Source organism: Duganella sp. Dugasp56 (genome assembly GCF_047304105.1).
GTDB classification, from domain to species: domain Bacteria; phylum Pseudomonadota; class Gammaproteobacteria; order Burkholderiales; family Burkholderiaceae_D; genus Rugamonas; species Rugamonas hordei.
The window spans coordinates 1-57,374 of record NZ_JBGLYQ010000016.1 but is presented as its reverse complement, the minus strand read 5'-3'; the positions used below and the strand labels follow the sequence as shown (position 1 = coordinate 57,374).

Sequence of the window (57,374 nt, the reverse complement as noted above, 5' to 3'; positions counted from 1 at the left end):
CAGCCGCCGAGCAGCATCAGCGCCATCGCGCCGGGCTCGGGGATGGCCGTGGCGTTGACGCTGACCGCATCAATGCCGATATAGTCGCCGTTGACGGCGGTATCGTCCACCACATAACGGAAGGCGAAGCGCCCGCTGGCCGGCGCCGCCAGGCCGTCGACCAGCACCGAACGCGCTACCCAGCCGGTATCCGCCGTCGAATCGAAGGCTGCCAGCAAGCTGAACACGCCGGTCGACGTGGCGCTGGAGCCGACGTCGGTGCTGACACCGCTGGTGCTCAGATAGACTTCGACCCGGTCCAGGAAGCCTTCGCCCAGCAGGCGCAGCGAGAAGTTCATCGCCTCGCCATTGTTCAACGCCAGCTCGGGCGTGATCAGCCAGTTGCTGACGGCACCGCCGAACGCCGCGTTGTTGAAGTTGGCCGCGATGTAGGAATTGGCGGGACCGGACGGCGCCGGGAACAAGGCCGGATTGCCCTGGAACCAGGAGGTCGTGCCCGGCGGAGAACTATTGTTCTGCAGTACCCAGCCGCTGGCCGGCAAGGTGGCGATATTGTCGAAGCCTTCGCTCAACAACGGCGCGGCGCCGGCGGTGGCGGCGAAGGTACAACTGGCGGCGGCCGCGAGCAGCCGCGCCAAGCGTTTCATCAAGTCCATGGCAATCCCCAAAGTGAGAAAGTCGAATCAAGGAAAATCAACGTTACGGCTCAACTTGCCTTGATTAGACTTGTCACTTCGGCTACAGGTTCCGGCCTCAGCACAGGTGTTGCTTGACCCCGCTCAAGTGTAGGAGGTATCGATGCGCACGCCGGCTTTCAGCGTCAGCGTGACCGGGGTTTTCTCGGCGATCTCGGCCATGCGGGATTTTTGCTCGGGCAGCAGCGCGCCGCTGAACGCCAGCGTGCGCTTGACCACCAGGGCGCCGTCGTCGTGGCTCAGGTGCAGCGAGACGTCGACCGCGTCCAGCGGCCACTGCTTGCGGTCGGCGTACATGCGCAGCGTGATCGCGGTGCAGGCGCCGAGGCCGGCCAGCAGATAGTCGTACGGCGCCGGCCCGGTGTTGGCGCCGCCGTTGCGCTCCGGTTCGTCCGCGACCAGCGCGTGGCCGCCGACTTCCAGCGTGGTGCGGTAAGTGTCCCTGCCGATGTGTGCGATGCCTCGTGCCATGTTTTTCCTCGGTTACATGTTGGTAAAGTATTGTAAAACGCCGGGCTACTTTCGGTTCAAGTATGTAAAATAGTAACTTTACATCACCCACATGACGGCGCCGCCGCTGCCGCCAATCTATGCACAAAATACTGTTGACCGCAGGTGTAGTAACGTCTTTCGCCACATCGATCACCGCCCAGGCCCAGACCTCCCCCGAAAAAACCGACGCCAAGCCAGTCACCACGGCCAAGCCCAAGGAGGCGGCCGTGCTGCCGTCGGTCACCGTGGCCGGCGAGCGCCCGACCAACCGTATCGACCGCCAGGTCTACGACGTCAAGTCCGACATCTCCAGCACCAACGGCACCGCCGCCGACGCGCTCAACAACGTGCCGTCGGTGGCGGTCGATCCGGACGGCACCGTCACGCTGCGCGGCAGCACCAACGTGCAGATTCTGGTCGACGGCAAGCCGTCGGCCATGCTGCAGGGCGACAACCGCGGCCCGACCTTGCAGGCGATGAACGCCGACGACATCGAATCGGTCGAGGTCATCAACAATCCCGGCGCCCAGTTCGGCAACGAGGCCGGCGGCGGCCCCATCCTCAACCTGGTGATGCGCCGCAACCGCAAGCCCGGCGGATTCGGCTCGGCCAACGCCAACGCCGGCTATGCGGGCCGCTACAACAGCGCCGTGTCGGGCAGCTACAACGAGGGGCCGTGGGGCTTCCAGGGCGGCGTCAACGTCCGCCACGACGGCCGCAACTCCACCGCCGTGGTCAGCCGCGACCGGCTCGACCCGGTCACCGGCAACTTCGTGCACAGCAGCCAGGCGTCGTCCGGCGTCGGCCTGAACGACATGGCCGGCGCCAACGGCACCGTCAGCTACAACCTGAACCAGAACGACACGCTGACCGCCAGTGCCAACTACATGGGGCGCGGCAACGACCAGCACGGCCTCGACCACTACGTCAACGGCGCCATCGGCGGCTTCCCCGCCACCGACTACAGGCGCACCACCGCGCGCGAAGGCGACGCCAGGAACTTCAGCTGGGGCAGCCGCTACGACCACAAGGGCGAACTGCCGGGCGAATCGCTGAAGATCGACCTGCGCGTGTCGGCCAGCGAAAACGACAACGACAGCGCCTACGCCAATACCTATGCCGCCGGCAACCTGCCGGACACGCGCGCCACGCAGCACAGCGACACCAGCACCCACATCGTCGATTTCACCGGCGACTACGAGCGGCCGCTGTGGGGCGGCAGCCTCAAGGCGGGCTACAAGGCCGCCACCAACAAGAACGAATCGGACACGCTGTACACCGACATCAATCCGCTGACCTCGGTGGCCACCGTCAATCCGGCGCGCAGCAACCGCTACGAGCTGGAAGAGACCGTGCTGGCGCTGTACGCGTCCTACCAGATGCGCCTGAACGAGCGCTGGGGCGCGCTGGCCGGCCTGCGCACCGAGTACACCGACCTGGACATTCACCAGCTCACCAGCAGCATCGAGGCGAAGAACAACTATACAAACTATATACCCAGTTTCTTCGCCACCTACAAGGCCAGCGAGACGGCCAACCTGCGCTTCGCCTACGCGCGCCGCATCCGCCGCCCCAACGCCAGCGACTTGAATCCGTACGTGATCTACCGCGACGAGTTCAACGTCTCGTCGGGCAACCCGATGCTGAAGCCGACCAAGACCGATTCGTTCGAAGTGGGCTACGAGACCAAGATGGCCGGCCTGGAAACCAACCTGCGCGGCTACTACCGCAAGGACACCGACGCCATCGTCGACTACCGCTACTTCATCGCCAACAACGTGCTGCTGACCACCCGCCAGAACGGCGAAGGCAGCCATTCGAGCGGGCTGGAATTCACCGTCAGCGGCAAGCTGCTGCCGAACCTGACCTTGAACAGCAGCGGCAACCTGGCGCGCAGCCAGCAGACCACGCAGGACGACACCGGCGCGCTGATCACCCGCAGCGCCAACTCGCTGAGCGGCCGCGTGCGGCTGAACTGGGCGGTCACCAGCGGCACCCAGGTCCAGGGCGCGCTGCAGATGCAGGGCAAGACCTTGTCGGGCCAGGGCTACCGCTCGCCGAATTCGACCTTCAACCTCAGCCTGCGCCACGCGGTGACGCCGCAACTGAGCCTGGTCGGCACGGTCACCGACCTGTTCAGCACCAACAAGATGGAAACCGTCGTCAACAGCGCGACCTTGCGCGAAACGAGCACGCGCCGCTTCGACGGCCGGGTGTTCTATGTCGGCCTGTCGTACCGCTTCGGCGGCAATGTGAGGAACGGCGAGGACGGCGGCGAGCCGCGCTTCGGCCCGCCGGGACAGCGCGGCCCGGGCGGCCCCGGCGGCCCCGGAGGTCCGGGCCCGGGTTGATTACTTGACCACGCCCAGCTTCTGGCGGGTGCCGTTCTTGAAGGTGTAGATGGTCAGCACGCCGTCCTTGACGTCGCCGCGCTCGTCGAAGGAGATGTTGCCGGTCACGCCCTTGTGCGTGATCCTGGCCATGACCGGGATGTACTTGACCGGGTCGATCGAGCCGGCCTTCTGCATCGCCTCGACCATCGTCATCATCGCGTCGTAGGCGTACGGCGCGTAGGTCTGGATGTCGATGCCGTAGCGCTTCCTGTAGGCCGCGCGGAAATCGGCCATGCCTTTTTCCTGCGCCGGCTCGACGCCGCCCGCCTCCGCGCAAATCACCTGGCCGTCGCTCATGCCCTCGCCCGCCAGGCGCGGCACCGAGTCCGAGCACATGCCGTCGCCGCCCATGAACTTGATCGGGATGCCCAACTGCTTCATCTGGCGCAGCATCGGGCCTGCCACGGCGTCCATGCCGCCGAAGAACACCATGTCCGGCTTGGTCGCCTTGATCGCGGTGAGGATGGCGCTGAAGTCGGTGGCCTTGTCGTTGGTGTACTGGTTGGACACGATGCCGGCACCGGAGGCCGCGCCGGAGCGCTTGATGTTCTTGGTGAATTCATCGGCCAGGCCCTTGCCGTAGGCGGTGCGGTCGTCGATGACGGCGATGCGTTTGGCCTTGAGCGTGTTCAACGCGTAGCGCGCCAGCGCGGCGCCCAGTTGCTCGTCGTTGGCGATGTTGCGGAAGGTGGTGTTGTAGTGCTGGCGCGTGTACTGCGGATTGCTGGCCGACGGCGAGATCTGCGGAATGCCGGCGTCGTGATAGATGCGCGAGGCCGGGATCGTGGTGCCCGAAGTCTCGTGGCCGATCACGCCGGCCACCCGGGCGTCCGCCAGCTTTTGCGCGACGGCCGTGCCCTGCTTCGGATCGCCGGCGTCGTCCTCGGCCTGCATGACGATCGTGTATTTTTTGCCGCCGATGACCACGCCCTTGGCGTTGAGCTCGTCGACCGCCATGCGGGCGCCGTTTTCATTGTCCTTGCCCAAGTGGGCGATAGGGCCCGAAGTCGCCGCCACGTGGCCGATCCTGAGGATCTCGTCCGCCTGCGCGGCGCCGGTGACAAGCAAGGCCAGCGCGATCGCCTGGCCCAGTGTTTTTGTTGTTAACTGCATAACTTCCTCTTTGGTTAGTCTGGCAAGGATACCATTTGGCAAGTTTCTCCGCCATGCGTGCGTGCCTTCTTGCGCAACTGAAGTAAAATGAAAAATCGAAACATTTGCCCCATAGATACTAGTATGGAAATCTCCCAACGCATCTCCCGCTCCAGGCCACTTGCCACCACGGCCATGCACGGCAGGGTCGATGCGATGAAGGCGCGCGGCGACGACGTCATCGATTTTTCCATCGCGATTTCGCATTTCCAGGCGCCGCCGTCGGTGCTGCAGGCGGTGCGCGACGGCCTGCAGGCGCCGTCGCCATACACCACGGTGGCCGGCGACGGCCAGATCCGCGCCCGCCTGGCGGCCAAGGTGGTGCGGGAAAACGGCATCGACGCCGCGCCGGCGGAAATCCTCGTCACCAACGGGGCAAAGCAGGCGCTGTACCAGGCGCTGTATGTGATGGCCGATCCCGGCGACAAGGTGATCATCTTCAAGCCGCACTGGCCGGCCTATGTCGCCACCTGCAGGCTGCTGGGGCTGGAGCCGGTGCTGGTCGACCTGCCCGCCACGATCACCGCCGAACTGCTGGACCGGTTGCCGGCGGCCCGCATCCTGATCATCAACAATCCGCACAACCCGACCGGCACTGTGCTGACGGCGGCCGAGACCGATTGCATCGCCGCCTGGCTGCGCCGCACCGGCACCAGCGCCATCGTCGACGAAAGCTATGAAAAACTGATCTTCGACGGCGTCCATACCAGCCTGGCCGCGCGGCCGGACTGGCGCGAGACCGGCATCGTCACCCTCTATTCGGCGTCGCAGTGCTACGCGATGATGGGCTGGCGCGCCGGCTTCGCGGTGGCGCCGGAACACGTGGTGACGGCGATGGAAACGCTGCAGGGGCCGATCACCGCCGCCGCGCCCATGCTGATCCAGCTGGCGTTGGCGGCCGCGTTTGAAAGCGGCGCCCCCACCGCCATGCTGGCCGACTACCGCCGGCGCCGCGACCTGGTGCTGGACCTGGTGCACGGCCTGCCGTGGCTGACGATGCGCCGCCCCGCCTCCGGCCCCTACCTGTGGGCCGACATCAGCCCGCTGACCACCGACACCCACGCCTTCGCCGAGCAGTTGCTGGCCGAATGCGCGGTGGCGGTGATGCCGGGCGAGGCGCTGGGCTGTCCGGGCTTTATCCGCCTCGGCTATATTGCGGCCGACACCGCCACGCTGCGCCGCGGCGTGCGGGCGATCATCGGCTTCGGCAATCAACGCTACCGGGCCCGATAATCCAGCGCATGGCTTTTCTCCTCTTTCAACTCAACAGCCTGCGCAGCCGGCTGATCCTGCTGGTGGCGCTGGCGATCGCGCCGATCGCGGTGATGACCGTCATCGGCGGCGTGCGCGAACGCGAACACGCGATCGAAGTGGCGGAGGAAAACCTGCAGCGCCTGACCAACCTGGCCGCCGCCAACGAGGCGCAATCGATCGAGGGCGCGCGCCAGATCCTGCGCGACGTCGCCAGCATTCCCGACCTGACGGGAGACCAGCAGCATTGCAGCCGCCTGCTGGCCAACCTGCAGCAGCAAAATCCGGACTACGCCAACTTCGGCCTGATCCAGCTCAACGGCGACGTCACCTGCAGCGCCATCCCGTCGGTCACGCTGATCAACCTGGCGGACCGCTCGCACTTCCGCCGCGCCGTGCACCTGCGCCGCTTCGTCGCCGGCGGCTACGTGTTCGGCCGCGTGATCCAGAAGCACACCGTCAACCTGACCTACCCGCTGCTGGGCGAAGGCAACCAGGTCAAAGCGGTGGTGTTCGCCGCGCTGGACTTGACCAAGCTGGACCGCTTTGTCGCCGAGATCAAGCTGCCGCCGAATTCGCTGCTGCTGACGGCCGATTCCGAAGGCCGCATCATTTCGCGCAAGCCCAACCCCGAGCAGTGGTTCGGCCAGATGGTGTGGCCGGAGATGCGCTCGGCCATGGCCGGCGAACCGGGCAAGCCGGTGCTGCTGACCGGGCCGGACGGCATCGAGCGGCTGCACCGCTTTGCCCGCGTCGGCAACAACGGCCTGTCCGACTATACGGTCACCATCGGCATCCCGGTCGAGGACGTCACGGCGGTGGCCCGCCACGACCAGCGGCTGGACCTGCTGGCGCTGGCCGCCACGCTGGCGCTGGCGCTGCTGGCGGCCTGGTTTGTCGGCGACGTGCTGGTGCTGCGCCGGGTCAAGCGGCTGGCCATCACCGCCAACCGCATCGCCTCGGGCACGCTGGAGGCGCGCAGCGGCATCAGCTACGGCAACGAGGAGATCAGCGAGCTGGCGCGGGCGCTGGACGCCATGGCCGCCGCCCTGCAGGACAAGGAACTGCAGCACCTGAACGCCGAGCGCCTGCTGCGCCTGGCCGACCAGCGCAAGGACGAGTTCCTGGCGATGCTGGCGCACGAACTGCGCAATCCGCTGGCGCCGATCAGCGCCGGCGCCCAGCTGCTGCAAAGCGGCCACGCCAGCGCCGGGGCGGTGGAGCGCACGGCCGCCATCATCGTGCGCCAGGTCAACCACATGACGCGGCTGGTGGACGACCTGCTCGACGTCTCGCGCGTGACGCGCGGGCTGGTGACGCTGACGCGCGTGCAGCTGAACGTGGCCGACATCGTCGCCGATGCGATCGAACAGGCCGACCCGATGATCAGGTCGCGCCAGCACAAGTTCGAGCTGTCGCTGCCGGAGGTGCCGCAGCAGGTCACGGGCGATCACAAGCGGCTGGTGCAGGTGCTGGTCAATGTGCTCAACAACGCCGCCAAGTACACGCCGGCGGGCGGCACCATCAAGCTGGCGGTGCGCGGCGGCGGCAGCCTGGTGCGGCTGGTGGTCAGCGACACCGGCATCGGCATGACGCCGGAGCTGCGCGGCCGCGTGTTCGAACTGTTCGCCCAGGCCGACCGCAATTCCGACCGCTCGCAGGGCGGCCTGGGACTGGGGCTGGCGCTGGTCAAGTCGCTGGTCGAACTGCACGGCGGCACGGTCGCGGTCGACAGCGAGGGCGAACACAAGGGCAGCACCTTCACCATCACCCTGCCCGGCACGCCGGGCCAGCTGGCGCAAGCCGCCAACGCTGCGGCGGAGCAATCCGGCTTCAAGCTGCGGGTGCTGGTGGTCGACGACAACGTCGACGCCGCGCAGACGCTGCAGCTGCTGCTGGGCGCGTCCGGGCACCAGGTCATCGTCGCGCACACCGCGCTGGAGGCGCTGGAAATGGCGCAGGCCTCGGCGCCGCAGCTGTGCCTGCTCGACATCGGCCTGCCCGACATCAGCGGCTACGACCTGGCGCGCAGCCTGCGCGCGCTGCCCGCGACCGCCAAGGCCATGCTGGTGGCGGTGACCGGCTACGGCCGCCGCGCGGACCCCCGCCGGGCGGGCCCGGCCGGCGTCGGTGAATAATTCGTGAAGCCGGTCGGCCGGGACCCCCGGGGGGGGCTGGTAGCCCCGCTGGGGCCGGCCGGTTGGCAGGCGGGTTGGCATTGTGGGACACTCGATTTGTTTTCATACGGATAGCCCCCGATGCCGCTTCCATTTCACCCTGCCGCAACAGCGCGTTTTCTGCTGGCGCTGCTGACGCTGCCAGGCATCTGCGCCGCCGCTTGCAACGCGGTCTATCCATTGACGCTCGACAGCCGCTATGACTATGACTGGGAGGTGTTGCGCACCGCGCTGGAAAAAACCGCTGCGCCCTATGCCCCCTGCACATTGCGCGCCTCCAAGGTCAGCATGGAAGAGTCGCGCGCCAACGGGGAATTGGCGGCGGCCGGCGGACGCATCAATGTTTTTTCGCGCTCCACCACGCTGGCGCTGGAGCGGCAATTCCTACCGGTGCGCATTCCGGTGGACAAGGGTTTACTCGGCTACCGGCTGCTGCTGGTGCGCGCGGCCGACCTGCCGCGTTTTGCCGAAGTGCGCACGCTGCAAGACCTGCGCGCGCTCCGGGCCGGCCAGGGCAGCAACTGGGCCGACGTCGCCATCCTGCGCGCGGCGGGCATTCCTGTCGTTGAAGGCAACAGCTATGACGGTTTGTTCAGCATGCTCATGGCTCGGCGCTTCGATTACTTTTCACGCGCGCTCGACGAGGCGCTGCGCGAGATCGACGAGCATCGCGCCAGCCATCCGCAGATGGCGCTGGAACCCGGGCTGCTGCTGTATTATCCGCTGCCGCGCTATTTCTTCGTGCGGCGCGACGCCGAGGGAAGGCAGCTGGCGCAACGCATCGCGGCGGGCCTGGAAATCATGATCCGCGACGGCACGCTGGATCAGCTGTTCCAGCGCTACAAGGGCAAGTCGATCGACCAGGCCGATCTGCCTCACCGCCGCCTGATCAAGATCGACAATCCCGGCCTGCCACCGGAAACACCGCTGTCGCGAAGCGAACTCTGGTATAACCCGCTGAAGAGCGGCGTGCCGGCCTTGCGCTGACGCGCCCGGTATTTTTTAACAATGACAGCATTGGAGTGGTATTGATGTCCCTGGATTCCAGCGTCCGCCGAATTTTCGGACCAGTTTGCAGCCTGGGCATAGTCCTGTGGCCGCTAGTTGCAGGCTCGGCCGAATTGACCGCCTACGCGGAAGAATCGCCGCCCTACCACTACCTGAAAAACGGCGAAGTGACCGGCATCGCCACGGATATCTTGCGGGCCGCCTGCACGCGCGCAAAGATCAGTTGCGACATCCAGATCGTTCCATGGGCCAGAGCCTACGCGCTCACGACGACCACGCCCAATACCTTGATCTTCTCGATAGTCCGGCGGGCGGACCGGGAGAAGAATTTCATCTGGCTGAGCCCCATCGCCACCGAAACCATGTGGGTCTACGGCAGGCGCGACTCGCCCGTGATCAGCTCCCTGTCCCAGCTGAAGACCAAGCGCATAGGCGTGATCAACGGCAGCTCAGCTATCATGGAACTGCGCAACGCCGGCATTCGCGATGCCATTATCGACGTGGCGAATTCCACCGAAGGCAATTTGCGCAAGCTGGAGGCACACCACCTGGACTACATCGTCAGCACCGACACGCGGGTGGACGCGGCCAGGGCCAAATTCGACATGCGCCTGAACCTGGTGAAGGCGACCAGGTTGAGCGAGGTGACCAGCTACTACGCGATCAGTCCCGGATCCGATCCCAAACTGGTGGCCGCCATCAAGTCCGCGCTGGCCGAGGTCGGCTCGAGCGCCGCGCGCGACAAAATCACGTTGAAGTATCTGCCGGCGCCGGCCCGGTAAGCCGCTTTATTCCCCGCTTATTCCCAGTTGCGGGCGATACGTTCCAGCTCGCCGCTTTTTTCCAACGCCTGCAGGGCGGCGCGCAGGCGCTCGACGACGCCGGGGTCCAGGTGTCTGCCGACCACGAAATACAGCGGGCTGCTGGCCATTTCCATCGGCAGTATGCGCACCCTGGCGCCGTAGCCGGTGCGGTTCAGCGTCGCCTGCAGGCCCGGGCTGCGGTGGAAAAACAGCCGGCCTCGGCGGGCCAGCAGTTTTTGCACGTTCAGCTGCGGATTGGCCGCGCTGGCATCGATCAGGCGCACGCCCGCCTTTTCCAGCACCGTCACGCCGGCGAAGCCGCGATTGGCCAGCACCACGCCGTCCGGTTCCAGCTTGCGCACATCGTCCCAACTGGCGATCGAGACCGGATCGTCGACGCGAGCGATCAGGTGATAGCGGATGGTAAACAGCGGCGGACCGACGAACACGTATTTCTTGTCGCGCTCAGGGGAGTGGGACAGGCCGCAGGAGGCGTCCTGCGTGCCGTGGTCGATGGCGGAGTAGATGCGCGCCAGCGGCTGCCAGGCCTGATGGCCGCTGAACCTCAGACTGGGGTCCACGCGTTCGACCGCATTCATGATATCGATGCAAATGCCGACGACCATCCCGCTGCGTTCGTCGGCCTGGAATTTTGGCTCGGTACCCACCTGCGCGGCGGTACGCACTTCCGTCGCGGCCATGCCCGCGCCGCCGCACAGCAGGGCCGGCAGCAGCACGCCGAGCTGGCGCAAGCTGATAGACAAGCGTAACAAGGGCGACTCCATGTTTTGGCGCGAGGAAACTCATTATAACCCCGTGCCTGGGTCGCGATGTGGCGAGTGCGGAGCTCAGTCGGCGCGCGTCAAGGTCACCAGGGCGATGTCGTTGCTGCGCATGGGCACGGTGAGGGTAAAGGCGCCGTCCTTGCCGATCCGGACCACGCGGTCGGTCTCGGGCGCATCCTTGGTCAGCGCGTGCAGCTGGTCGACCTGGGCCGGCGTCAGCGTCTTCGGCGCGCCCATCTCGATATAGGCGGAGTACGCGTCGTTGGCGCGGAAGCCGCTGCGGCGCACCTGCAGCCGGTACTTGCCCGGCTTGACATGGCTGACCCGCATCGCGACTGGCGCCGACGGCGCCGACGGCACGACGCGGCTGTAGAACGGCCGGTTGCTGACCTTCTGCTCCGGTTGCTGGAAGTCCCACACCAGCGCGGCCACCGTGTTGCCGTCCGACGTAGCCATCACCTGCGCGTCCTGCACGGGAATCTCGTTGCCGCGCAAGGCATGCAGGTATTTGTAGGCGAAGTAGGCCGGCTTGCGTACGCCCTGCGGATTCATCAGGCCGAAGCCGCCTTCGAACGGCTTGGACGGCGGGCCCGGTTCTTCGAACAGGTCGGTGTAAGTCCAGTAGCTCATGCCCTGCACCAGGCCCTTGGTGCCCTTCAGCTTGCTGAGGATGTACGGCGAGCTGATATAGGAATCGTGCACCAGGTCGCGCGGCGTGTAGCTGGTGCTCCACTCGGTGAAATACATCGGCAGCGTCGGAAACTTCGAGGCGGCTATCTGCTCGCGCACGCGCCGCACGTCGCCGATGATGGCGTCCGGCGACGGCGACAGCTTGGTGTCGCCCTCGCCCTTTTCATCGAGGAAGCCGCCGTCGACGCCGTAGGTGTGGGTGGTGACGAAATCGACCGCGGCGCCGCTGCGCGCCACATGGTCGAGGAATTCCGGCACCCAGGCGGCGCCGGCGGTCGACGGTCCGCCCACGCGCAAGGCCGGATCGATCGCCTTGATCGTGTTCGCGGTCAGGTCGTACAGCTCGAAATAGGCTTTCTGGTCGGCGCGCTCCCAGAAGCCGTCCAGGTTGGGCTCGTTCCACACTTCGAAGAACCAGCTGCGCACCTCGGCCTGGCCATAGCGCGCCTCGATGTGCTGCACGAACGCCGCGATCAAGTCCTTCCAGGCATCCGGCTTCGGATGCGAGGTGTTGCCTTGCCAATAGAAGATCTGGTTGTCCGAGGTCGCCATGGCCTTGGGCGTGAAGCCCAGCTCGACGAAGGGTTTGATGTTGCGCGCCAGCATACGGTCGTACAACTGGTCGATCTTGGTCCAGTCGTAGACGGTCTTGCCGTTCTCGACGCGCACGGTGCCCAGCACGTCGTGGAAGATGGCGTGGAAGCGCAGATAGCGGAAGCCCAGCTCGTCGACCGTGGTCCGCAGTTGCGCCATGCTGTCGTCGCGCAGCAGCGTGCCCGGATAGTCCGAGCCAACCGACAGGTCGAAGAAACGATCGAGCGGCTTGCTTGCGTGCGCCGCATCGACGACCACATTGCGCGGCGCCGGCTTGGCGGCATCGGCTGCGTGGGCGGCCGGCAGCGAAAGATAGAGCGACGCGAAAGCCGCCAGGCAGGTGTGCTGGAAATGCTGCATTGTTACAATCTCCTTGTTCTTTCCGGTTGTGGCTGGGATGCTAACACCTTGAATCCGCAAGCAAAATGGGGCGCGGGGCAGTTGTACGATATCGTTCAGCCGCTTGGTGATTTTTATAAAAACCGAAAAAAGGGGGCAGCAGAAGCTGCCCCCAAAAGTCTGCCGAACCAGGCAGCGAGGAGAACGGTAGCGGCTGATCAGGCGCTCGAGGCGCGATCTATGCCGTCTGATGGTCGGCGTCGCGGACGTCGGCCGGCGCCGCTCCGAACACCTGGTCGCGGTAGGCGCGCGGCGTGCAACCAAGTTCGCGCTTGAACACCAGGTGCAGATACTGGGTGGAGGTGAAGCCGCAGGCGAGCGCCACGTCGCCAATGCTGCGTTCGCTTTGCAGGCCGGCCTTGGCCGCATCCAGCTTGTAGCGCAGGATGACGTCGTGCACGCTGCATCCCAGTTCGCGGCGGAAGTAGGCTTCGAGCGACGAGCGGGAAACGCCCACGTATTCGGCCACCTGGTGAGTCTTGATGCCCTGGCAGGCGTACTGGCGGATATAGTGGCAGGCCCGCATCACGTGCGGATGCTTGACCAGCGGGTGCAGGCTGGACGCGCACACCTTGATGCCGGCCGGCGGCACCAGCACCGGAGTGTTGTCCGGGCGTACGCCGTGCAGCATCTGGTCCAGCAGATGGGCGGCGGCCCGGCCCATCTCCTGGGTGCCCTGGATGACGGAACTGAGCGGTATGCGGGTCAGCATGCGCACCAGCGGATCGTTGTCGATGCCGACCAGCGCCACCTGTTCCGGCACCTCGATGCCGGCGATGGTGCAGGCTTGCAGCAGCAGCCGCGCGCGCGCATCCGTGACGGCGATGATGCCTATCGGCTTGGGCAGGCTGTGCAGCCAGGCGATCTGACTCCGGACCGCCTCGTCCCACGACAGCGCGCTGGTTTCATGACCACGGAAGATCTCGGCCTCCATATTGTCGTGCTGCATCAGGCTGCTGAAGGCATCCTCCCGCTCCTGCGCCCAGCGATGCTGCTCGGACTTGGGCAGGCTGAACATCGCGAAGCGATGCAGGCCGACGTCGATCAGGTGGTCGTGCGCCACCTTGACAAGATTGAAATTATCCGTCGCCACATAGGGTACGCCGGGCGGATAGTGGTCCAGGCTGGCATACGAGCCGCCCACCCCCACCACCGGAACGGTGCAGCGCGACAAGGCCGCCACCACCGCCGGGTCGTCCATGTCGGCGATGACGCCGTCTCCCTGCCAATGTTCGATGCCGTCCAGGCGCGTGCGGAAATCCTCCTCCAGGAACAATTCCCAGGTCGAGCGCCGGCGTCCCAGATAGGCGGCAATGCCTGAAATGACCTCGCGGTCGAAGGTCTTGTTTGCGTTGAACAGCAACGCGATCCGATGTGTTTTCGTCGTCATAGTCTCCGTCCTTGTCTTTTTTATAATGAAAAACATCGGCGGCACACCTCTTGCGGGGGCCGCCGTCACTGCCTGCGGCGTTACCGTCGTTGCGGCTTGCCGTGCATGTCGTCGATAGCGGCCGCCAGGATCGCGTAGAAAGGAAGGGCAATGCGGGATTTGAAATTATTCATTCGTCAACCCTGGACGGACACCTCAACTGCCTTGCAGCTTAGATGCGTCCGTACTATCGGGGTAACGCTCAGGAGGGAATTACTACCAAAACGAGGGGTGTGTTATTAATTCTGTCGTTAGTGTTAATCATAAAACGACATCACGGCTTGCACGCGCTGCGGAACGCCTTGGGCGTACAGCCGTACTCTTCCTTGAAAAGCTTGTTGAAGTACGACACGTTGCCGTAGCCGACCGAATAAGCGATCTCCGCCACCGTCGCCGCGTCCTTTTCGGCCAGCAACCTGGCCGCTTCGGTCAGGCGCAACTTGTTCAAATAACCACTGAAAGTAAAGCCCAGCTCGGATTTCAGCACATCGTTGACCTTGTTGCGATTGACCCCGGTCTGCTCCACGACGCTCTCCAGGTCCAGCTCCGCATCGGCATACTTGTTTGCAATCAACTGCAGGATCGCCGTCTTTTCCTTGTCGCGATGCGGCTCCAGAGATAGTTGCTTATACGCTACGAAAGGCAAATCCTTCTGCAGCTTGCCTTTCACGTCATCGATCAGGGCACGCGTGTGTTGGCGGAAAAGCCACAGGGCAAAACCACCCCATGCGATGCTCAGCAGTCCGCCTAGCAGCACCAGGTAGCGGTGGTCGCGGCCCTCCAGTTCCAGCCCGCCGATTTCGACTTGCGACGGTACGCCGACCGGACTCTGCAACGAGTTGCCGACGGTGATTTTCGCTACCTTGTCGAGTTTATAGGCCTGCCGCGACAAGTCCAGGTTCACCACCTGGAACCACCACTGGGGAGTTTCGAGGCGCGTCAGGTCGATCTCGACGCGGGATTCCTGTTCATGACAGGAAAAATACGTCGAAAGCGCCCGGTAATTCAGGTAGTCGGCACTCTTGGCCCCCCCCTCGAAGGTGATCAGGCTGAGCGACAAGGTATTGGCCGGCGCACACTTAACCCGCAGCGCGATGGAGCTGTAGCGCGACAAATCCACATGGACAGGCTTGCCCTTTCGATCAAGGAAAGATAATTCCGCTGCAACAAAGGGATGCTCGACGGTCTTGGACAGGTTGAAGTCGTAGCGCAGCCGCTGCTGAGCTTGGTGGATGTGGAAGGTCGCACCAACATTCCAGCTGGACTGGGCTTGCCAAGGCAGAGGACTGTCCTGCACCGGGAAAAGCGAGACTTGTAAATAGCTTTGTCTAAGACAGATGTAAGCAAGGGCCAGGCTTGCAGCGAGAAGGCAAAAGCACCCGCGGAATGCTTTTTTATAGAATTCATGCATGCGGGCGATTCTACCCGCTCGATGTTCCCATTACAACAGTGTGCTGCGGCAAAAAAAGGGCGGCCGCAGCCGCCCAAAGCTACCGGAGAGGCAGTTGGAAAGTACAGATAACACGACGGGCAACGGAAACAGATTGATTGCCCGGGATGTATTTTGGAAGCAGCGCCGGCGCGGCGCAATTGTTAAAAATATCAACCACACACATCAAATTGCGTAAGCGCGCCATGCCGGTGGGAGAGTTGGGACAAATTGTTAATCGCCTCGGCGAATTTCATAATTGCCAGCCTGCCGGGCAAGTCCGCACAATGGCCCACCTGTCATCAAACCAATAAAACTCCCCAGGATGGTCTCGAATGTTTAGAGGACGACTACTTTCATATGCCTTGTCGGGCGTCATCGCCGCCGCGGCGTGCGTGCCGGCAGGCGCTCAGCCGCAGCCGGCCGCGCCGCCGGCATTCCCGACCATCTTGTACGGCGCCGCCTACTATCACGAATACATGCCCTACGACCGGCTGGACAAGGACGTGCGGATGATGAAGGAGGCCGGATTCAATGTGGTCCGCCTGGGGGAATCGACGTGGAGCTTGTGGGAGCCGGAAGACGGCCGCTTCGAGTATGCGTGGATGGACCGCGTCGTCGACGCCATGGGCAAGGCCGGGATCAAGGTCATCATGGGCACCCCGACCTATTCGGTCCCCGCCTGGATGGCCAGGCAGCATCCGGAAATCCTGGCCCGCAAATTCAACGGCGTGCAGAACACCTACGGCATGCGGCAGAACATGAACACCGACGCGCCGGCCTACCGCTACTACGCCGAGCGGCTGATCCGCCGTATCGCCGCGCGCTACAAGGACAACCCGAATGTGATCGGCTGGCAGGTCGACAATGAAACCGGCAGTTACGGCGCCGCCAACGACGACGTGTTCATCCGCTTCCAGCACTATCTGGAAAAGAAATTCGGCACCCCGGAAAACCTCAGCAAGGCCTGGTTCCTGAACTACTGGGGCCAGGATCTGCACAGCTGGACCGACCTGCCCCGTCCCGACGGCGCCCAGAGCACCGGCTACAAGCTGGAATGGTCGCGCTGGGGCCAGATGCGCGTGACCGACTTCCTCACCTGGCAGGCCGGACTGATACGCGAATGCGCGTCGCCGCGCCAGTTCGTCACCCATGATTTCGCCGGCTCCATGCACGCCGACGTCAACGAAGCGGCCGTGGCGCGCGCGCTCGACATGCCAGCCGTCAACATCTATCACTGGGGCCAGCGCGAGTGGTACAACGGCGCCGGGCAAAAGCTGGACGCCGACTTCACCCGCTCGCTCAAGCGCGGCAATTTCCTGGTGACCGAGACCAACGCCCAGACCACGGACTGGTCCTCGTCCTTCCAGTACCCGCCGTACGACGGGCAGTTCCGCGAAGACGTCTACACCCACCTCGCCAACGGCGCCAACATGGTCGAGTACTGGCACTGGTCGTCTATCCACGCCAACCAGGAAACCTACTGGAAAGGCGTGCTGTCGCACGATATGGAGCCGAACCGCGCGTATGCCGAAATGAGCCGCACCGGGCGCGAGTTGCAGAAGATCGGCCCGCGCCTGGTCAACCTGAAGCTGCACAGCGACGTCGCGATCCTGTGGAGCCGCGACTCGCTGAACGCGCTCAACGACATGCCCTTCGCCAAGGAGTCGCAGTGGGGCGGCGGCGGCACCAAGGCCGACTACGGCTCGCTGGTGCGCCAGATCCACCGCTCGCTGTACGAGCTGAATATCGGCACCGATTTCGTGTTCCCGGAGACGCAGGATTTCTCGTCCTACAAACTGCTGATCGTGCCGTCGCTGTATGTGGCCGACGACGCGCTGCTGCTGCGCATCACCGACTATATCCGCAAGGGCGGCCATGTGGTGATGACCTTCAAGAGCGGCTTCACCAACGAGAACGCCGCCGTGCGCTGGACCATGGCGCCGGGGCCGCTGCGCGAAGCGCTGGGCTTCCATTACCAGGAGTTTTCCAACCTGGCCCAGCCGTTGGCATTGAAGGACGACCCTTACCACGCCGGCGCGGACAACAAGGTGCAGCACTGGGCCGAGTTCCTGCAATTGGACAGCGCCAAGGCCCTCGCCTATTACGACCATCCGTTCTTCGGCCAGTGGCCGGCGATCACCTCGAATCAGTACGGCGCCGGCAAGGTGTTTTATGAGGGCACTTATTTGTCCGACAAATTGCAGAAAGCCGTGCTGCAATCGCTGCTGCAGGAACAGGGCCTGACCGGACCGGACCAGCAATTGCCGCAGCAGGTATCCACGCGCTCCGGCGTCAACAGTTTCGGCCGCACCATCCGCTACTATTTCAACTATTCCGGCACGGCGGTCAGCTTCAACTACCGCCACAAGGCTGGCGTCGACCTGCTCGGCTCCCGCCGCGTGGCGCCCGACGACACGCTGACCCTTGGCCCGTGGGATGTGGCGATCATCGAAGAGGATGCCAGCCGATAACGCGTACCGATTCCAACAACAACTTCAGAGACAACTTTTTCATTGTGAGCACTTCATGAGTACTTTTTCAACCATCGACATCATCGTCTTCCTGTTTTATTTCGTCCTGGTGGCCGGCTACGGCATCTGGGTCTACCGCCGCAAGCAGGCCGGCTCCGGCAAGGCCTCGCATGACTACTTCCTGGCCGAGGGCTCGCTGACCTGGTGGGCCATCGGCGCCTCGCTGATCGCCTCCAACATCTCCGCCGAGCAGTTCATCGGCATGAGCGGCTCGGGCTACCGCATCGGCATGGCCATCGCCGTGTATGAGCTGATGGCCGCCGCCACCTTGGTGATCGTGGCCGTGTTCTTCATGCCGGTCTACCTGAAAAACCGCATCTACACGATGCCGCAGTTCCTCGAACAGCGCTACGGCAAGGGAGTCGCCACCACCATGGCGCTGTTCTGGCTGGGCCTGTACGTGGTGGTCAACCTGACCTCGATCCTGTACCTGGGCGCGCTGGCGATCAGCAGCCTGTCCGGCATCGCCCTGCTGCCCTGCATGCTGTTCCTGGCCGTGTTCGCTGCGGTGATCACGCTGGGCGGCATGAAGGTGATCGGCTATACCGACGTGGTGCAGGTCACCTGCCTGGTGGTCGGCGGCCTGGTCACCACCTGGCTGGCGCTCGACCTGGTCGCCGCGCTGGGCAACAAGCACGGCGCGCTGGCCGGCTTCTCGGAACTGTATGCCCATACCCGCGACCACTTCGACATGGTGCTGACGCGCGACAATCCGAACTATATGGACTTGCCGGGCCTGTCCGTGCTGCTGGGCGGCATGTGGATCGTCAACCTGAACTACTGGGGCTGCAACCAGTACATCACCCAGCGCGCGCTGGGCGCCGACCTGCCGACCGCGCGCAAGGGCCTGCTGTTTGCCGCCTTCCTCAAGCTGCTGATGCCGGTCATCGTGGTGTTGCCAGGCATCGCCGCCTATGCGCTGGACAAGTCCGGCGCGCTGGGCGACGCCATGCACGTGGGCGGCGAAGTGAATCCCGACCGCGCCTACCCTATCCTGCTGGGCCTGCTGCCGTCCGGACTGAAGGGCATCGCCTTTGCCGCGCTGACCGCCGCCGTGGTGGCTTCGCTGGCCGGCAAGGCCAACAGTATCGCCACCATCTTCACGCTCGACATCTACACCAAGCTGTTCAACAAGACCGCCAGCGAGCAGCGCATGGTGTGGGTGGGCCGCGTCAGCGTGGTGGTGGCGATGGCCCTGGCCGTGCTGATCGCACCGCTGCTCGGCATCGACAAGAAAGGCGGCTTCCAGTATATCCAGGAATACACCGGCTTCGTCTCGCCTGGCATCCTGGCCATGTTCCTGCTGGGCTTCTTCTGGAAGCGCACCACCTCCGGCGCGGCGATGTTCGCCACCTTCGGCGGGCTGGCCGGCTCCATCGTGCTGAAGTTCCTGCCGACGATGATGGACCTGTCCTTCCTGGCGCCGATCGGCTTCTCCAAGGCCAATGCCGCCGGCGTCTACGAGATTCCCTTCCTGGACCGCATGTTCATCGTGTTCTGGGTGGTGGTGGCCGGCATGGTCGTGATCAGCAAACTGGCGCAGCCCGCGGCAGGCACGGCGCCCCGCCATCTGCAGATCGACCGCACGCTGTTCCGCGTCGACGGCGCGTTTGCCTTCGGCTCGGTGGTCATCTGCGTGCTGCTGGCCAGTATCTACAGCAGCTGGTGGTAAGCACGGCTAGTTCAAGCAAGACAGGCCGTACCTTCTGAGAAACGCCCGATGAACTTCATCGGGCGTTTTGTTTTTGTACTTCCAGGCCCGATGCGGCGAAACGACTACCAAGACCGCGCTCGGGAGTCCCGCGCTGGCGCTGCCGATCAAAATCCTCAAACTTCCCAAGGCATCTCGACGCTGCGAGTGGTGTCCACGGCTGCAATCGGCTCGAAGGCTTGCAGTCGCTATGCGATGTTCAGCCGGCACGGCTGTCCATTTCATGACGGGTCGCTCCAACAAAAAAAGGGGTGGCCGAAGCCACCCCATGAACTACCGGTAAGGTAGGGAGACAAAACTCTCAAGTTGCTCGCGTCAGTAGGAATACCTCAGCGTCATGCGATAGCTGCGGCCAGGCTCGAACCAGGCGCGCCCCATGTTGCCGATGTGCTGCTGCTGCGTCTGCCTGACGACGATGTCGGTCAGGTTGGAGGCCGAGAAGTTGCCGGACAGGTGCTCGCTGAAACGGTAGTCGATGCCGAAGTCCAGCTGGCCGGTCGCCTCCTGCCAGGTCGGCAGGCCCCAGCCCACGTCCTGCGCGCCGTTGCGGGCCGGATCGGCGCTGGTGCCGTCCGTGCCCTGGGTGCCGTTCACGGTCACGCCCTGCAGGAAGCGTCCGCGCCAGCTGTAGGCCAGCCGCGCCGACAACGGTCCCTTGTCGTACATGAACGTCAGGTTGTAGGCGTTCTTGGACAAGTACATCAGCGGAAGCGAGCTGAACGGCAGTCCGTTGGTGTCGCAACCATACAGGCTCAGGGAGCTGTTGTTGAACGATCCCGCGGCCGGACAGTACTTCAGGTCGAACGGGTGGTACAGCGTCTGCTTGCTGTCGATGTAGGTATAGTTGGCCGCGATGCCGAAGCCCTTGGCCCAGTCGGGCAGCAAGCGGTCCAGGACCGGCACATGGTCGAGGTAGGTCTGGCCGGCCAGCTCCAGGCCCGTCACCGAACCCTTGGCGGAATTGTCCGGCGCCGTGATCAGGAAGTTTTGCGAATTGCCCGCCAGGTCCTTGTAGCTGCGGGTGTAGGCGCCGTACAGGATGATGTCGCGCACGTCCTTGCGGAACACGGCCGCCGTCAGCGACGAGCCGCTGCTCGGATACCACTCGAGCGTCAGGTCGTAGCTGTTGGCGCGGGTCGGCTTGAGGTTGGCATTGCCACGGTCGGTGCCGGTGTAGGTGATGTTGCGCACGCTGCCGCCGGGACCGGTGTTGTCGATGTTCTGGTTCAGCGTGATGTACTCGCTCAGCTCGCCGAAGCCGGGACGGTACATCGACTGCGCGAACGCGAAGCGGGCCTGCAGCTTGTCCGACAGGCTGGCCTTCAGGTTCAGGCTGGGCAGCACGTTGACGTATTGGTGGGTGGCCTCCAGCGGCTCGTTGATCGGGCCGAACTGCGGCACCTCCGGCGGCGTGGTGCTGCCGTAGGTCGGCAGGAACACGGTGTAGCCGTGGGCCGTCGATTCGGTGTGCACCACGCGCACGCCGACATTGCCCTCGACCGGGACGCGCAGGTTGTCGAAGCCGAAGCTGGTCGACACGAACGCGGCCTGGGTCTTCTCGCTCTGGCGGCCGACCTTGGCCGGATCGCCGTCAAAGCTCAGCGGCTTCCAGCTGCTGCCCGCCGTCGAGCAATCGTTGTTGTTGCCGAACAGCTGGTTGCCGTCCTGGCATTGCAGCTTGAGGATTTGCGTCAGCTGCGCGAAGGAGGCGGGATTGCTCTGGGTGAACGCCATGGTCGGCACCACCATGGCCGGCGGCGCGGCGACCTTGCCGTTGAAGAAGTTCGGGAAATTATAGGCCATGGTCGGCACCAGGCTGGCGTAGCGCGGATCGCTGAAGTAACCGAACGTCCCGCGCGACTGCCAGCCCTGCTGGTCGGTGGCGTTGGGCAGTTGGCCCGGCACCGACGTCTGCTTGACGTTCCACGGCTCGGCCAGGCTGGTCCAGCCCGAGCCGCCGCCGTCGACGTGGTTGGCCCGGCGCTCGGTCAACCGCAGGCCGAAGCGCAGGTCGCGCAGCACCGGATGGTCGAACACGTAGCGGGCGTCGGTCTTCCACGCGTACAGGTCGCCGTCCGCCTTGCTCAGCGACGGCATCATGAAATTCATGTAGTAGTTGGCCGGATTGGCCAGGAAGTCGCGCGCCTTGCTGTCGAAGTTGATCTGGACCGGATTGCTGGACAGGTTCAGGCCCACGCTCGGCACGAAGGTGCCCAGCGTGACCACGTTGCCCAGGCTGCTGTCCCTGGCGTGCACCCACTGCACGTCGTTCTGCACCGTCCAGCTGTCGCTGACGGCCCACTTGAAGTTCCAGGCGATCTCCCGCGTCTGCGAACGGCGCTCGCTGAAGCCGGTGTCGGCCTGGAAGCCCAGGCCGCCGGCGGCGAAGTTGTTCGCGCCCAGGCCGCCCACCGGGTAGGTGTAGGTGCCCGACTGCAGCACGCCATGGCTGTCGAACACGGGATTGAGGATCAGCGACTTGTACGAGTTCTCGACGCCGGTGAAGGTGGCGTTCTCGCTGTCGCCTTCCTTGTAGGCCGAGTGGAAATAGGTCAGGGCCGACTGCATGCCGTTCTTTTTCCACTGCAGCGCGCCGTACACGCCGGCGCGGTCGGTCTTGCTGGTGTTGGTGCGCCACGAGGCGGACTTGGGCGCCCACACGGTCTGGCCGTTGACGATGTCGGTGCGCGGGAAGTAGGCGTCCAGCTGCACCGTGTCATTGTGGGAGTTGGTCTCGTTGGCGGACAGGTCGAGCAAGGCGCCCCATTGCCCGAACGAGTTTTCCCAGCGCTTGGAGACCAGGCCGGACACGCCGGGCGACTTCTTGCTGCCCAGCGCGTTGTAGTTGCCGTTGACCGTGAACGAGAACTTGTCGCCCTTGTAGTCGAACGGCAGCGCGGTGCGCAGGTCCACCTGGCCGCTGACGCCGCCCTCGATCAGGTCGGCCGGCGGATTCTTGTGCACGATCACCGCCGACATCAGCTCGGCCGGCACGTCGCCCCAGCTCAGCTCGCGGCCCGGCCAGCCGGCCGAGAACGACTCGCGCCCGTTCAGCGTGGACGAACCCCAGGTCAGGCCGCGCACCGAGATGCCGGAGCCCTCCACCGAGAAGTGCTCGGGATCGCCGCGTGAGCGGTTGCGGTCGATGGTCACGCCCACCACGCGCTGCAGCACCTCGGTGATCGACCTGTCGGGCAGCTTGCCGGCTTCCTCGGCAACCACGCCGTCGATGATCTCGTCGGCGTTCTGCTTGAGCTTTTGCGCCGACTGCAGCGATGCGCGCTGGCCGCTGACGATAACCGTCGGGCCCTTGTCGGCGCCTTGTTCGGCGCCGATGACGCCGTTGTCCGTGCTCTGGGCCGCCGCGCCGCCGCAGATCATCACCGCCTGCGCCACAGCCATGGCCAGCGCGGTTTTCTTGAATGGACTCCTCATTTCTTGCTCTCTTCTTCTAATAGTATCTCGATGGCCCTCCCCGCCGACCGACGGGGTGGGAACAATGGCTAGCCGCTCCGGCGCGCCGGCTTATTGCACCGTGACGGGCGCGGTCAGGGTCAGCTCGGTCGGATAGGTCGGGCTGGAGGCCGACTTGCTCAGCACCATGACATTGGTCGACGCGGCCTCGATCTTGATCTTCACGATCGGGTATTTGCTCAGCTCGGTGGCCGGGTCCACCGTCAGGTCGCAGCTCTCGCCGATGCCCGTGAAGCTGGCCAGTTGCACCTCGTACGCGGTGACCGCGGCGCTCTTCGGCGCGAACGTCGTGTTCAGGGCCACGTTGCAGGCGCTGTTGTTGTTGGACGCCTTCTTGGCGAAGTGGCCGAGGACCAGCGTGACCTTGACGTTGTTGGCGCCGCTGCCGAACCATTCGCTGTTTTGTCCCACATTGAGCTTGAGCACCTTCTGCTTGCCGACCTGCACGCCGCCGGTGGTGTCGCCGGTCGAGCTGATGCTGCCCACGCCCGGGGTCAGGAATTCGAGGCCGAAGTAGGCGCCGATACCGCCACCGCCATAGGGATGCTTGGGATCGCCGGTCTGGACCAGGTAGTGGTAGCTGACGCTGCCGCCGTCGGCGCTGAGGCTGGCGCCGCACCAGTTGGCGTCGCTGCACCACCAGCCGTCGATGCTGCTGCCGGCGAAGGTATCGAAGACGCCGCCGTCCGTGGTCGCGGACAGCGAGGCGAAGCCGGACAGGGCCGGCAGCACAGGCGGCGGAGCGTCGCCCACGTCGAACGCGACCACCACCGGTTTCGCCACGTCATAGGTGCCGTCGCCGGCCTGCGACGCGCCGATGTCGCACTCGCCCTTGGACACAAGGGTCAGCCTGGTGCCGCTGACGGTGCAGACGGCCGGCGTGAGGGAGGTCAGGCTGACCGGCAGGCCCGAGTCGGACGAGGCGACCAGCGGGGCCGGGGTCGAGGCCAGCGGCTGGAAGCCGGGCGACGCGAAGGTGATGGTCTGCAGGTGCTTCAGGACCTTGAACAGCTGTTGCGCGCTGGCCGGCGCGTAGGTGCCGTCACCGGCCTGGCTGGCCGTGACCGAGCATTCCCCCACCGCCACCGGCACCAGCTTGCCGTCGGTGACGGTGCAGTTGGCCGGCGTGTTCGAGGCGAAGGTGACGGGCAGTCCGGAGGACGTCGTCGCGACCAGCGGCGCGGGCGCCATCGCCAGGTAACGCGCGCCCGGGTAAGGAAAATCGACCGACTGGGCGCGGCTTCCCGATGCACCGCCACCGCCGCCGCCGCAGGCGGTCAGCAGCGCGGCGCAGGAAAGCGCCAGCGCAGGCAGCTGCAAGCTCATAGTCTGCCGCCTCATGGAATGTCCCTCTTTGATGTATTTTTTCATGTTGCTTGTCTCGTTATTTGTCATATTGTTTGTCACGTCGCTTGTCACGGCGCTGTCATATTTTTGTTCTTGGAGCGGATGCTATCACCGCCCATCGGCGCATGGCACAGGTGAAACGGCTGTTGATATATATTGCCCAACAGGCTGGCGGTTTTCATACATCGCAAAAAAAAGGGGCAGCCGAAGCTGCCCCTGGATGCCGCCTTCCGCTCCCGGTTCAGTACAAGACCTTGGCCGCTTCCGGCAGGTCGACATTGGCCTTGGTGACCAGCACCACGCCGGTGGTGACCTGCGGCGGCACCTTCTTCCCTTCGATCACCTTGACCACGGTCGACACGCCGAGCGTGCCCATGGCATAGGTGTCCTGCACCGTGGTGGCGTACAGCGTGCCGCCCTTGACGAAGTCGCGCAGGTCCTGGTTGCCGTCGAAGCCGACCCCCACCACCTTGGCGGCCTTGCCCGACTGCGCCAGCGCGCGTCCCATGCCGACCGCGGTCGGCTCGTTGGCGCCGAAGATCCCCTTCAGGTCGGGGTGCGAGGCCAGCACGTCGATGGTCTGGTTCAGCGCGGTGGCCATCAGCGATTGCGAATAATAGGTGCCGACGATCTTCAGCTGCGAATTCTGCTCGATGTACTTGCGGAAGCCGCCGACCCGCCCCACTTCCGAACCGCTGCCGGCCACGTAGGACATGATGGCGATCTTGCCGGTGGTGCCGATCTTGCCGATCAGCGCCCTGGCGCTGGCCGCGCCGGCCGCCTCGTTGTCGGTGGTGACGCTGGACTGGTAGTACTTGGCGCCGGAAGCCGACACCGGCGAATCGATGATCACCACCGGTATCCGCGCCTCCCACGCCTTGCGGATCGCCGGCACCAGCGCGTCCGGATCCGACGGCGCCAGCACGATGCCGGCCACCTTGCGGTTGACCGCGTTCTCCACCATGCTGACCTGGTCGGCGATGGCCGACTCCGAGGCCGGCCCCTGGAAGCTCAGCGTGTAACCCGGCGCCTGCTGCACGCCGGCCTGCCCGCCCTTGCGCACCACTTGCCAGAAGTTCGAGTTGCTGCTCTTGACGATCATCGCGATTTCCTTGTCGGCCGCGCGCGCCGTCTGCCCCGTCAACGCCAGGGCCAGCGCCAATGCCAACGGCGCGATCTTCGCTATTCGATTCATGCTCTCCTCACTCTCTGTTTTTTTAATCAGGTTGCGGCGCTTCAGCGCCGGTTGCGTCTCTGGTCGATCCATACCGTCAGCAGGATCACTAGTCCGATGATGATCTGCTGGATGAAGCTCGATACCCCGTTCATGTTCAAGCCGTTGCGCAGGATGCCAATCACGAAGGCGCCGATCATGGTGCCGCCGATGCCGCCGATGCCGCCGCTCAGCGAGGTGCCGCCGATCACGGCGCTGGCGATCGCGTCCAGCTCGTACATCACGCCCTCGTTGGGCTGGCCGGTGACCAGGCGCGACATCAGCACGCAGCCGGCCAGCCCGGACAACACGCCCGACAGCACATAGGCCGCCAGCGCCACACGGTCGACCTGCACCCCCGACAAGCGCGCCGCCTCCGAGTTGGAGCCGACCGCGTACAGGTGGCGGCCGAACACGGTGCGCCGCAGCACCAGCGCGGCGGCGACCGCGATGACGATCATCAGCACCACCGGATACGGCACGCCGGGGAACACCACGTCCGGAAACGGCCCGCCGGTGTCGCGCTCGATGCGTCCCAGGGAGCCGTTGCCCAGCGCGCCGAAGGCCTCGCCCAGGCCGGAAATGGCGCGCGCGCCGGTGATCTGCAGCGCCACGCCGCGCGCGATCAGCATCATGCCCAGCGTGGCGATGAAGGGCGGCAGCTTGAGGCGGGTGACCGCCAGGCCGTTGGCCAGCCCGCAGGCACCGCCGACGGCGACTCCCGCCAGCATGGCGACGCTGGTCGGCATGCCGCCCTGCGCCAGCAACGCCGCCACCACGCCCGACAGCGCCAGCACCGAGCCCGAACTGAGGTCGATGCCGCCGGTGATGATGACGAAGGTGGCCGCCACGCCGAGGTAGGCGATCGAGGTCACCTGCAGCGCCACGCTCATGCCGTTGCCGACCGTGAGGAAGGCGTCGCTGGTGAGCGCGAACACCAAGGCCAGCGCCGCCAGGCTGGCCAGCGCGGCGAACTTCTGTATCAAATCCTTCTGCCTGTCATTCATGTCTCTATTGTCCCGTTTCTGATTCTGATGTGCGCTTCTTGCTGAGCGAGGCGAGATGCATGATCTCTTCTTGTGTCGTGTCGCGGGTGTCGACGACGCCGGTGATCCGGCCTTCATGGAACACCACCACCCGGTCCGTCATGCCCATGATCTCCGGCAGCTCGGAGCTGATCAGCACCACCCCGATGCCGTCGGCCGCCAGCTGGTCGAGCAGGCGGTAGATCGCCAGCTTGGCGCCGACGTCGATGCCGCGCGTGGGCTCGTCGAAGATGATGATCTGCGACTGGCGGAACAGCCATTTGCCGATGGCGATCTTTTGCTGGTTGCCGCCGGACAGGCACTGGGCCAGCTGCGCCGGCGACGGCGTCTTGATGCCGAGCGCCTCGATGTAGCGCGCGGCCGCCGCCTGCTCGGCCGGAAAATCGATCAGGCCCGCGCGCGTGGCCACCGCCGCCATATTGGCCAGCGTCAGGTTGGCGGCCACCGACATGCGGATCGCCAGCCCCTCGCCCTTGCGGTCTTCCGACAGGTAGGCGATGCCGTGGCCGATCGCCTCCGCCGGCGAGCGCACCGTGATCGCGCGTCCGCCCAGTTCGATGGTGCCGCCGTCGAGCGGATCGGCGCCGAACAGCGCGCGCGCCGTCTCGGTGCGGCCGGCTCCCATCAGGCCGGCGAAGCCGAGGATTTCGCCGCGCCGCAGCTCGAAGTCCAGCGGGCCGAACACGCCCTTGCGCTGCAGGCCGCGCACGCGCAGCAGGCAGTCCGTTTGCGGCGCGCGGGTGGCCGGCGGGAAGGTGTCGTCCAGCGCCCTCCCCACCATGCCGGCCACGATGCGCTCGACCGACGTGTCGCGCCACAGCGCGGTCGAGATATAGCGGCCGTCGCGCATGATGGTGACCCGGTCGACGATGTGCTGGAACTCGTCGAGCCGGTGCGAAATGTAGACGATGGCCACGCCATCGCGCTTGAGTTCATGGATGATCTCGAACAGGCGTCCGGTCTCGCTCTCGGTCAGCGAGGACGTGGGCTCGTCCATGATCAGCACCTCGGCGTCGAGCGACAACGCCTTGGCGATTTCCACCATCTGGCGCTGCGCCACCGACAGCGTGCCCACCAGCGCCTGCGGCGCCACGTCCAGCTTGAGCCGCTCGATCAGGCGGGCGGTGTCGGCGCGCATGCGGCGCCGGTCCACCAGCCAGCCCTTGCGCGGCTCGCGCGCGAGGAAGATGTTCTCGGCCACCGACAGGTGCGGCACCAGGTTCAGCTCCTGGTGGATGATGGCGATGCCGGCCGCCTGCGCCGCCACGGTGGAGCTGAAGCGGCAGGCCGCGCCGCGGTGCACGATCTGGCCGGCGTCGGGCTGGTAGACGCCGCTGAGGATCTTCATCAGCGTCGACTTGCCGGCGCCGTTCTCGCCGCACAGCGCGTGCACCTCGCCCTTGAACGCGTCGAAATGCACGTCGTCGAGCGCCACCACGCCGGGAAAGCGCTTGGTGACGCCGCGCACCGACAGCAAGGCCTGCTCCTCGCGCAACGGCGCCTCGGGCAAAATCGCGGGCATGAGCGCTTCCACGGTCAGCCGTCGATCAGTTCCGGATTCCACGCGTGCACGGTCTGGCGCTGTTCGCCCAGGCCGCCGATCCCCAGGCGCATGGTGTCGCCCGGGCGCAGGTAGACCGGATCGGGCTTCTGCCCCAGGCCCACGCCGGGCGGGGTGCCGGTGCTGATGATGTCGCCGGGGTTCAGCGTCATGAAGCGGCTGATGTAGCTGACCAGGTGGGCCACGCCGAACACCATGGTGCGCGTGCTGCCGCTCTGGAAGCGGCGGCCGTTCACCTCCAGCCACATGTCGAGGTTTTGCGGGTCCGGCACCTCGTCCGCCGTCACCAGCCACGGGCCAATGGGGCCGAAGGTGTCGCAACCCTTGCCCTTGTCCCACTGGCCGCCGCGCTCGAGCTGGTACTCGCGCTCGGACAGGTCGTTCACCACGCAATAGCCGGCCACGTGCCGCAGCGCCTCTTCCTCGGTGACGTAGCGCGCGGTGCTGCCGATGACGACACCCAGTTCCACCTCCCAATCGCTTTTGACCGATTCGCGCGGCAGCACCACCGGATCGTTACAACCGATCACGCAGCTGGTGGCCTTCATGAACAGCACCGGCTCGGCCGGCACCGCCATGCCCGATTCGGCCGCGTGGTCGGAATAATTGAGGCCGACGCAAATGAACTTGCCGACGCCCGCCCACGGCGGCGCCATGCGCACCGGCTCGGGCACCGCCGGCAGCCGGGCCGGATCCAGCGCCGCCAGCCGCGCCAGCGAGGCCGGTCCCAGGTCGGCCGCGCGCAGGTCCGGCAGCACGGCCGACAGGTCGCGCAGCACGCCCTCGGCGTCGATCAGGCCGGGTTTTTCCTGGCCCTTGGGGCCGTATCGCAGTAATTTCATGTCTCGGTTTCTCTTTGTTGTGGTAAAGGGTTGATGCTCAATTGCTCCAGCCGCCGTCGATCACGTGCACGGTGCCGGTGGTGAAGGCCGATTCGTCGCCGGCCAGGTAGACCGCCAGCGCGGCGATCTCCTCCGGTAAGCCCAGCCGCCCCATGGGCTGGCGCGCGGCGAAGGCCTGGCTGACCTGCTGCACGCTCTGGCCGCTGTCGTGGGCCTGCGTCTCGATGCGCTGGCGCAGCGACGGCGAGGCCACGGTGCCCGGGCAGATCGCGTTGCAGCGCACCCCGCTGGTGACGAAATCGGCCGCCACCGACTTGGTCAGGCCGATCACGGCCGCCTTGGTGGTGCTGTAGATGAAGCGGTTCGGCACCGCGCGCACGCTGGAGGCGATCGAGGCCATGTTGATGATGGAGCCGCTGCCCCGCTCCAGCATGCCGGGCAGGATGGCGCGGATCAAGCGGTACATCGAGCGCACGTTGAGGTTCATGGAAAAATCCCAGTCGCTGTCCTCGCAACCGAGGATGGTGCCGGCATGGACGTAGCCGGCGCAGTTGAACAGGATGTCGACCGCTCCCAGTTCCTGCGCCAGCGCGGCGATGGCCTGGGCGTCGGTGACGTCCAGGCGGCGCGCCTCGCAGCCGGCCAGCGTGGCCACCTGCTCCAGGTCGCGGTCGGTGGCGATCACGCGCGCGCCCTCGGCCGCGAAGGCCAGCGCGGTGGCGCGGCCGATACCTTGACCGGCGGCCGTGACCAGCGCGGTTTTTCCTTGCAATCGTTTAGTCATGATTCAATCCATGTGAAAGACGGGTTCCATCATCGCCCAGTGCTCGCCTTCGGCGCGGCTGGCCAGCGGCAGCTGGCAGGGACTGCAAAAGGTCCACCAGCGCTGGGTTTCCGGGTCGGCCGCCACCCGCCGCATGTCGGCGTCGAAGTCGGAACCGTGGTATTCCCAGTAGCCGAACAGCAGATTCTCCGGCTCGCGCAGGAAGATCGTGTAGTTGCGCACGTTCGCCTCCCGCAGCACCGCCAGCACCTGCAGCCACACGGCCGCGTGCAGCGCGCGGTACTCCGCGATCCGGTCGGGTGCGATGCCGATCACCATGCCCATTCTTTGCATGTCAGTTTCCTCAATCAAGTCGGTAAAAGCGTAGCGCGTTCAGGCCGAAGACGTCGTCCAGTGCCGCGCCGTCCAGGCCCGCCAGCAAGGCCTCGCTGGCGGCGACCCATTGCCCGTAGTCGGCGGCCAGGTCCAGCACCGGCCAGTCGCTGCCCCAGATCACACGGCGCGGACCGAAGACCTCCAGGATGTGGTCGACGTACGGGCGCAGTCCCTCCACGCTCCAGGCCCCGCCAGCCTCGGTCACCAGGCCGGACAGCTTGCAATGCACCTGCGGCAGCCGCGCCAGGCGCGCGATGTCGCCGCGCCACGGTTCCAGCTCACCGCGCGCGATGGGCGGCTTGGCGCCGTGGTCGATCACCAGCGGCAGGTCGGGATGGCGCTCGGCAAAGGCCAGCAGCGCCGGCAGGTGGCGCGGCAGCACCAGGCCGTCGAGGCTCAGGCCGAAATGCCGCATCGCCTCGATCGCCGGCGCCAGTGCCTCGTCGTCGACCCAGCGCTCGTCGTCGAGGTCCTGCAGCATCGGGCGCAGTCCCTTGAGCATCGGGCAGAGCGCCAGCGAGGCGATGCGGGTCGGCGCGTCGCGCGCCTTCAGGTCGACCCAGCCGACCACCCCGCCGATGAAGGCATGACGCTGCGCCAGGTTGAGCATGTAGCGGGTGTCACGCTCGTCTGGCATCGATTGCACCAGCACCGTGCGGGCAATGCCGTGCCGCACCAGCAACGGCGCCAGGTCGTCCGGCGCGAAGTCGCGGTGGATCGCGGCCAGCGCCGGCGGAGGCCAGGCTCCGTGGCGGTCGGCCAGGTGCCAGAAGTGCTGGTGGGCGTCGACCCGCATCACGCCCCCAGCTCCACCGGCGCGCGCTCGTCAAGCAGGCCGCGGCGCTTGAGCTCCTGCCACAGCTGCGGCGGAATCGGCAGCTCGAACCACTCGGCGTTCTGGCGCAGCTGCGCCACGTCGTGCGAACCGGGGATGCAGGACACCACGGCCGGATGGGCCATCGGGAATTGCAGCGCGGCCGCCGGCAGCGGCGTGTCGAACTCGCGGCAGACGGCGGCGATGGCGTCGACCCGCTGCAGGATCTCTGCCGGCGCGTCGGTATAGTTGAAGGTGCGGGCGCCGGCCAGCACGCCGGAATTGAACGGTCCGCCGATGACGATCGCGTTGCCGTGCCGCTGGCAGGCGTCCAGCAGGGGCGTCAGCGCGCCCTGCTCCAGCAGCGTGTAGCGGCCCGCCAGCAGCGTGCAGTCGAGCGGGCATTCCTGCATCGCGTCGGCCACCACCTCCCATTCGTTGACCCCGAGCCCGATCGCGCGCACGCGCCCGGAGCCGCGCAGCTCGTCCAGCGCGCGGAAGCCTCCGCCGGTGAGCTGGCGCCAGTATTTGTCGTGCAGCTCGCCGTGCGTGGCGCGGCCGATGTCATGCACCAGCAGGATGTCGATGCGATCGAGGTCGAGGCGCTCCAGACTGTCCTCGTGCGAGCGCATGATGCCGTCGTAGCTGTAGTCGTAATGCGGGCGGTATTGCAGCGGATCGGCCCAGCCGCAAGTGCCCGGCAGCACCCCTGCGGCGGGCAGCATCAGCCGACCGACCTTGGTGCTGACCACGTACTGGTCGCGCGGACGTTCGCTCAAGGCCTCGCCCAGGCGGCGTTCGGAGCGCGTGAAGCCGTAGTACGGCGCGGTGTCGAAATAGCGCAGGCCCAGGTCCCATGCGGCATCGACGGCGGCGCGCGCCGCGCGCTCGGAGACGGCCTGGTACAAACCGCCGATCGGCGCGCAGCCCATGCCCAGCCGGGTCAGCCGCAGGCCGCCGCGCGGCAGGGCGATCGAGTCGTCGCAGCGCACGGTCAGGCCGCCTTCAGCGGGAAGCAGCCAGGCCCCGTGGGCTCGAACTGCTTGTAGGTCAGGATGAATTCCTGGTGTCCCAGCTGCTCCGAGCAGCTTTGGGCACCGTTGGCGACGCTCGCCACCAGGTCGACGATCTCGCCGCCGACCTGCTCCAGCGTCGCCTCGCCGGTCAGGATGCGGCCGGCGTTGACGTCCATGTCCTCGGCCAGCTTGGTGTAGGTGGCCGGATTGGCGCAGACCTTGATGACGGGCGAGATCGCCGAGCCGACCACCGAGCCGCGCCCGGTGGTAAACAGCGTCAGGTGGGCGCCGCAGGCGATCAGTTCGACGATCTCGGCGTTATCGGAAATGTTGGGGAAGCCGAAGCGCGGTTCGCCGTCGGGCACCACGTCGAGCAGGTACAGGCCGTGGCCCGGCGGCTGGTCGCCCGGCTTGAGGATGCCGCTGATCGGCGAGGCGCCGCTCTTGGCATAGGCGCCCAGCGACTTTTCTTCCAGCGTGGTCAGGCCGCCGTCGGCGTTACCGGGGGCGAAGCTGCCGTGTCCCATGATGGTGTAGTAGCGCGCGGCCTTCTCCACCGTCTGCACGATGGCCTCGCCCAGTTCCGGCGTCACCGCGCGGCGCTTCATGTGGTATTCGCAACCGACCAGTTCACCCGTCTCCTCGAAGATGCAGGCGGCGCCGGCGGCGATCAACTGGTCGAAGGCGACGCCGACCGCCGGATTGGCGGTGATGCCGCTGGTGCTGTCGGAGCCGCCGCAGATGGTGGCCACCACCAGCTCGTCCAGGCCCATCGGCACGCGCTGCTGGGCGCCGACCTGTTCCAGCGCCCAGCTCACCCATTCGCGGCCGCTCTGGACGCCGCTGCGGGTGCCGCCCGCGTCCTGGATCGTGACCGTGTGCACCGGGCGGCCGCTATCGGCGACGGCCGCTTCCAGGCCGTTCTTGTCGAAGCTCTCGCAGCCGAGCGACACCAGCAGCGCCGCGCCCACGTTCGGGTGGGTCAGCACGCTGCGCATGATCTTGTCCGCGTACTCGTTGGGGAAGCAGCCGGGGAAGCCGATCAGGTGCACCGGCTGGTCCGGGAAGGCGCTGGTGATCAGGCGCGCCACGTGATGCGCGCATTCGACCAGGTAGGCCACGACGACCACGTTGCGGATGCCCTTGCGGCCGTCCAGGCGCTGGTAGCCGGCCAGGGTGTACGATGGTTGCGACGTCATTTGGCTTTGCTCCCGATGAAGTGGTGGCCGCCCTCGCCCAGCGTGTAGGTCGGGATGTAGCAGCTTTCCAGGTTGTGCGTATGGATATGCGCGCCGGCGGCGATCGGCGCGCTGGCCTTGCCGATGATGGCGCCGTAGCGCAGCACCGTGTCGCCGGCGCGCAGGTCGCTGCGCGCGACCTTGTGGCCCAGATGGATGTCTTGCGCGAGGGTGACGGCCTGGCCGTCGATCTCCACGCTGGCGCCGGCCTTCAGTTCAAGGCGGGCAATCAGACAATTGTCCTCGGGTGACATCAGGAGCAGGCTCGCTGCCTGCGCGGTGGTTGGTGTGGGCATGTCGGTCCTTTGCATACAGTCGGTTCCAGAGAGAGCTGTCCATGCCACCGCGTGCCGCGTCAGCCGGAGTGGGCCCGCATCTCTCTGGTGCGGATGGATTGCAGCAGCGTGCTGCGGGAAGAATTCAGATGGATGCGCATGGCGTCCAGCGCGCCGTTGATGTCCCGCCGCGCCAGCGCGTGCAGGATGTCGAGGTGCTCGTGCGCCGCGTACTGGTTGCGCGCCATCTCGTTGCCTTTGTCCCACTGGTAGTGGTAGTGGAACACCAGCGACACGATGTCGTAAAAGCCCTGCGCGAAGCGGTTGTGCAGCAGCCCGATGAGGAAGGTGTGGAAGTCGCGGTCCAGCGCCGGAAAGTCCTTGTGGCGCGCCGGCATGACCGAGCCAAGCTGCTCGTGGCGCGCGATCAGGTCGTCCAGCACGGCCATCGCCGGGTCGCTGGGCGGCAGCATGCCGAAGCGCTCGATCGCCGCCAGCTCGAACATCTGGCGCACGTCGGCCAGCTCCATGGCGAACGAGCGGTCGAAGGCGCACAGGCGCCAGCCGCCGTTCGGCTTCTTTTCGATCAGGCCGTAGCGCGAGAACTCGATCATGAATTCGCGCACGCTGATCGTGCTGACCTCGGCCGCGCGCGCCAGTTCCGCCTCGGAGAACTCCGCGCCCGGCGGCAGGTCGCTGTGGTAGATGCGTTCCATCAGCACCTGCCGCACCCGGTCCGGTCCGGTCTGTAAATCGGCAATGTCGAAGTAATCCTTGCGCGCCGGCTTGCGCAGCAGGCGCCGTTCCTTCAGATCGCTGATCAGGCCCTGCGCATGCAGATACGTCAGCGCACTGCGGATCGCCGTGCGGCTGCCGCCCACCAGCGCGACCATCTGGTGTTCCGTGGGCAGCGTGTCCCCGATCGCCACCTCGGTGGCGATGTGCTTGAGCAGCAGGTTGGCGCTGCGCTTGAAGATGGTAGGAGGTCGGGCCATGAGGTTGGGAACACGCCGGATTGGCGATCATATATAAAGGACAATCATACATTCTACCGTACCTCCAGCGCCACCAGGCCAAGGGCATCGCGCAGACGCGCTTGCGCAATGCCTAGACCGAGTTCGCCGGCCAGCTCCACCACCGGCAGCAGGCGCCGGCGCTTCTTTTCCTCGTGGTTCTGGGCGATGTCGGCGAGCCGGTGGGCCAGATAGGGATTGTTGAAACGGTCCCTGACCTGCTCCACGTAGGCGCGGCTTTCGGCCTCCTCGCCCAGCGCCTTGAACACCGGCAGCACCTCCTCCTCCCACAGCGCCTCCAGCCCCGCGCGCAGGCCATGGTCGGCCATCGCCTGCAGCACCGTCTCGCCGGCCGGCCGCGCGCCGCGCAGCCATTGCTCGGCCAGGAAACTGTGGCCGAGGTTGAGCAGGAACAGCTTGCGCCGCTCATACGGCTCCAGCCTCCTGGTCACCACGATAGCCGGATGCGTGCATGGCAGCTCCATGTCCGGCTGGGCTTCGACCACCCACAGGGCATAGGGTTCGGCCACCGCGCCGGCCGGCTCGATCGGCTCGGACACGATGCGGTCGACCAGGGAATTGATCCAGATGCAGCGGCTTTGCAACCAGTCGACGAAGGCCTGCTCCAGCGCCCAGTCGCGCGCCAGCCGCAGCACCACCTCGCGCAGCGCGCTGCCGTTGTTGGCGACCAGCTCGCACGGGAACAGGGTGATGGGCGCCCCGCCCTGGCGGTAGCGCGCGTGCAGCAGCACCAGCAGCTTGGCCGGAAAAGCGCGCGGCGCGGTATCGGCGGACAGCAGGCCGGGGTGGTCGTGCTCCGACAGGTCGTAGCCGCGGTCGCCGGTGTTGGACACGATGACGCGCGCCTCGCCGGCGGCATGGCGGCGGATCTCGGCCCAATCGCGCTCGGCGTGCAGGCCGCGCCGGACCGAGGTGACGCGCAGCTCGTCGTCGATCACGGCGCCGTCGCGCAGCCCGCGGATGCGCACCGGATAGCCGTGGCCGCGGTTGAAGGCGGCCAGCCGCTGTTCGCTCTGGGCGCTGCCGGTGCTCTGCACCACCGTGATCGGCCCCAGCGCCGCGCCATTGGTCATCGCCTCGCTGACAAACAGGTCGACGTGCGCCTGCAGAAAGCGGCTGGTGCCAAATTGCAGAATCGGATTCAATCAGACCTCGACGATGGCTTTGATCACGCCGGCGGAGGGTTCCATCCATTGCGGCAGCACGTCGATGAAATCGTCGAGCGTGGCGCGATGGGTGTTCATCAGGCGGGTCGGCACCAGGCCGGCCTTCATGGCCGCCAGCACCTCGCGGAAATCGTCCGCGGTCGCGTTGCGGCTGCCGAGCAGGGTCGTCTCGCGCTTGTGGAATTCCGGATCGGCGAACGAGATCCGGTCCGGCACGATCGACACCAGCACATAGGAGCCGCCATGGGCCACGAACTCCAGGCCGCGCTCCATGGCCTTGATGTTGCCGGTCGCGTCGAACACGACGTCGAAGAAATCGCCGCCGGACAGCTCCTGCAGCGCGGCCTTGTCGCCCTCGCCGACCGCCACCACGTGCTCGACACCCAGCGCGTCCTTGCAGAAGGCCAGCCGGTCGGCGCGCGAATCGAGCACCGCGACATTGGCACCCTTGAGGGATGCGAACAAGGCCACCGCGACGCCGATCGGTCCCGCCCCCACCACCAGCACGCGCTGTCCGGCTTCCACCGAACCGCGCCGCACCGCGTGCGCGCCGATGGCCAGGAATTCGAGCATCGCGGCGTCATCGAGCGAAATGCCGTCGGTCTTGAACAGGAATTGCGCCGGCACGGTCAGATATTCAGCCATGCCGCCATCGCGGTGCACGCCCAGCACCTGGATCCGGCTGCAGCAGTTGGTCTTGCCCTTGCGGCAGGCCACGCAGCTGCCGCACGACAGGTAGGGCATGGCGTAGACCTGGTCGCCTGGCGCCAGTTCCGAGCCTGGCGGCGCGGTCACGACCTCGCCGGACAGCTCATGCCCCATCACGCGCGGATAGCTCAGGAACGGCTGGGTGCCGCGGAAGATGTGCATGTCGGTGCCGCATACGCCGATGCGCCGTACGCGCATCAGCACCTCGCCCTCGGCGGCAACGGGAATCGGACCGTGCACCATGCGCAACTGGCCGGGTGCTTCGCACACTATGCTTTTCATCATGAAATTTTCCATTTAATACTATTTTTTGTGACGGCCAGTGTATGGTATATGTTTTGAACATTCAATAATTTTGCGTTCATTAAATCACCAAGTGGCGCAATGAATTTGCTTACTTCCGGCCTCAGGCCGCCTCCGCCTCGCCAAGCGCGCGGCTGCGGTAGGCGCGCGGCGTGCCACCCAGTTCGCGCTTGAACACCAGATGCATGTATTGGGCAGAACTAAATCCGCAGCCCTGGGCCACGTCGGCCATGCTGGCACCTCCGCTTTCCAGGCCCATCTTGGCTGCTTCGAGCTTGAAGCGCAGAATCGCATCGTGCACGCTGCACCCCAGCTCCTGCCGGAAGTAAGTCTCCAGCGAGGAGCGCGACACGCCCACGTAGGCGGCCACCTGCTGGCCCCTGATGCCCTGGCAGGCATATTGACGGATGAAATGGCAGGCCAGCACCACCTGCGGGTGGTTGACCGCCTGGTGCCGGCTCGATGCCTGCGCGTTGACGCCGGCGGGCGGCACCAGCAGGCGAAGCTCGGCCGGCGGTACGCCGTGCAGCATCCCGTCCATCAGCCGGGCGGCGGCGGCGCCGATCTGCTCCCCGCCCTGGATCACCGAGCTGAGCGGGATGCGCCCCAGCGCCCGCACCAGCGGGTCGTTGTCGATGCCAACCAGCGCCACCTGTTCCGGCACCGCGATCCCGGCGATGGCGCAGGCCTGCAGCAGCTGGCGCGCGCGCGCGTCCGTGACGGCGATGATGCCGATCGGCTTGGGCAGGCTGTGCAGCCAGCAGATCAGGCTCCGTACCGACTCGTTCCAGGCCGCCACGCTGGTGTCGCCCCCGCGGAAGATCTCGACCTCCATCCGGTCGCGCTCCATCAGGTCGTGGAAAGCGTTTTCGCGCTCTAGCGCCCAGCGGTGCTCGCCGGTCGCGGGTTGGCTGAACATGGCGAACCGGCGCAGGCCTGCCTCGGCCAGATGCTGGTGCGCCAGCTTGACGATGGCCGCGTTGTCGGTCGCGACATACGGCACGTCGCACGGATACTCGGCTTCGCTGGCATAGGAGCCGCCTACGGCCACCACCGGCACGCTGCTGCGCGACAGAACAGCCGCCACCGCGGGGTCGTCGAAGTCGGCGATGATACCGTCGCCCTGCCAGTGCTCGAAGCCGGCCAGGCGCAGGCGAAAATCCTCTTCCAGAAACAGGTCCCAGGCCACATCGGCATCACGCAGGTAGGAAGCGATGCCAGCCACGACGTCGCGGTCGAAGGCTTTGTTGGCGTTGAACAGCAAGGCAATCCGGGGCGCTTTCATCGCTGACCTCCTCTGAGTGGCAGGTGACGCGAACTGCTGGCCCACGGCGCGCGGCATGGCTTGAGTGTCATTGGATTGTCTCCCCATAGACGTATGTTTTTATATTGAGCGGTATTTAACCGCTGTTTAATATATATAGAATACAAGCAAAACGCAAGCCGTGTTGCACGCACCAGTTTGTTGTTTTTTTTGACGCCGGGGACAATTTTGACTTGGATCAAACAATTCTCAGGCATGAATCCGTAGGATGAACCTTGTCACCATGTCTCTGGAGAAACGCATGAAATCATTCCTTGCCCTGCCGCTCACACTGGCACTGATCGCGCCCAGCCAGGCGTTCTCGACCGAACCGCCCCGGCATGAGGAGCATCATCCGGCTGTCTCCGCACCCGCCAATACACCCGTTGACACGGCGAAGATGGATGCGCAGATGCGAGCCATGCGCGACATGCACGAAAAGATGATGAGTGCCAAGACCCCGGAAGAGCGCAAGGCATTGATGGCTGAACACATGAAAGCCATGCGGGAAGGTATGTCGATGATGGATGGTATGACGGGCGCGGGCTCCGCCAGAGCAAAAACCATGTCGCCCCAGGCGATGCAGAAGCAGATGGACATGATGAAGATGATGATGCAAATGATGATGGACCGAATGGATGCCACCCCGCCACCAGGCAAGTAATCCTATCGCCGGCTCAATCCAGTCCCGGAGCGCCGCCCGAGCCGCGGAACGAAGGCGGGAGTGCGATCGCGGTAGCGTCGGTACTCCTCGCCGAATTCCCCCAGTGCCCACACTTCCTCGATATGCGCCAGCCGGGCGTACACATATACCAAAAGGGCCCGAAATGGGGAATGTTCCATGATGAGGCTCCCGAAGTGCATCATCTGAGCCGCAAGGCGTTGCTGATCACCGAAGCGGAACTGAGGCTCATCGCCAATGCGGCGATGAGCGGCGAGAGCAGCCATCCCGTCAGCGGATAGAGCACGCCGGCCGCGATCGGAATGCCAAGCGCGTTGTAGACCAGCGCGAACAGCAGGTTCTGCTTCATGTTGGCGACAGTGCCCACCGAGATCAGGCGCGCCGTCGCGATCCCGCGCAAATCTCCTTTGACCAGCGTCACTTGCGCGCTGTTCATCGCCACGTCGGTTCCGGTGCCCATCGCGATGCCGACGTCGGCCCGCGCCAGGGCGGGCGCGTCGTTGATGCCGTCGCCAGCCATCGCCACGACACGTCCCTCGCGCTGCAGCTTTTCGACCAGCACCAGCTTGTCGGCCGGCTTGACCTCGCCGTGCACCTCGTCGATGCCGAGGCGCTTGCCGACGGCGATGGCCGTCGTGACGCCGTCGCCGGTGGCCATGACCACCCGTATTCCCGCCGCGGCAAGTGTGTCGAGCGCCTCGCGCGTGCTGGCCTTGATCGGGTCCGACACGGCCAGCAGCCCGGCCAGACGGCCATCTACCGCCAGGTGCATCACGCTCGCGCCCTCCAGGCGCAGCGCCTCGGCGGCCTGCTTCATGGGCGCCACATCCACGCCGATCTGAGTCATCAAGGTGGTATTGCCGAGCGCGAGCTGCCGGCCGTTGACGCTGCCGCGCACGCCGATGCCGCTGCTTGACTCGAACGCATCGGGTTTGTCGAGCGCCAGCTCGCGCTCGCGCGCGGCGCGCACGATGGCGTCGGCCAGCGGATGCTCGCTGCCCTGGTCGAGGCTGGCGGCCAGGCGTAAAACCTCGTCCTCGGCAAAGCCGGCGGCGGCGATGGCGCGCTCGAAGGCGGGCTTGCCTTCGGTCAGCGTACCGGTCTTGTCGACGATGACCGTGTCGACCTCGCGCAATTTCTCGATCGCGGCGGCGTCGCGAAACAGCACGCCATGGGTGGCCGCCTTGCCGGTGGCGACCATGATCGACATCGGCGTCGCCAGGCCGAGCGCGCACGGACAGGCGATGATCAGCACGGCCACCGCATTGATGAGTCCATAGACCCAGCTCGGCTGCGGGCCGAACAGCCCCCACGCAAGGAAGGTCAGCACCGCGATCGCGACCACGCCGCTGACGAAATATCCCGCGACCACGTCCGCCATGCGCTGCATCGGTGCCTTGGAGCGCTGGGCATTGGCAACCATCTGCACGATCTGGGCCAGCACGGTTTGCGATCCGACCTTCTCGGAACGCATCACCAGAGCCCCGCTGGCATTCAGCGTAGCGCCGATCACCTTGTCTCCCGTGCGCTTGGTGACGGGGATAGGCTCGCCCGTCAGCATCGACTCGTCGACGGCGCTGCTGCCCTCCAGCACAACGCCATCGACCGGCACCTTTTCGCCGGGACGAACCCGCAGCATGTCGCCGACGTGGACATGGGCGAGCGGCACGTCCTCCTCGCTGCCGTCGGCATTGATACGGCGCGCGGTTTTCGGCGCCAGCCCCAGCAGCGACTTGATGGCGGCCGAGGTTTTCGAACGCGCCTTCAGTTCGAGCATCTGCCCGAGCAAGGTCAGCGAGATAATGACCGCCGCCGCTTCGTAATACACGCCGATGCGCCCCATCGACACGAACGTCGGGGGGAACACCTGTGGCACGAGCGTCGCCACCACGCTGTAGACAAAGGCGGCGCCGGTGCCGAGCCCGATCAGGGTCCACATGTTCGGGCTGCGGTTGCGCACCGATTGGGCTCCACGGACGAAAAATGGCCATCCCGCCCACAGGACGATGGGGATCGCGAGTATCAATTCCACCCAGGTCTGGGTGCGGATCTCCATCAGCTCCAGCCGGTGCCCGAACATCGCCAGCGTGGTCACCACGACCGTCAGCGGCAAGGTCCACCAGAACCGGCGGGTGAAATCCCGAAGTTCCGGATTGTCGTCGTCTGCCAGATCGGGAATCACCGGCTCCAGGCTCATGCCGCATTTCGGACAGTTGCCCGGATGGTCGAGCCGGATTTCCGGATGCATCGGACAGGTGTAGACCAGGTCTTTCGATATTGATTCCCGAAGCATTTCAAATCCCATCTTGAGGTCCTGAATTGGCCATGTTGTCAATCACTGTAGTCGGATATGCATCCTCAAAACCTTGATATACATCAAATTACCGGGGATTCGCCGTCCATACTTTCGGCAGTTGGTGGGAAGTGCAAGTTTCGAACTGGAGCGCGACCTGGCCGGCAGTTATGCCGACGTGATGATGCCATTCAGCTTACGGACGGCTTCCGGCGGCAGTATCAGATCGGCAGCGGCGGCATTTTGACGCAGATGGGCAACGGATGAGGTGCCGGGAATCAGCAGGATATTCTGCGAACGTTGCAGTAGCCAGGCCAGCGCTGTCTGCATGGGCGTGGCGGCCAGCTGCGCGGCGACATCCGACAGGATAGCCGATTGCAGCGGCGAGAAGCCACCAAGCGGGAAGAACGGCACGTAGGCGATACCGTCTTTTGCCAGCTCGTCGATCAGTGCGTCGTCGTGGCGGTGGACCAGGTTGTATTGATTCTGCACACAAACAATGGGGGCGATGCTGCGCGCCTGCTTCACTTGCTGCGCGGTCGCATTGCTCACGCCAATATGGCGTATCAGGCCGCGGTGCTGCAGTTCCGCCAGTGCGGTGATGTGGGCTTCAATGTCGCCTTCCGCCGGCCCCATGACGTCAAACATGAGACGCATGTTCACCACATCCAGTCGTTCCAGGCCGAGGTTGCGCAGGTTGTCATGCACTGCTGCCTCCAGCGCCTTCGGTGATTGGGCCGGCAGCCAGGAAGCGTCCGCGCCGCGCGAGGCGCCGATCTTGGTGACGATCACCAGATCGTCCGCGTACGGATGCAGCGCTTCGCGGATCAGCTGGTTGGTGACATGGGGGCCGTAAAAATCACTGGTGTCGATGTGATTGATGCCCAGCGCAGCAAGCTCCCGCAGCACTGCCAGCGCTTCCTCGCGGTTCTTGGGCGGGCCGAAGACGTGCGGACCCGAAAGCTGCATGGCGCCATAGCCCATGCGGTTGACAGCCAGATCGCCAAGTTGGAAGGTGTTCAAAATATGCTCCTGAAGGATGGGTTGACGAACACAGTCTAGGCGCGAAAACTTTGTGCGACAATACCTCGCAATGGCACAACTTGTGCCGAATACAGGACAATGACCGATGGCTGATCTGCAGGATATCGGCGCCTTCGTCGCGGTCGCCAAACACGGCGGCTTTCGCGGCGCCGCGCGCATGACGGGCAATAGCGCGTCACAACTGAGCGAAGCGGTGCGACGGCTTGAGGCCGGCCTTGGTGTGCGCCTGCTGAACCGCACCACCCGCAGCGTGGCCACCACCGACGCCGGCCAGCGCTTGTTGGAGCAACTGATGCCGGCGCTGGGCGCGGTCGAATCCGCGCTGGATGTGGTGAACGGTTTTCGCGACCGTCCGGCTGGCAGACTGCGGCTCAACGTGCCGCTCAGCGTATCGAAACTGATCCTGCCGCGCATCATTCCGCCGTTTATCGCCGCGTATCCGGACATCTGCCTGGAGATCATCGTCGATGACAGCTTTGTCGATCTGCAGCGCTCCGGCTGCGATGCCGGCGTCCGCTACGAAGAACACATGGAGCTGGATATGGTGGCGATTCCGATTGGACCGCGCCGGCAACGTTTTGCGCTGGCAGCGTCGCCTGGCTATCTGCTAAAACACGGCCTGCCCAAGCGGCCGGAAGACCTGCTGAGACATACCTGCCTGCGCGGGCGCTTCTCCAGCGGTGCCATGCCGGATTGGGAATTCGAGCACAAGGGCAAGAAAGTCGTCATCAAACCGGTCGGTCCGCTGATCGTCAACCTGGGTGCCGGCGCCGACTTGAAGGTGGATGCGGCGCTGGCCGGCAGCGGCCTGGTGTACCTGTTTGAAGACTGGCTGAAGCCCTACATGGAACGCGGTGAACTGGAGCCGGTGCTGGAGCGCTGGTGGCCAGCCTTTAACGGTCCCTCGCTGTACTATCCAGGCCGGCGCTATCTGCCGGCGCCGCTGCGCGCATTTGCGGATTTTATTCCGACCATGCGCTGGTAGCGCCAAAAACAACAAAGGCCTACATCCAAATGATGCAAGCCTTTGATTTCAAACGAATTCTTGGTGGAAAGTGCAAGTTTCGAACTTGCGACCCCTGCAGTGTGAAGGCCCAAATACGAGACAGCGGGAGCCTTCCAAAGCCCGTATTCATAGGCAACACCCGCGTTAGATGGCTCCCGCCAGCTCTCGAAAAATCCCGCAGGACTCCGTACTCAGCCTCCAAATTTTTGTTGGCAAGGCCTTGATTAGCTACATGGGTCAGGATATCGAGTAGTGCTATGTTAAAGCTTTACGCTTCAGGGTCGCATCATGAGTGAGAGAAACGACACAGTTTCAAGCCGGAATTGCTTGAAGCTACAGCGCGAAATCAGGGTTCACGGAGCCAAGCGATGAGCACGCCGCCCCCGCCGCTGGCGCGCATCGAAAACCGCATCCTGCTCATTCGCGGCCAGAAGGTTATGATCGACACCGACTTGGCCGAGCTGTATGGCGTGCCAACCAAACGACTCAACGAACAGGTCAAGCGCAACCAGGAGCGATTTCCGGCCGACTTCCTGTTTCAGCTCACCGCCGCTGAAAAACAGGAGGTGGTCGCAAACTGCGACCACCTCGCCAAGCTGAAATTCTCGAAGACGCTGCCGTATGCCTTCACCGAACACGGCGCCATCCAGGCCGCCAACGTGCTTGCCTCGCCGCAGGCCATCGAGATGGGAGTGTATGTGGTGCGGGCCTTCGTGCGCCTGCGCGAACTGGTGGTATCGAACAAGGAACTGGCGCTGCGCCTGGATGAACTCGAGAGCAAGACCGACCTGATGTCGCTCAAGCAGGAAACCTTCGAACACAGCACGCACGCTCAACTCAAGCAGATCATCGACGCGCTGCGCGAACTGATGACGCCACCAGCGACGGCACCCAAGCACCCCATCGGCTTCGTCACACCCAACGATCCACCGAACAAGCCGAAATAGGCTAAGGGGCGGGCGGAGCCAGTGCCCTTCATAAATCCGACGCGTAGGCGCTGACGATAGTCGCTTGGGAATACGACCGAACAATCTATTGGATAGCGCAAACATTGCCGAAGAATACAAACAGGAAAAATTATCCGTGCTTTCATGCCAGCAAGAAAAAAGGCCCGCGTCAAATTGACGCAGGCCTTTGATTTTCTTACTAAATTCTGGTGGGAAGTGCAAGTTTCGAACTTGCGACCCCTGCAGTGTGAATGCAGTGCTCTACCCCTGAGCTAACCTCCCGAAGCGGGGCGAATTATCGCACACAACCTCCCGCCATGGGAAGGGCCCGCGCGAAAATTGTCAGGCGGCAGCCTGTGGCGCCACCGTCGCGGTCCAGATGCACTGGCCTTTGACCGCCTTGTCCAGCCCGGCGAGCGTGGCGGCATGCGCCTCCAGCTCCTCGTCCGAGGCCGGCAGGAAGATGATGTCGGCCATCGGCACCGGCTCCAGCAGCGCGCCGCCGACCACCACCTCCTCTTCCGCATCCATGCCCAGGCTGTTCTGCCCGCGCGTCATCGACAGGTAGACGTCGGCCAGCAGCTCGGCATCGAGCAGCGCGCCGTGCAGCTTGCGGTGCGAGTTCGACACGCCGTAGCGGTCGCACAGCGCGTCCAGCGAGTTGCGCTTGCCGGGATGGAGTTCCTTGGCGTGCACCAGCGTGTCGATCACGCCGCCGATGTGGCTGGAAAAGTCCGGCAGGTTCAGCAGCTTGAATTCGTGGTTCAGGAAGCCCAGGTCGAACGGCGCGTTGTGGATGATGACCTCGGCGCCCTGAATATAGGTGCGCAGCTGTTCGACGATCTCGTGGAATTTCGGCTTGTCGCTCAGGAACTCGGTGGTCAGGCCGTGGACGTTGAGCGCGCCCTCTTCCGAGTCGCGTTCCGGATTGATGTAGACGTGGAAGTTATTCCCCGTCAGCATGCGGTTGTTCAGCTCGACGCAGCCGATCTCAATGATGCGGTTGCCCAGCTTGGGGTTGATACCGGTGGTTTCGGTATCGAGTACGATTTGGCGCATAGTGTTCTGTGATGAGTCTGATCGTGGAGTATAACAGGCGATACCGGTCACCGGCCCCGGGCCAGCTCGACGCCGCGATTGGCCAGCATGTCGGCGCGCTCGTTGCCGGGATGGCCGTTGTGGCCGCGCACCCAGCGCCATTCGACGGTGTGCATCGCCTGCGCGGCGTCCAGCGCCCGCCACAGGTCTTCGTTCTTGACCGGCTCCTTGGCCGCCGTCTTCCAGCCGCGCGCCTTCCAGCCGTGGATCCACTCGCTGATGCCCTTTTGTACATACTGGCTGTCGGTGTGCAGCGTGACCATGCACGGACGCTTGAGCGCGTTGAGCGCCTCGATCACCGCCTGCAATTCCATGCGGTTGTTGGTGGTGTCGCGGGCGCCGCCGCAAATCTCTTTTTCAGCGCCCTCGGCCACCAGGAACGCGCCCCAGCCGCCGAGTCCGGGATTGCCCTTGCAGGCGCCGTCCGTAAAAATTTCTACCTTATCCATCCTGCTGTTCCCGCCTTTTATTTGTTGCCGGCACGACCGCGGGGGCCGATGCCGTTTTTTTGGTCCAAGCCGGACCGATCAGATGCATGCCCTTCACGCGCTTGATCGCCTGCACTATGTAGACGCCGCCGAAATACGGCCACCAGCGCGGTCCGGCATTATCCATGAAGGCGTAGCGGTGCAGCCACTTTTCTGTGCGGCAGGCCGGCGCGTAGCAGCCGAAATGACTCTGGCTGGCGCCCATGTTCAATAATTTTAACCAGTCTTTCATGCGCGGCATAGAGATCAGCTCCTCGGTGCGCGGCAGGAACGAGGTGCCGCCGACGCGCCGCAGCACGTGGCGCGCGCCCCACAGGCTGGCCGGGTTGAAGCCGCAGATGATGAGCTGCCCTTCCGGAATCAGCACGCGCTCGACTTCGCGCAACACCTGATGCGGATCAGTGGAGAATTCCAGCACGTGCGGCAGCACCACCAGGTCGACCGATTGCGAGGCGAACGGCAGCTCGGTGTAGTCCAGCGTCAGCGTCACCGGACGCAGACCCTCGTTTTCCGCGGCGCGCACCTTGCGGTCGGCCAGCAGCTTGTACGGCATGCGGCTGGCGGCCAGCGCATCGATTTGAGGCATGCCGATCTGCACCGCGTTGTATCCAAAGATATCGGCTGTTAAATTATCGAGACAGCTTTGTTCCCACGCACGCAAGTAGACGCCGGCGGGCGTTTGCAGCCAGCCTTCCAGCGCTATAATGGATTTCTCAGATCCTGCCTTGTCCATGCCTAGCCTTTTGCGATCCAATGACCAACTCTTCTACTCAAACTCTCAGTGTTCTTACTGTTCCTGCGTTCCACGACAATTACCTGTGGCTGATACATGATGGTGTCCACGCCGCAGCGGTCGACCCCGGTGATGCCAAGCCTATCCTGGCGGCCCTCAAGGCCAACGGACTCAAGCTCACCGCCATTCTACTCACCCATCACCATGCTGACCATATTGGCGGCGTTCCTGAATTATTACAGCATTATCAGGTTCCCGTTTTCGGCCCGCGCAACGAGAGCATCGCCTCCGTCACGCTGCCGGTCGGCGAAGGCAAACTGATCGACGTGCCCGGCCTGGCGCTGAAGCTGTCGGTGCTCGACGTCCCCGGCCATACGATGGGCCACATCGCCTACCTGCGCGAACGCGCCGACGGTGAGCCGATCTGGCTGTTCTGCGGCGATACGCTGTTCGCCGGCGGCTGCGGACGCCTGTTCGAGGGCACGCCGGCACAGATGATCAGTTCGCTCGGCAAACTGGCCGCGCTGCCGGATGATACCAAGGTATTCTGCGCCCACGAATATACGCTGTCCAATCTGCGCTTCGCGCGCGTGGTGGAGCCCGATAACGTGGCGCTGCAGGAGCGCGTCAAGGTGGAGACCGACAAGCGCGAGCACAACCTGCCCACGGTGCCGAGTACGATAGGTGTGGAAAAAGCCACCAATCCATTCCTGCGCTACCGCGAGCCGGCGATTGCCGAACAATTGGTCAAGGCCGGCAAGCTCGATCGCATCGATACGCCGCTGGCGACCTTCACCGCGCTGCGCTTGTGGAAAAATGACTTCTGATTGAAAAACGGCCCATCGTGAATGATGGGCCGTTGTGTTGCCTTTAGATTTCTTCGTACAGAGGCAAGGTCAGGAACTCCGCGAACGATGCCGAGGTCGACATCTCCTCGAAGATCTGGCCGGCGCGCACGTAGGTCGGGCCGTCGCCGCCCGGCGCGTCGCGCTGCACTTTCGCCAGTTCTTCAGGAATCATCGCGCGCACCATGTCGGCGGTGACCTTGCGGCCATCTTCCAGCACGCCCTTGTCCGAACGGATCCACTGCCACACTTGCGAGCGGCTGATTTCCGCCGTGGCCGCATCTTCCATCAGGTTGTGGATAGGCACGCAACCGTTGCCGGCCAGCCAGCTGCCCAGGTAGTGGATGCCGACGTTGATGTTGTAGCGCAGGCCCGCTTCGGTGATCGGCGCTTCCGGCTTGAAGTCCATCAGCTGCGCGGCCGTCACTTCAACGTCGGGACGCTGCTTGTCGATCTGGTTGGGCTTGTCGCCCAGCACCTTGGTGAACTCGGTCATCGCCAGTTCCACCAGGCCAGGGTGGGCCACCCAGCCGCCGTCGTAGCCGTCGGTCGCATCGCGCGCCTTGTCGGTGCGCACGCCACCCATCGCGATATCGTTCTTCTCCGGATCGTTCTTGATCGGAATCAGCGCGGCCATGCCGCCGATCGCCGGCGCGTTGCGCTTGTGGCAGGTCTTCAGCAGCAGCAAGGCGTAGGCGCGCATGAACGGCGCGGTCATCGTGACCTTGGCGCGGTCGGCCAGGCAGAAATCCTTGTCCAGCTTGAACTTCTTGATGCACGAGAAGATGTAGTCCCAACGGCCGGCGTTCAGGCCCGAGCTGTGCTCGCGCAGTTCGTACAGGATCTCGTCCATCTCGAACGCGGCCAGGATGGTTTCGATCAGCACGGTGGCCTTGATCGTGCCCTGCGGCAGGCCCAGCTCGTTTTGCGTCATCACGAAGACGTCGTTCCACAGGCGCGCTTCCTGGTGCGACTCCATCTTCGGCAGGTAGAAGTATGGGCCGGCGCCGCGCGCCAGTTGTTCCTTGGCGTTGTGGAACATGAACAGCGCGAAGTCGAAGATGCCGCCCGAGATGCGCTTGCCGTCGACCAGCACGTGCTTTTCATCCAGGTGCCAGCCGCGCGGACGCACGACCAGCGTGGCGATCTTGTCGTTCAGCTTGTAGGACTTGCCGTTCTGTTCCAGCGAAATGGTGCGGCGCACGGCGTCGAACATATTGATCTGGCCGGTGATCTGGTTGTCCCAGTTCGGCGTGTTCGAATCTTCGAAGTCGGTCATGTAGCTGTCGGCGCCCGAGTTGAAGGCGTTGATGACCATCTTGCGCTCGACCGGGCCGGTGATTTCCACGCGGCGGCATTCCAGCGCCTTCGGAATCGGCGCGATCTTCCAGTCGCCGGCGCGGATGTGCGCGGTTTCCGGCAGGAAGTCGGGACGCTCGCCGGCGTCCAGGCGCTTGGCGCGCTCGACGCGCACGGCCAGCAATTGTTGACGGCGCGCTTCAAACTCGCGGGTCAGCTTGACCACCAGCGACAATGCCTCGGTGGTCAGGATGTTTTCGTAGCCAGGCTTGATCTCGCCTGTGATTTCCATGCCTGCCGGCAGAGTGATGGTGGACTGCGTCATGAGGTATCTCCGAAAAAAATATTAACTGCCAGATCATTAACTACCAGATCAAATTATAAGCACTGCCCATCATGTTGCACGCCGAATCTTTTAGTGTGACGACTCGGTTACGCCTTGATATGTTTTACAGTATATTCACTAATAAGTTATGCAAACGAGACTAAAAATCACATCATCTATGCGTTTTTATCACAAATAACGGGTCAGGCACCACATGGGTCAGTTCAGACAGATATCCACCTTCGTCGAGGTCGTTTCAAAAGGCAGCCTGTCGGCGGCCGCCAGGGCCGAAGGCATCGCGCCGGCCATGATAGGCCGGCGGCTGGACGCGCTGGAGAGCCGCCTGGGCGTCAAGCTGCTGCAACGCACCACGCGCAAGCTGGCGCTGACCAACGAGGGCGCGGCCTTCCTGGAGGATTGCCAGCGCATCCTGGCGGAACTGGAGGAAGCGGAAACCGCCGTGGCCGAACGTAGCGCGCACGCGACAGGTCACCTGATGATTTCCGCGCCGGCCGGCTTCGGCCGCCAGCACGTGGCGCCGCTGATCCCGTCTTTCCTGTCCGAGCACCGCGACGTCAGCGTCACGCTGAACATGAGCGACCGCGTGGTGGACATCGTCGGCGAAGGCATCGACGTGGCGATCCGCATCGCCAGCCTGTCCGATTCCAACCTGGTCAGCGTCAAGCTGGCCGACAACGAACGGGTGGTGGTGGCGGCGCCCTCCTACCTCAAGCGCCACGGCGAGCCGAAAACCCTGGCCGACCTGGCCAAGCACAACTGCCTGGCGATCAGCAGCGAAGGCAGCCAGCGCGGCTGGACCTTCCGCGAGAACGGCAAGAACCTGGTGCTGAAGGTCAACGGCAACATGGCCAGCAACGACGGCCAGGTGCTGCACGACTGGGCGCTGGCCGGCAAGGGCCTGGCGTGGCGTTCGATGTGGGAAGTGGGCAACGAGATCGAGGCGGGCAAGCTGCAGACCGTGCTCAACGAACACTCGGCGCCGGGCAACGATATTTACGCGGTGTTTGCGCAGCGCCGGCATTTGCCGCTGCGGATACGCGCTTTTGTGGATTTCCTGCGGCACACTTATGCGCAGCCGGACTATTGGCGCAAGACGGGGAAATGAGCGAAGGGAAACAATTACAAAAACGCAGGCGAAAAAAAATCCTCGGATACCGAGGATTTCTTATTTCGTTTGATTCAGCGTATTACAGTGGCTGAATGTTCGAAGCTTGCTTGCCCTTAGGACCAGCGGTCACTTCAAAAGAAACGCGTTGGTTCTCTTGCAGCGACTTGAAGCCTGCGGACTGAATCGCCGAGAAGTGAGCGAACAGATCTTCGCCGCCTTCGTCAGGGGTGATAAAGCCGAAGCCCTTCGAATCATTGAACCATTTTACGATACCAGTTGCCATTACAATTCCTATTTCAGTTAAGTTGGGCTTGCGCCCGTGATATCGTTTGAGGCAAGAAAGAAATGACAGACAAACTGCACTACTCTTGAATCTAAACGATCCCGCATTATACCCATTTACGAGAGAAAAGCACGTCTTCGCGAAAATAAATGCAAAGACAGGCTTTTTTTGGTAGAAAACCTTGGCTACAGATGACTTTCTGTAGCTTAAGACTCCCCGTCAAGCCTCTCGTCGGTCAGGGTGTGAATGTCACTATAGACAACTAAATGATAGCGGGTTTGAGCTGGATCAAGCGCACGCCTTACTCGTAAGTCGTGGAACGCGGATCTTTGGCGGCCCAGCGCAGGAATTGCTCTACTTCCGGTATCACGGCCGGCCATCCGGAATGCTCGGATAAAACAACACGCAGCATCTGCTCGATGCGCCGCGCCTGCTGCCCCAGCATGCCGAAACCGAAGGTGCCGGCCGATCCCGCCACGCCGTGCAGCAGCTCATGCAGCCGATGCAGCGCGGCATCCGGCGGCAGGTCGCCGCCGGCCCTGCATTCGGCGAAGGCCTGGCCGATCTTTTCCATCGTCGCAGGGACGGTGGCGGCGAACTTGTCGTTGAGCGCCGCCAGGCGGGCGCGGAATTCCGGATCGGCAGGCGTGGCCATGGCGGTTACTTGGTGCCGAAGATGCGGTCGCCGGCATCGCCCAGGCCAGGCACGATGTAGGCATGGTCGTTCAGGTGCGAATCCAGCGAGGCACAGTAGATCTTCACGCCCGGATGCGATTTCTGGAACACTTCGATGCCTTCCGGCGCCGCCACCAGGGCCAGGAAGATGATCTGATCGTCGATGACGCCGCGCTTTTTCAGCACGTCCACCGCGTGCACGGCCGAATTGCCGGTCGCCACCATCGGATCGCACAGGATGAAGGTGCGTTCAACCGTGTCCGGCAGGCGCACCAGGTATTCCACCGGCTGGTGGGTTTCCGGATCGCGGAACACGCCGATATGGCCGACGCGGGCCGACGGCACCAGGTCCAGCAGGCCGTCGCTCATGCCGATGCCGGCGCGCAGGATGGGAACGATGGCCAGTTTGCGGCCGGCGATGACCGGCGCGTCGATGGTCATCAGCGGAGTTTCGATGGTGCGGGTGGTCAGCGGCAGGTCGCGGGTGATCTCGTAACCCATCAGCAGCGTGATTTCCTTGAGCAGGTCGCGGAACGTGCGGGTCGACGTATCCTTGGCGCGCATGTGACTCAATTTGTGTTGAATCAGCGGGTGGTCTGTGATGAACAGGTTGGGAAAGCGCGGATCTTGTTTCATTGTTTGCTCTTTTTGGACGGTATGTGCTTTTTATTATACTAGGCCTCCGGGCCTAAAAACATGGCGACGGCCTCCGCCGCTATCTGGTCCAGGTCCGATCCCTGCCCCGGTTTGTACCACAGCACGCTGTAGTTGATGGCGCCCATCAACAGCAGCCGGGCGACGGCGCTGTCGCTGCGCAGCAGGCCGGCGCCGGACAATTCGTTGACGACGTCCTGCCACAGCTGGTCGTAGCGGTCGCGCAGCACCTGCACGCGCGCGCGCAGCTCCGGCGTCAGCCGGCGCCAGTCGTACAGCAGCACGGGGATGAAGTCGTGGCCTTCGCCGAGCACGATCTCCAGATGCGCCCGCACCAGCGCCTGGAACTTGGCGCGCGGCGGCATGCTGGCGGCGACGATTTGCTCGGCGGCCGGCAGGCCCGCCACCAAGCCCTCCTCCATCACCGCGGCCAGGATTTCCTGCTTGCTCTTGAAGTGATAAAACGGACTGCCGGAGCGCATGCCGACGGCGTCGGCGATATCGCGCGTGGTGGTGCCGTCGAAGCCGTTCTCGCGGAACAGGCGCGCGGCCACGCGCACCAGGTCGGCGCGGCGGTTGTCGACAGGGACTGTGTTCGTCATGGATACCTTGTGCTCAGTTATTCAACCCGCTTATTCGACCCGCTTATTCAACCAGCGCCCGCGCCAGGATCGCCGCGCAATCGACGCCGGACGGCAGCCGGCCGAACGCCCCGCCCGGCTCGCGCGCCAGCCGCGACGCCACAAACGCCGACGACACATACGACGGCGCATGCCGCAGCAGCAAACCGGCCTGCACCGCCAGCACCACCCGCTCGGCCAGCACCCGCGCGCCGAACTCGTCGGACTGCGGCTGGCTCAGATCGGCCAGCAGCGCTTGCGTGGTGCGCACGTAGTCGGCGTCGGACTCGCCGGCCAATGCGAGCTCTGCGGCCAATGCCTCGCGCGCGGCAGGAGTTTTGCCGAAGGCGCGCAACAAGTCAAGGCACATGACGTTGCCCGAACCCTCCCAGATCGAATTGACCGGCAGTTCGCGGTACAGCCGCGCCAGCGGGCCGTCCTCGACATAGCCGCTGCCGCCGATGACCTCCATCGCCTCGGCGCCGAAGGCCGGCCCGCGCTTGCAGATCCAGTATTTGCCGGCCGGCGTCAGGATGCGGCCCAGCAGCGCCTGCGCCGGGTCGCCGCCCTGGTCGAAGCAGCGCGCCAGCCGCATGCCGAACGCGGTGGCCGCTTCCGATTCCAGCGCCAGGTCGGCCAGCACGTTCTGCATCAGCGGCTGCTCGGACAGCGGCCGGCCGAACGCCGACCGGCCGCGCGCATGATGCAGGGCGTGCGTCAGCGCGGCGCGCATGGTGCCTGCGCTGCCCAGCACGCAATCGAGCCGGGTGTGGCTGCCCATCTCCAGGATGGTCGGGATGCCGCGCCCCGGCTTGCCGATCAGCCAGCCGTAGGCGCCGGTGAACTCGACTTCCGACGACGCGTTCGAGCGGTTGCCCAGCTTGTCCTTGAGCCGCTGCACGCGGATCTGGTTGCGGCTGCCGTCGGGCAGGTAGCGCGGCAGGAAGAAACACGACAGGCCGGCGCTGCCCCCATCGTCGGTCTGCGCCAGGATCAGGTGGGCGTCGCTCTGCGGTGCGGAAAAGAACCATTTGTGGCCGACGATGCGGTACACGTCCTCGCCCTCGTCGCCGAACAGCGCGCGCGCATCGGACGGCAGCAGCGGTTCGGCGCGGGTGGTGTTGGCGCGCACGTCGGAACCGCCCTGCTTCTCCGTCATGCCCATGCCGATGATGGCGCCGCACTTTTGCTCGACCGGCAGCGAGCGCGGATCGTATTGCGACGACAGTATCTTCGGCAGCCATTTGGCGGCGATCTTCGGCGCCAGCTTCAGCGCCGGCACCGACGCGTAGGTCATGGTGACCGGGCACTGGGAACCATTTTCCAGCTGGCCGAACAGCATGTAGCGCGCGGCCCGCGCCACCTGCGCGCCCGGCTGGCCCGACCACGGCGAGGCGGCCGCGCCGTTCTCGATCAGCAGCGTCATCAACGCATGCCAGGCCGGGTGGAATTCCACCTCGTCGATGCGCTGGCCGCCGCGGTCGAAGTTGTGCAGCTTCGGCGTGTGCAGATTGGCCAGCCGCGCCAGGTCCAGCGTCTCCGCGCGGCCCAGCTCGGCGCCCAGCGCGTGCAGCGATTCCGCGGCGGCCGCGCCGCCTTCGCGCAGCAACGCTTCCTGCAAGGCGGGATCGGCGGCATACAGATTGACGTTCTCGAACGGCGCGACCGTGTTGCTGACCTCATGCGTATCAAACGTATTCATTTCTTCTCCTTTTTCGGCAGGATGCCCATTTGCTTGGCGATGATGCCCAGCATGACCTCGTCCGCGCCGCCGGCGATGGAGGTCAGCCGGCCGTCGCGGAACAGGCGCGCCACGCGGTTGTCCCAGCTGTAGCCCATGCCGCCCCAGAACTGCATGCAGGCGTCGGGCACCAGCCGCAGCAGCCGGCCCGCCTTCAGCTTGCACATCGAGGCCAGCTCCGTCACGTCCTGCCCGCTAATATATAGCTGTCCGGCCCGGTAGGTCAGCGCGCGCAGGCTCTCCACTTCCGTCTTCAATTCCGCCAGCTTGAAATACACATGCTGATTATCCAGCAGCCGGCCGCCGAACATCGCACGATCGCGCGCCCATTCCACCGTCAGGTTGATGCAGTTCTCCAGGCTCTGCACCGCGTTGGCGGCGGCCCACAGCCGCTCCTCCTGGAATTGCAGCATCTGGTAGACGAAGCCCTGCCCCTCCTCGCCGATGGCGTGGCGTTGCGGCACGCGCACTTCGTCGAAATAGATCAGGCCCGTGTCCGACGCGTTCATGCCGATCTTGCGGATCTTCTTGCCGGTTGAAACGCCGGGCGTGTTCATCGGCACCATCACCAGCGTCTTGTTCTTGTGCGCCGGGCCGTCCGAGGTATTGACCAGCACGCACATCCAGTCCGCCTGCAGGCTGTTGGTGATCCACATCTTGCTGCCGTTGATGATGTAGTCGCCGCCATCCTTGCGCGCGTGGGTCTTGATGGCCGCCACGTCCGAGCCGGCATGCGCCTCCGACACGCCGACGCAGCCCACCATCTCGCCGCTGATGGCCGGCGCCAGGAATTCGCGCCGCAGCGCGTCCGAGCCGAACCGCGCCAGCGCCGGCGTGCACATGTCGGTCTGCACGCCGATCGCCATCGGGATCGCGCCGCAATCGACGTGGCCCAAGGTCTCGGCCATCGCCATCGAATACGAATAATCGAGGCCGAGGCCGCCGAATTCGGGCGGCTTGGTGAGTCCGAGCAAACCGAGGTCGCCCATTTTGCGGAACAATGCATGGGCGGGGAAGATTCCCGCCTCCTCCCACTCATCGACATGGGGATTGATTTCCGTCTCGATGAAGCGCTTGAGAGTGCGCTGTAATTCCTGATGTTCGTGGCTGTCAAACATGCCGGCCCCTTATTTTAGGGGATCAGACTAGCGCAAATAACAATACGAAGCAAGCAGTTGCTTTGTTGGCCATCGCGTTCTATGATGGTCGTCTAGACAAGGAGTATCCATGACCGAAGCCTATGTGTACGAGGCCATCCGCACGCCGCGCGGCAAGGGCAAGAAAGACGGCAGCCTGCACAGCGTCAAGCCGATCACGCTGCTGTCGGGCCTGATGCGGGAGCTGCAACACCGACACAAGCTCGACACCGCGCTGATCGACGACGTCGTGCTTGGCTGTGTGACGCCGGTCGGCGACCAGGGCGCCGACATCGCCAAGACCGCCGCGCTGGCCGCCGGCTGGGACTGGAAGGTGGCCGGCGTGCAACTGAACCGCTTTTGCGCCTCCGGCCTGGAGGCGGTCAACCTGGCCGCGCAGAAAGTGCGTTCCGGCTGGGAAGATCTGGTGGTGGCCGGCGGCGTCGAATCGATGTCGCGCGTGCCCATGGGCTCGGACGGCGGCGCCTGGGCGCTGGATCCGGAAACCAGCTTGCGCACCGATTTCTTGCCGCAAGGCATAGGCGCCGACCTGATCGCCATGCTGGACGGCTACAGCCGCGAGCAGGTCGACGCCTACGCCATGCGCTCGCAGCTGAAGGCCGCCGCCGCGCGCGCCGCCGGCCGCTTCCGCTCGGTGGTGCCGGTGCGCGACCAGAACGGCGTGCTGATCCTGGCCGAGGACGAATTCATCAAGCCGAACACCACCGTCGAGGCGCTGGGCGGCCTGAAGCCGTCGTTCGAGGCGGCCGGCAGGATGGGCTTCGACGCGCTGGCGCTGCGCAAATATCCCCAGCTCGAGCGCGTCGACCATATCCATACCGCCGGCAACTCCTCCGGCATTGTGGACGGCGCGGCACTGGCGCTGATCGGCAGCAAGGCCGCCGGCAGCCGGCTGGGCCTGCGGCCGCGCGCGCGCGTGCTGGCCACCGCCGTCACCGGCACCGACCCGACCATCATGCTGACCGGTCCCGCGCCGGCGGCCCGCAAGGCGCTGCTCAAGGCCGGGCTGGAGATCAAGGACATCGACCTGTTCGAGGTCAACGAGGCGTTTGCCTCGGTGGTCATGCGCTTCATGAGCGAGCTGGGCGTACCGGAGGAAAAGGTCAACGTCAACGGCGGCGCCATCGCGCTCGGCCATCCGCTGGGCGCCACCGGCTGCATGCTGCTCGGCACCCTGCTGGACGAACTGGAGGCGCGCGACCTCAGGCGCGGCCTGGTCACCCTGTGCGTGGGCGGCGGCATGGGCATCGCCACCATCATCGAACGCGTTTGAATGGAATGAGCATGATCACCACACATCAAAACGGCGGCACCATCACCGTCATGCTGGCTGCGCGCGCCATCAACCCGCTGAGCCGACTGTTCCAGCGCGAACTGGGCGCGCTGATCGACAAGCTGGAGGCGCAGCGCACCCAGCTGCACGGCGTCATCATCGGCTTCCATTCCGAGGCGGCCGACGCCGACCACGAGCTGGAACACCTGATGGCGCTGACCACCGCCCAGGCCGGCGACTGCATGCACATGCTGGGCGCCTACAACGCCCTGCTGCGCCGGCTGGAAACCCTGGGCATACCGGTGATCGCCACGCTGAGCGGAGCGGTCACCGGTCACGCGCTGGGGCTGGCGCTGGCCTGCCATCGCCGCATCAGCCTGGAAGAAGCGACTTTCAGCCTGCCGCAGGTGCACCTGGGCATGACGCCGGTGGCCGGCGAGATCGCCCGCGCCGCGCGCCTGGCCGGGCTGCAGGCCGCCATGCCGCTGTTGCTAGAGGGCGCGACGCTGAGCGCCGGCCAGGCGCAAAAAGCCGGCCTGCTGCACGCGGTGGCTGGCGACGAGGAACACATGGCGGAACTGGTCCACCACGCGCTGGAGGCCGATATGCCGGCGCTGCAGCCGTGGGATGCTAAAGCCTGGCGCCTGCCCGGCGGCGAGCTCGATTCGGCGCCGGTGCTGGCCCTGCTGCAGGTGGCGCCGGCCATGCTGCGCGAGCGCACCGGCGGCCACGCGCCCGCGCCGGAAGCCATTCTGTGCGCGATGGTGGAAGGCCTGCAAGTCGATTTCGACACCGCGTTGCTGATCGAGAGCCGCTATTTCTGCCAGACCGCGATCAGCCCGGTGGCGCGCAACCTGATGCGCTTGAGCCAGATCAGGTGCGACCTGGCGTCGCCAACGGCGGCGGCGTTTGCCGCCACGCTGCGGCAGACATACGCCGGCCAGACCGATGCGCTGCGCGCCGAAGGCGTGTCCGAGACGCTGCTGCGCAACGCCGCGCGCGCCGCCGGCCTGCCCCCGCCACCCGCCGCAAGCCCCGCGG

49 protein-coding genes and 1 tRNA gene (1 of these 50 running past the window's edge) are annotated in these 57,374 nt (G+C 64.9%); 14 read left to right on the top strand and 36 right to left on the bottom strand.

Translation table 11 applies throughout. The features are described 5' to 3' along the window. Together ACCD07_RS13205 and ACCD07_RS13200 are read right to left on the bottom strand one after the other, a co-directional pair. Positions 1-656 carry the 5' portion of a choice-of-anchor J domain-containing protein gene (locus tag ACCD07_RS13205; protein WP_413447578.1) on the bottom strand. It extends 457 nt beyond the left edge of the window, so 656 of the gene's 1,113 nt are visible here — the first part of the coding sequence; it begins with the start codon at positions 654-656; the stop codon falls past the left edge of the window. Positions 657-779: 123 nt separating this feature from the next. Next, positions 780-1,166 (bottom strand): OsmC family protein, encoded by a 387-nt coding sequence (locus ACCD07_RS13200; protein WP_413447577.1) that lies wholly within the window; start codon positions 1,164-1,166, stop codon positions 780-782. Positions 1,167-1,285: 119 nt separating this feature from the next. Here ACCD07_RS13200 and ACCD07_RS13195 point away from each other — a divergent pair, with 119 nt between their 5' ends. Further along, complete coding sequence (locus ACCD07_RS13195) at positions 1,286-3,538, top strand: TonB-dependent receptor domain-containing protein (RefSeq protein WP_413447576.1); 2,253 nt, start codon at positions 1,286-1,288, stop codon at positions 3,536-3,538. Here ACCD07_RS13195 and ACCD07_RS13190 read toward each other — a convergent pair whose 3' ends face one another. Next, entirely contained in the window at positions 3,539-4,693 is a 1,155-nt protein-coding gene (locus ACCD07_RS13190; RefSeq protein WP_413447575.1) for a branched-chain amino acid ABC transporter substrate-binding protein, read from the bottom strand. 123 nt (positions 4,694-4,816) lie between these two features. Between ACCD07_RS13190 and ACCD07_RS13185 the strand changes: the two genes are divergently transcribed. From ACCD07_RS13185 to ACCD07_RS13170, 4 genes are all read left to right on the top strand, one after another. Next, the gene (locus ACCD07_RS13185) at positions 4,817-5,965 is read left to right on the top strand and encodes a pyridoxal phosphate-dependent aminotransferase (RefSeq protein ID WP_413447574.1); all 1,149 of its coding nucleotides are present in this window, start codon (positions 4,817-4,819) and stop codon (positions 5,963-5,965) included. An 8-nt stretch (positions 5,966-5,973) separates the two neighbouring features. Beyond that, complete coding sequence (locus tag ACCD07_RS13180; RefSeq protein WP_413447573.1) at positions 5,974-8,121, top strand: ATP-binding protein; 2,148 nt, start codon at positions 5,974-5,976, stop codon at positions 8,119-8,121. Positions 8,122-8,241: 120 nt separating this feature from the next. Then, positions 8,242-9,147, top strand: a complete 906-nt coding sequence (locus tag ACCD07_RS13175; protein ID WP_413447572.1) for a substrate-binding periplasmic protein — start codon at positions 8,242-8,244, stop codon at positions 9,145-9,147. 44 nt (positions 9,148-9,191) lie between these two features. Further along, complete coding sequence (locus tag ACCD07_RS13170) at positions 9,192-9,950, top strand: substrate-binding periplasmic protein (RefSeq protein ID WP_353398279.1); 759 nt, start codon at positions 9,192-9,194, stop codon at positions 9,948-9,950. Positions 9,951-9,967: 17 nt separating this feature from the next. On the opposite strand, the gene ACCD07_RS13165 is transcribed toward ACCD07_RS13170, so the two are convergent. The 4 genes from ACCD07_RS13165 to ACCD07_RS13150 form a co-directional block, all read right to left on the bottom strand. Then, on the bottom strand, positions 9,968-10,744 hold the full coding sequence (locus ACCD07_RS13165; protein WP_413447571.1) for a substrate-binding periplasmic protein: 777 nt from the start codon (positions 10,742-10,744) through the stop codon (positions 9,968-9,970). Between the two features lie 75 nt (positions 10,745-10,819). Next, on the bottom strand, positions 10,820-12,400 hold the full coding sequence (locus ACCD07_RS13160) for a GH39 family glycosyl hydrolase (protein WP_413447570.1): 1,581 nt from the start codon (positions 12,398-12,400) through the stop codon (positions 10,820-10,822). A 217-nt stretch (positions 12,401-12,617) separates the two neighbouring features. Beyond that, positions 12,618-13,829 (bottom strand): XylR family transcriptional regulator, encoded by a 1,212-nt coding sequence (locus ACCD07_RS13155; RefSeq protein WP_176650541.1) that lies wholly within the window; start codon positions 13,827-13,829, stop codon positions 12,618-12,620. A 313-nt stretch (positions 13,830-14,142) separates the two neighbouring features. Continuing rightward, positions 14,143-15,279 carry a helix-turn-helix domain-containing protein gene (locus ACCD07_RS13150; protein WP_413447569.1) on the bottom strand — a complete coding sequence of 379 codons (1,137 nt, stop codon included), beginning with the start codon at positions 15,277-15,279 and terminating at the stop codon, positions 14,143-14,145. Between the two features lie 353 nt (positions 15,280-15,632). On the opposite strand from ACCD07_RS13150, the gene ACCD07_RS13145 reads away from it, so the two are divergent. Further along, positions 15,633-17,771, top strand: a complete 2,139-nt coding sequence (locus ACCD07_RS13145) for a beta-galactosidase (protein WP_413447568.1) — start codon at positions 15,633-15,635, stop codon at positions 17,769-17,771. 55 nt (positions 17,772-17,826) lie between these two features. Beyond that, positions 17,827-19,503, top strand: coding sequence for a sodium:solute symporter family transporter (locus ACCD07_RS13140; RefSeq protein ID WP_176650538.1), 1,677 nt, complete (start codon positions 17,827-17,829; stop codon positions 19,501-19,503). Between the two features lie 354 nt (positions 19,504-19,857). On the opposite strand, the gene ACCD07_RS13135 is transcribed toward ACCD07_RS13140, so the two are convergent. From ACCD07_RS13135 to ACCD07_RS13060, 16 genes are all read right to left on the bottom strand, one after another. Continuing rightward, positions 19,858-22,977: a TonB-dependent receptor gene (locus tag ACCD07_RS13135; RefSeq protein WP_413447567.1), complete on the bottom strand. Its 3,120-nt coding sequence runs from the start codon at positions 22,975-22,977 to the stop codon at positions 19,858-19,860. Between the two features lie 90 nt (positions 22,978-23,067). After that, the gene (locus ACCD07_RS13130; RefSeq protein ID WP_413447566.1) at positions 23,068-24,342 is read right to left on the bottom strand and encodes a hypothetical protein; all 1,275 of its coding nucleotides are present in this window, start codon (positions 24,340-24,342) and stop codon (positions 23,068-23,070) included. Positions 24,343-24,604: 262 nt separating this feature from the next. Beyond that, positions 24,605-25,549, bottom strand: coding sequence for an ABC transporter substrate-binding protein (locus ACCD07_RS13125; RefSeq protein WP_353399216.1), 945 nt, complete (start codon positions 25,547-25,549; stop codon positions 24,605-24,607). A gap of 50 nt (positions 25,550-25,599) precedes the next feature. Then, on the bottom strand, positions 25,600-26,583 hold the full coding sequence (locus ACCD07_RS13120; protein ID WP_176650532.1) for an ABC transporter permease: 984 nt from the start codon (positions 26,581-26,583) through the stop codon (positions 25,600-25,602). A 4-nt stretch (positions 26,584-26,587) separates the two neighbouring features. Continuing rightward, entirely contained in the window at positions 26,588-28,144 is a 1,557-nt protein-coding gene (locus ACCD07_RS13115) for a sugar ABC transporter ATP-binding protein (RefSeq protein WP_413447565.1), read from the bottom strand. 14 nt (positions 28,145-28,158) lie between these two features. Beyond that, the gene (locus ACCD07_RS13110) at positions 28,159-29,025 is read right to left on the bottom strand and encodes a fumarylacetoacetate hydrolase family protein (RefSeq protein WP_176650530.1); all 867 of its coding nucleotides are present in this window, start codon (positions 29,023-29,025) and stop codon (positions 28,159-28,161) included. 37 nt (positions 29,026-29,062) lie between these two features. Continuing rightward, positions 29,063-29,809 carry an SDR family oxidoreductase gene (locus ACCD07_RS13105; protein WP_413447564.1) on the bottom strand — a complete coding sequence of 249 codons (747 nt, stop codon included), beginning with the start codon at positions 29,807-29,809 and terminating at the stop codon, positions 29,063-29,065. Between the two features lie 3 nt (positions 29,810-29,812). Continuing rightward, positions 29,813-30,142 carry an L-rhamnose mutarotase gene (locus tag ACCD07_RS13100; RefSeq protein ID WP_176650528.1) on the bottom strand — a complete coding sequence of 110 codons (330 nt, stop codon included), beginning with the start codon at positions 30,140-30,142 and terminating at the stop codon, positions 29,813-29,815. Positions 30,143-30,152: 10 nt separating this feature from the next. Next, positions 30,153-30,980: an amidohydrolase family protein gene (locus tag ACCD07_RS13095; protein ID WP_353399213.1), complete on the bottom strand. Its 828-nt coding sequence runs from the start codon at positions 30,978-30,980 to the stop codon at positions 30,153-30,155. Then, entirely contained in the window at positions 30,980-31,990 is a 1,011-nt protein-coding gene (locus tag ACCD07_RS13090; RefSeq protein ID WP_176650527.1) for an aldo/keto reductase, read from the bottom strand. Before ACCD07_RS13090 ends, ACCD07_RS13095 begins: the two co-directional genes overlap by 1 nt. A gap of 2 nt (positions 31,991-31,992) precedes the next feature. Further along, positions 31,993-33,213 carry a UxaA family hydrolase gene (locus ACCD07_RS13085; RefSeq protein WP_413447563.1) on the bottom strand — a complete coding sequence of 407 codons (1,221 nt, stop codon included), beginning with the start codon at positions 33,211-33,213 and terminating at the stop codon, positions 31,993-31,995. Beyond that, positions 33,210-33,548, bottom strand: coding sequence for a UxaA family hydrolase (locus ACCD07_RS13080; RefSeq protein ID WP_176650525.1), 339 nt, complete (start codon positions 33,546-33,548; stop codon positions 33,210-33,212). The genes ACCD07_RS13085 and ACCD07_RS13080 overlap by 4 nt, the downstream gene beginning before the upstream one ends. A 59-nt stretch (positions 33,549-33,607) precedes the next feature. Further along, positions 33,608-34,522, bottom strand: coding sequence for a GntR family transcriptional regulator (locus ACCD07_RS13075; RefSeq protein ID WP_176650524.1), 915 nt, complete (start codon positions 34,520-34,522; stop codon positions 33,608-33,610). 53 nt (positions 34,523-34,575) lie between these two features. Continuing rightward, positions 34,576-35,706: a mannitol dehydrogenase family protein gene (locus ACCD07_RS13070; protein WP_413447562.1), complete on the bottom strand. Its 1,131-nt coding sequence runs from the start codon at positions 35,704-35,706 to the stop codon at positions 34,576-34,578. Next, positions 35,707-36,717: a zinc-binding alcohol dehydrogenase family protein gene (locus ACCD07_RS13065; protein ID WP_413447620.1), complete on the bottom strand. Its 1,011-nt coding sequence runs from the start codon at positions 36,715-36,717 to the stop codon at positions 35,707-35,709. Between the two features lie 124 nt (positions 36,718-36,841). Then, positions 36,842-38,023, bottom strand: coding sequence for a XylR family transcriptional regulator (locus ACCD07_RS13060; RefSeq protein WP_413447561.1), 1,182 nt, complete (start codon positions 38,021-38,023; stop codon positions 36,842-36,844). A 280-nt stretch (positions 38,024-38,303) separates the two neighbouring features. On the opposite strand from ACCD07_RS13060, the gene ACCD07_RS13055 reads away from it, so the two are divergent. Continuing rightward, entirely contained in the window at positions 38,304-38,705 is a 402-nt protein-coding gene (locus ACCD07_RS13055) for a hypothetical protein (protein WP_176650521.1), read from the top strand. Positions 38,706-38,904: 199 nt separating this feature from the next. Here the strand turns inward: ACCD07_RS13055 and ACCD07_RS13050 are convergent, their stop codons facing one another. Further along, the gene (locus ACCD07_RS13050) at positions 38,905-41,016 is read right to left on the bottom strand and encodes a copper-transporting P-type ATPase (RefSeq protein WP_413447560.1); all 2,112 of its coding nucleotides are present in this window, start codon (positions 41,014-41,016) and stop codon (positions 38,905-38,907) included. A 168-nt stretch (positions 41,017-41,184) separates the two neighbouring features. After that, the gene (locus tag ACCD07_RS13045; RefSeq protein ID WP_413447559.1) at positions 41,185-42,039 is read right to left on the bottom strand and encodes an aldo/keto reductase family oxidoreductase; all 855 of its coding nucleotides are present in this window, start codon (positions 42,037-42,039) and stop codon (positions 41,185-41,187) included. Between the two features lie 106 nt (positions 42,040-42,145). Between ACCD07_RS13045 and ACCD07_RS13040 the strand changes: the two genes are divergently transcribed. Both ACCD07_RS13040 and ACCD07_RS13035 read left to right on the top strand, forming a co-directional pair. After that, positions 42,146-43,045, top strand: a complete 900-nt coding sequence (locus ACCD07_RS13040) for a LysR substrate-binding domain-containing protein (protein WP_413447558.1) — start codon at positions 42,146-42,148, stop codon at positions 43,043-43,045. 389 nt (positions 43,046-43,434) lie between these two features. After that, entirely contained in the window at positions 43,435-44,013 is a 579-nt protein-coding gene (locus tag ACCD07_RS13035; RefSeq protein WP_353398230.1) for an ORF6N domain-containing protein, read from the top strand. Positions 44,014-44,220: 207 nt separating this feature from the next. On the opposite strand, the gene ACCD07_RS13030 is transcribed toward ACCD07_RS13035, so the two are convergent. From ACCD07_RS13030 to ACCD07_RS13015, 4 genes are all read right to left on the bottom strand, one after another. Continuing rightward, a tRNA-Val gene (locus ACCD07_RS13030) sits at positions 44,221-44,295 on the bottom strand. 60 nt (positions 44,296-44,355) lie between these two features. After that, entirely contained in the window at positions 44,356-45,072 is a 717-nt protein-coding gene (gene dnaQ, locus ACCD07_RS13025) for a DNA polymerase III subunit epsilon (RefSeq protein WP_176650514.1), read from the bottom strand. 47 nt (positions 45,073-45,119) lie between these two features. Continuing rightward, the gene (gene rnhA / locus ACCD07_RS13020; protein ID WP_413447557.1) at positions 45,120-45,560 is read right to left on the bottom strand and encodes a ribonuclease HI; all 441 of its coding nucleotides are present in this window, start codon (positions 45,558-45,560) and stop codon (positions 45,120-45,122) included. Then, complete coding sequence (locus ACCD07_RS13015; RefSeq protein ID WP_413447556.1) at positions 45,553-46,332, bottom strand: class I SAM-dependent methyltransferase; 780 nt, start codon at positions 46,330-46,332, stop codon at positions 45,553-45,555. Before ACCD07_RS13015 ends, rnhA begins: the two co-directional genes overlap by 8 nt. Before the next feature lie 20 nt (positions 46,333-46,352). On the opposite strand from ACCD07_RS13015, the gene gloB reads away from it, so the two are divergent. Then, positions 46,353-47,159: a hydroxyacylglutathione hydrolase gene (gene gloB, locus ACCD07_RS13010; RefSeq protein ID WP_176650511.1), complete on the top strand. Its 807-nt coding sequence runs from the start codon at positions 46,353-46,355 to the stop codon at positions 47,157-47,159. A gap of 43 nt (positions 47,160-47,202) precedes the next feature. Here gloB and aceB read toward each other — a convergent pair whose 3' ends face one another. Further along, a complete protein-coding gene (gene aceB / locus ACCD07_RS13005; protein ID WP_413447555.1) occupies positions 47,203-48,801 on the bottom strand; it encodes a malate synthase A in 1,599 nt (532 codons plus the stop codon). Positions 48,802-49,015: 214 nt separating this feature from the next. Between aceB and ACCD07_RS13000 the strand changes: the two genes are divergently transcribed. Continuing rightward, positions 49,016-49,927, top strand: coding sequence for a LysR family transcriptional regulator (locus ACCD07_RS13000; RefSeq protein ID WP_413447554.1), 912 nt, complete (start codon positions 49,016-49,018; stop codon positions 49,925-49,927). A gap of 82 nt (positions 49,928-50,009) precedes the next feature. On the opposite strand, the gene ACCD07_RS12995 is transcribed toward ACCD07_RS13000, so the two are convergent. From ACCD07_RS12995 to ACCD07_RS12970, 6 genes are all read right to left on the bottom strand, one after another. Continuing rightward, positions 50,010-50,213 carry a cold-shock protein gene (locus tag ACCD07_RS12995; RefSeq protein WP_008448165.1) on the bottom strand — a complete coding sequence of 68 codons (204 nt, stop codon included), beginning with the start codon at positions 50,211-50,213 and terminating at the stop codon, positions 50,010-50,012. Positions 50,214-50,514: 301 nt separating this feature from the next. Then, on the bottom strand, positions 50,515-50,868 hold the full coding sequence (locus ACCD07_RS12990) for an Hpt domain-containing protein (protein WP_176650508.1): 354 nt from the start codon (positions 50,866-50,868) through the stop codon (positions 50,515-50,517). Positions 50,869-50,873: 5 nt separating this feature from the next. Next, positions 50,874-51,524 carry a uracil phosphoribosyltransferase gene (gene upp, locus ACCD07_RS12985; RefSeq protein WP_413447553.1) on the bottom strand — a complete coding sequence of 217 codons (651 nt, stop codon included), beginning with the start codon at positions 51,522-51,524 and terminating at the stop codon, positions 50,874-50,876. 38 nt (positions 51,525-51,562) lie between these two features. Next, positions 51,563-52,144: a TetR family transcriptional regulator gene (locus ACCD07_RS12980; protein WP_413447552.1), complete on the bottom strand. Its 582-nt coding sequence runs from the start codon at positions 52,142-52,144 to the stop codon at positions 51,563-51,565. A gap of 43 nt (positions 52,145-52,187) precedes the next feature. Continuing rightward, positions 52,188-53,864: an isovaleryl-CoA dehydrogenase gene (locus ACCD07_RS12975; protein ID WP_413447551.1), complete on the bottom strand. Its 1,677-nt coding sequence runs from the start codon at positions 53,862-53,864 to the stop codon at positions 52,188-52,190. Beyond that, positions 53,861-55,021 (bottom strand): acyl-CoA dehydrogenase family protein, encoded by a 1,161-nt coding sequence (locus ACCD07_RS12970; protein WP_413447550.1) that lies wholly within the window; start codon positions 55,019-55,021, stop codon positions 53,861-53,863. Before ACCD07_RS12970 ends, ACCD07_RS12975 begins: the two co-directional genes overlap by 4 nt. Before the next feature lie 109 nt (positions 55,022-55,130). Here ACCD07_RS12970 and ACCD07_RS12965 point away from each other — a divergent pair, with 109 nt between their 5' ends. Then, entirely contained in the window at positions 55,131-56,333 is a 1,203-nt protein-coding gene (locus ACCD07_RS12965; protein WP_176650504.1) for an acetyl-CoA C-acetyltransferase, read from the top strand. A gap of 11 nt (positions 56,334-56,344) precedes the next feature. Continuing rightward, positions 56,345-57,374 (top strand): enoyl-CoA hydratase-related protein (locus tag ACCD07_RS12960; protein WP_413447549.1); only part of this gene is annotated, 1,030 nt, incomplete at its 3' end.

What these genes read in the sequence shown, in the direction of transcription:
- ACCD07_RS13200 (WP_413447577.1), bottom strand. Translation starts at nt 1,166, where the DNA reads ATGGCACGAGGCATCGCACACATCGGCAGGGACACTTACCGCACCACG.
- ACCD07_RS13195 (WP_413447576.1), top strand. Translation starts at nt 1,286, where the DNA reads ATGCACAAAATACTGTTGACCGCAGGTGTAGTAACGTCTTTCGCCACA.
- ACCD07_RS13190 (WP_413447575.1), bottom strand. Translation starts at nt 4,693, where the DNA reads ATGCAGTTAACAACAAAAACACTGGGCCAGGCGATCGCGCTGGCCTTG.
- ACCD07_RS13185 (WP_413447574.1), top strand. Translation starts at nt 4,817, where the DNA reads ATGGAAATCTCCCAACGCATCTCCCGCTCCAGGCCACTTGCCACCACG.
- ACCD07_RS13180 (WP_413447573.1), top strand. Translation starts at nt 5,974, where the DNA reads ATGGCTTTTCTCCTCTTTCAACTCAACAGCCTGCGCAGCCGGCTGATC.
- ACCD07_RS13175 (WP_413447572.1), top strand. Translation starts at nt 8,242, where the DNA reads ATGCCGCTTCCATTTCACCCTGCCGCAACAGCGCGTTTTCTGCTGGCG.
- ACCD07_RS13170 (WP_353398279.1), top strand. Translation starts at nt 9,192, where the DNA reads ATGTCCCTGGATTCCAGCGTCCGCCGAATTTTCGGACCAGTTTGCAGC.
- ACCD07_RS13160 (WP_413447570.1), bottom strand. Translation starts at nt 12,400, where the DNA reads ATGCAGCATTTCCAGCACACCTGCCTGGCGGCTTTCGCGTCGCTCTAT.
- ACCD07_RS13155 (WP_176650541.1), bottom strand. Translation starts at nt 13,829, where the DNA reads ATGACGACGAAAACACATCGGATCGCGTTGCTGTTCAACGCAAACAAG.
- ACCD07_RS13150 (WP_413447569.1), bottom strand. Translation starts at nt 15,279, where the DNA reads ATGCATGAATTCTATAAAAAAGCATTCCGCGGGTGCTTTTGCCTTCTC.
- ACCD07_RS13145 (WP_413447568.1), top strand. Translation starts at nt 15,633, where the DNA reads ATGTTTAGAGGACGACTACTTTCATATGCCTTGTCGGGCGTCATCGCC.
- ACCD07_RS13140 (WP_176650538.1), top strand. Translation starts at nt 17,827, where the DNA reads ATGAGTACTTTTTCAACCATCGACATCATCGTCTTCCTGTTTTATTTC.
- ACCD07_RS13135 (WP_413447567.1), bottom strand. Translation starts at nt 22,977, where the DNA reads ATGAGGAGTCCATTCAAGAAAACCGCGCTGGCCATGGCTGTGGCGCAG.
- ACCD07_RS13130 (WP_413447566.1), bottom strand. Translation starts at nt 24,342, where the DNA reads ATGAGCTTGCAGCTGCCTGCGCTGGCGCTTTCCTGCGCCGCGCTGCTG.
- ACCD07_RS13120 (WP_176650532.1), bottom strand. Translation starts at nt 26,583, where the DNA reads ATGAATGACAGGCAGAAGGATTTGATACAGAAGTTCGCCGCGCTGGCC.
- ACCD07_RS13115 (WP_413447565.1), bottom strand. Translation starts at nt 28,144, where the DNA reads ATGCCCGCGATTTTGCCCGAGGCGCCGTTGCGCGAGGAGCAGGCCTTG.
- ACCD07_RS13110 (WP_176650530.1), bottom strand. Translation starts at nt 29,025, where the DNA reads ATGAAATTACTGCGATACGGCCCCAAGGGCCAGGAAAAACCCGGCCTG.
- ACCD07_RS13105 (WP_413447564.1), bottom strand. Translation starts at nt 29,809, where the DNA reads ATGACTAAACGATTGCAAGGAAAAACCGCGCTGGTCACGGCCGCCGGT.
- ACCD07_RS13100 (WP_176650528.1), bottom strand. Translation starts at nt 30,142, where the DNA reads ATGCAAAGAATGGGCATGGTGATCGGCATCGCACCCGACCGGATCGCG.
- ACCD07_RS13095 (WP_353399213.1), bottom strand. Translation starts at nt 30,980, where the DNA reads ATGCGGGTCGACGCCCACCAGCACTTCTGGCACCTGGCCGACCGCCAC.
- ACCD07_RS13085 (WP_413447563.1), bottom strand. Translation starts at nt 33,213, where the DNA reads ATGACGTCGCAACCATCGTACACCCTGGCCGGCTACCAGCGCCTGGAC.
- ACCD07_RS13080 (WP_176650525.1), bottom strand. Translation starts at nt 33,548, where the DNA reads ATGCCCACACCAACCACCGCGCAGGCAGCGAGCCTGCTCCTGATGTCA.
- ACCD07_RS13075 (WP_176650524.1), bottom strand. Translation starts at nt 34,522, where the DNA reads ATGGCCCGACCTCCTACCATCTTCAAGCGCAGCGCCAACCTGCTGCTC.
- ACCD07_RS13065 (WP_413447620.1), bottom strand. Translation starts at nt 36,717, where the DNA reads ATGAAAAGCATAGTGTGCGAAGCACCCGGCCAGTTGCGCATGGTGCAC.
- ACCD07_RS13060 (WP_413447561.1), bottom strand. Translation starts at nt 38,023, where the DNA reads ATGAAAGCGCCCCGGATTGCCTTGCTGTTCAACGCCAACAAAGCCTTC.
- ACCD07_RS13055 (WP_176650521.1), top strand. Translation starts at nt 38,304, where the DNA reads ATGAAATCATTCCTTGCCCTGCCGCTCACACTGGCACTGATCGCGCCC.
- ACCD07_RS13050 (WP_413447560.1), bottom strand. Translation starts at nt 41,016, where the DNA reads ATGCTTCGGGAATCAATATCGAAAGACCTGGTCTACACCTGTCCGATG.
- ACCD07_RS13040 (WP_413447558.1), top strand. Translation starts at nt 42,146, where the DNA reads ATGGCTGATCTGCAGGATATCGGCGCCTTCGTCGCGGTCGCCAAACAC.
- ACCD07_RS13035 (WP_353398230.1), top strand. Translation starts at nt 43,435, where the DNA reads ATGAGCACGCCGCCCCCGCCGCTGGCGCGCATCGAAAACCGCATCCTG.
- dnaQ (WP_176650514.1), bottom strand. Translation starts at nt 45,072, where the DNA reads ATGCGCCAAATCGTACTCGATACCGAAACCACCGGTATCAACCCCAAG.
- rnhA (WP_413447557.1), bottom strand. Translation starts at nt 45,560, where the DNA reads ATGGATAAGGTAGAAATTTTTACGGACGGCGCCTGCAAGGGCAATCCC.
- ACCD07_RS13015 (WP_413447556.1), bottom strand. Translation starts at nt 46,332, where the DNA reads ATGGACAAGGCAGGATCTGAGAAATCCATTATAGCGCTGGAAGGCTGG.
- gloB (WP_176650511.1), top strand. Translation starts at nt 46,353, where the DNA reads ATGACCAACTCTTCTACTCAAACTCTCAGTGTTCTTACTGTTCCTGCG.
- aceB (WP_413447555.1), bottom strand. Translation starts at nt 48,801, where the DNA reads ATGACGCAGTCCACCATCACTCTGCCGGCAGGCATGGAAATCACAGGC.
- ACCD07_RS13000 (WP_413447554.1), top strand. Translation starts at nt 49,016, where the DNA reads ATGGGTCAGTTCAGACAGATATCCACCTTCGTCGAGGTCGTTTCAAAA.
- ACCD07_RS12995 (WP_008448165.1), bottom strand. Translation starts at nt 50,213, where the DNA reads ATGGCAACTGGTATCGTAAAATGGTTCAATGATTCGAAGGGCTTCGGC.
- ACCD07_RS12990 (WP_176650508.1), bottom strand. Translation starts at nt 50,868, where the DNA reads ATGGCCACGCCTGCCGATCCGGAATTCCGCGCCCGCCTGGCGGCGCTC.
- upp (WP_413447553.1), bottom strand. Translation starts at nt 51,524, where the DNA reads ATGAAACAAGATCCGCGCTTTCCCAACCTGTTCATCACAGACCACCCG.
- ACCD07_RS12980 (WP_413447552.1), bottom strand. Translation starts at nt 52,144, where the DNA reads ATGACGAACACAGTCCCTGTCGACAACCGCCGCGCCGACCTGGTGCGC.
- ACCD07_RS12975 (WP_413447551.1), bottom strand. Translation starts at nt 53,864, where the DNA reads ATGAATACGTTTGATACGCATGAGGTCAGCAACACGGTCGCGCCGTTC.
- ACCD07_RS12970 (WP_413447550.1), bottom strand. Translation starts at nt 55,021, where the DNA reads ATGTTTGACAGCCACGAACATCAGGAATTACAGCGCACTCTCAAGCGC.
- ACCD07_RS12965 (WP_176650504.1), top strand. Translation starts at nt 55,131, where the DNA reads ATGACCGAAGCCTATGTGTACGAGGCCATCCGCACGCCGCGCGGCAAG.